The organism is Peribacillus kribbensis DSM 17871 (assembly GCF_000430765.1).
GTDB lineage: Bacteria > Bacillota > Bacilli > Bacillales > DSM-1321 > Paraperibacillus > Paraperibacillus kribbensis.
Genome location: NZ_AUMQ01000022.1, coordinates 229733 through 285883, shown reverse-complemented (window position 1 = coordinate 285883; position 56151 = coordinate 229733). Strand labels below are relative to the sequence as shown.

The window sequence follows — 56151 nt, the reverse complement described above, 5'->3', positions numbered from 1 at the left end:
GACTTGATGTTACAAGAAGTAGCAGGTCGTTTAACGGGAAATTTAAAGGAATCATTTGTTTGCCGGCTTGGAGGAGACGAGTTTTTAGTTGTATTAAATACATCACTCTGTGATCCAATTGAAAAAGGCCAACAAGTTGCCGAAAAGATTGTTAAGTTGTTAAGAGAGCCTTTTAACCTTGACAATACAAGAATTCAAATTGGCTGCAGTGTAGGAGGAGCTGTCTGGCCTTCTGATGAAAAAGATATTTTCAAAGTGATCCGGCTGGCCGACCAGGCACTCTATATTTCAAAAAAACGAGGGAAAAACCAATTTTCTTTTTATGATGTAAAGAAAGGCATTTGATAAGTTTTTATTCCAGATGCAACATAAGATAAATTATGGTGCATTTGGAAGTGAACGAAAAAACAGGCGTGATCCCTTGATAACGAAGGGATCACGCCTGTTTTCGTTTGGATGCCGGTCTTTGAATACGACATATTGGAAGTTTACATTAAATTTAATGTAACAAAACGAATGAAAATGTGGAGTTTTCATGGTTTACATAAAATGTCAAAAAACGTGTATTCGTCTGAAGGTTCCCTACCATTAAAAGTTTGTGAAATAATGTACTTAAAGTAATGGGTGCGTTAGGAAAAGAAGGAGGGGCTGATTTAACGGGTTCTGTTTTGAAGTACAAAAACACAATTCGAACCATATTTCACTAATTAAATACCATTAAAAACCGCAGTAAAATAGGATTTGGAAAAACACAGCATTGGTTCACTATGTTTTTTTATAGGGTAGATTGAATTTTTTGAATATTGTATTGTGTTAAGCTTTACCCTATCATATATGCTAAAAGGGGAGAATCCAAATTGAAATTTTACATAGTTGATGTCTTTGCGGAAAAAAATATGAAGGAAATCAATTAGCTGTTTGTATTGCTGATGAGGATATTAAACAAGAAGAAATGGAACAAATTGCAAGGGAAATTAATTTTTCAGAAACTACATTTATTATATCGGGATTACAAAAAGATGGCGGCTACAATGTAAAGATTTTTACACCGGATTCAGAGATACCATTTGCGGGACATCCTACAATTGGTACTGCATACGTTATCCAACATTTCATAGATTGTAATAATTCAAATGAAATTAAACTTAATCTTGAAGTTGGACAGATTCCTGTCACCTTTAATGGTCAAGAGGGCTGGATGTTACAAAACCAACCAATATTTAAAAATACCATTGACGTAGAAACTATTTCAAAAGTTCTCCAAATTGACATCGGAGATATCAATTTGGAACTTCCTGTCCAAGTAGTTTCGACTGGATTTCCAAGCATTATTGTAAATTTAAAGACTCTAGATGCAGTAAACCGATGTAAAATAAATCATAAGCTTTATGACGAACTTTTAGAGGAAATAGGCGATGCAAATCTTCTTGTCTTTACAAAAGAAACAGTAAATCCTTCTAACGATTTACATACAAGAGTCTTTATGTGTATGTCAGGTCATTTAGAAGACCCAGCTACAGGGAGTGCGAACGGAAACTTAGCTGGCTATTTATTAGAATATAACTATTTTGATAGCAAGGAAATAAGTTATTCTGTAGAACAAGGTTATTCGATTAATAGGAAATCATTATTAAAAGCAGTAGCTACTAAAAATAATTCCAAATACACAATACAAATAGGCGGTAGTGCTTTTGTTGTAGCAGAAGGCAAATGGTTATAATTTGGATATTGAACGCAGTATTCGCAGCGTTACAGAACTTTCTGTAACGTTACTTTTTTATGCACGATTTGATATACCCAAACACTTACCAATTCTATAAACATCCCTCTATATCAATAAGAACAGCGTATCCTAGTCGTCGTTGCGATTCGATAGCCTTTTTCATATACTTTATGTGCTAAAGGGGTCTTTACTTCATATGAAGTGTAACGGGGCACGTTAGTTTGAGAAGAATTTTTCAATAGTAAAGAATAAATATAGCGAAAAGAGGTGTAAAATTATGCTGGAACTAATAAGTAATGTGCTAGAAGATATGGATAAGCAACTCCACCGCATCATTAAGAGTTTGAATCATCTCGATGATGAAATGATTTGGAAAAGATTGAAGATATCCACAAACAGTGTCGGGAATCTATGCTTACATTTAGCAGGAAATGAATATCAAAATTTCGCAAGTGCAATCGGTAATAAACCGTTTATTAGAAAACGATCTCAAGGGGAATTTAATACCGAAGGCGGTATGACTAGAGATGAGTTGATAGATTTACTTTTGAGGACACGGGCTGAATCAACTTTTATATTATCAAACTTGTCAGAAGTTGATTTAATAAGGGAAGTAATAATACGATATGATCTTATTGATTGGAATAGAATGCATCGAGTTAACGTCTCAGAAGATGAAACCTATGATGTAAGAGTAATTAGCCGTCTGCTTATTCAGGTCGGGGCACACTACGGTTATCACGCAGGGCAAATTGTACTACTCTCAAAATTAATGATAGATATTGATGAAAACATAACTAGCCAGTACCATTGATCAACATAATCATTTTTACTTAACTTTATTCAATTTACAAAAAACGGGTGAGAAGATCCACGGAGGATTATCGTTCGATAATTAATTAAGTGAAATGGAGTTTTTTTATGAGTATACACTACAAAAAAAGTACAGAAAAATTAACAGCGGAAAGTTTAGAAGAATTGTTCACATCAGTAGAATGGGAATCAGGAAAATATCCAGATGAACTCTTAAAAGCAATGATTGGTTCTCATTCCGTAGTAACTGCTTGGGAAGGGAATAAACTTATTGGCTTAATAAATGCCTTATCAGATGATGTAATGATGACCTTGAATTATACGATACAGTGATTGAGGAAGTATGTATTAACCATTGTGAAAAAAGTATTATATTCAAAATCTTAAAGCCCATATCTCGCATAGATAGACAAGGCGGGTTTACTTATCGTGTAAAGAAAGGGACTTTGAAGTTTGATAATGTTATAAATGCAAACATTCCGTATAGTTTTGTGTGGAATGAGTGGAGTGAATTTTATCGTTCAGCGGTGTTAATTACCTCTAATGTAATTGACAGGATACCTGCTAAAGTGAAGGAAAATAAAGCTTTAAAGCATATTTATTTAGGTATTGATTATGGTGTTGATTATAAAGAATTAGATATTGTTTGTTCTGATTATTCTTTAACCCTAGAGGATCAAGAGGATATGCTTCACGATGATTTTGATTGGTTAAATGAGGAATAACCATATTAAAGTAACGGGTGCGTTAGTTGAAGAACGTATGGTTGCTTAGGCAGCCTTTTTTGTGTTGTTTAACTAAAGGGCAGGTTAGTTGAATAAACAATTCTTAACATTCACACTGTTGATAGCAACTAAAGAAGGTATAAAATAATTTATAATTTGAGGAGATATTAATGTCTTTTAGTAAGTCAAGAATCTTAATAAATTTCATTTCTCTCTTGCTTATCTGGGGAATTGGCTTATATAATCTACTCGTCAAGAATGATGAAATTATGGCTCTGTTAATGCCTTTATTTACATACCTGGTTTTTAGAAAACCTAAAAGTACTAATTAAACAAATGGAATTAAGATATTGGGCAGTCGTTAGGCAGCTCATTTCTTCTTCAACAAACGGGTGCGTCAGTTAAATATAGATGGTTTTATGCTGGCAGCTTTACGTAGACGCAAACTACGAGGTAGAAAAGGAGAATAATTTATGACAGAAAAATCAAAATTAGCTTTAGCCAAAGATATATTAAGTAGGCACAAAGAGTTGGAGGATATGAAGGTTAGTCTTTATGGTACAGAAATTAAATATAAAGGTTCTTACACAATTGTAGACCGTATAGAGGGTTTAGATGTTAGACTATATGTTCAAGAAGAAGACGGCGGTCTATCAAACTATATAAAGATACCTCTTCAAGACCTACTTCCATATTTAACTCAGTAATATGCGTACCCATCTGATTTTTTTTACTAAAGGGTGCGTTAGGTAAATAAAGAGGCTGCTACGGCAGCCTCTTTTCTTGTTCCACTATCGAAGCAGGATAATGTAAGATGAAGTTGGAGTGGAAATTTTATTAGGATGCTTATCTAATAAGGGGAGGCATAACAGACAGTGAAGATTATAAAGTTTAAGGACACTGATACAGAAGAGATTGTTTCTTTGTTTTATGAAACAGTTCATTCTGTAAATTCAAAAGATTATTCCCAAGTACAGTTGGATGCTTGGGCACCAAGAGATGAAAAAGAATCTAAAATGAAATCTTGGAAGGAATCATTGAGTAGAAATATAACATTTGTAGCTAAAGTTAATGATAAAGTTGTTGGTTTTAGCGATTTTACACATAGTGGGTACTTAGATAGACTATTTGTTCATAAAGATTATCAAGGACAAGGTATAGCCAAAGCTTTAGTTGATATGCTTGAATCTAATGCAAAGAAATTAAATCTTTTAGAAATTGATACCGAAGCAAGTATTACAGCTAAGCCATTTTTTGAACAACTAGGTTACAAAATTGTTTGTTCACAAACTGTGGAAAAAAAGGGGGTTAAATTGGCTAATTTTAAAATGTCAAAAAAAATAAAATAATAATTTTCTTGTTATGCTAACGGGTGCGTTAGTTAAAGTATATCTGTCTAATTCTGGGTTTTTAGAGCATAAATTAGGGTAAAAGACATTGAAAATAGTAACATCATTGGGGAGAACTAAATGGAAGATCAAGAACAATTTCTTCTAAAAAGAGAACTTGGTAGGCTTCTAATGGACCTTAATAGATGCACTAATCCGAGATACAAAAAACAAATTCGAAAAGAAATAGATTTCTTAAGAATGGTTATAGCCACTAATGTCACCCTTTAAAATAATAAAGGGTTTTTTTATTTAACCGGGACTTCCATTTAATTGAGTTATTTATAAAAAAGCTCTGTTAAATGATGATGTTTATTTTCTTGTTAAACTAACGGAGCAGGATAATGGAACAAGAACAAAGAACTTATATGTAATTGAAACTCGTACTTTAGAGCGATAGGAAAAGGAGGTTTTATTGTGAATGAATCCAAAATCATTGATTATGAAGAATCCCTTCAGACAGCAATGCTATCCAGTAATGTGGAGATGTTAGATGAACTGATAGCTGACGACCTTATATTCGTCAATGATTTGGGACAAATTTTATCAAAAGAAGCTGATATTGAAGCCCACCGTTCAGGAAACTTAAAAATTACTGGTATTGATGTTTTGGAACAAAGAATTAGACTCTTAAATACGCTTGCCTTAACCGTTACGCGAGTTGCTCTAACTGGCACTTTCGGGGAGGAGCCAATTAATGGCGAGTTCTGTTACACTCGTGTTTGGGAGTATCGAAACGGGGAATTGAAAATTATCTCAGGACATTGTAGTTCTACAACGTGAAACCTCACAGATAGGTTTAATAGACCGAAGGCTGGTGCGATAGTCTTTTTGCTAACGGGGCAGGTTTGTGTAATAAGAAGTATATTATAAGCAAAAGTCGAATTTTATAAAAAACATCACTTGGGGGGGGTATTATGCGTACAAGACCATTATCTAATGAATATCCAGAGTATTATGATAGATATGTTAGTCTTGTCCCAGATGGAGATATTGAGGAAATACTTCGTAGGCAACGAAATAAAACGAATGCCCTCTTGAACAGCGTATCCGAGGAGTCTGCCGTGAGAGCGTATGCACCAGGTAAATGGACTTTGAAGGAAGTAATCGGACATATGTCGGACACGGAACGTGTAATGTCATATCGAATGCTTGCTATGGCACGTAATGAAAGTACGCCATTACAAGGAATGAATCAGGATTTGTACGTTTCAGCAGCTGACTTCAATCAACTAACTTGGTCCCAGCTACAAGTAGATTTAGGAATGGTACGCTCCGCCACGTTAAGCCTTATTTCAACCATTGATGATGTAGCTTGGATTCGCACTGGAACTGTATGGGAAAGTTCTGTTTCGACACGTGCATTTGTATATATCATTGCTGGGCACGAGCTACATCATTTGAAGGTAATTTGCGATAGATACCTTTAAGTACTTGAAAATGCATAGTGGAATTCTTGTGTCGCTATCGGGTGCTTTACTTGAAGAAGTCAGATAAAAAGTCGGTTCCTTAATGTACAGGGAATTCGACTTTTTAATGTTTGAATTTGCTAAGCGTACAAAATTTCCGAAATGTTGGCGATACCCCATCAATAAGACAAAGGTAGTAAAACTGGAAGAATGCGAATTTGATTTTGACTATGCAAAAAAACATGATTGATCATTTTTAGGAATGGGAGTCCCGAGCACATAGTTTTGGGACTCCTTTTATAATTGGCAAAATCAAGTGGCCACTGCCCATTTTTCTGTCTTCGTTTAGCTAAGTATCATACTTTATTTATGGCGCATAAACTAAAGCATGAATCTGATTGGAGGTTTAGGAAAATGGCAATATATCCATTTAGTTATCCCTATAGGTCCCAGCCTTATCCTCAGTCTTATTATTCTTATCCTTATCCCGCCTCTTATTATGGAACTTATCCTCCAGGATATTGGCATATAGGAGGTCAAATGGCAGGTATGTATGCTGATGGCCATTTGGGAAGCGGACAGGGGACTGGCTACAATGTTGGCGGTCATTTAGGAGGAGAACATGGTCTTGGCGTCCAAGCAGGCGGCCAGCTAGGCGGCGGTCAAGGGATAGGTGTCCATGCAGGCGGTCACTTAGGGGGCCAGCACGGTCTTGGTGTTCAGGCAGGCGGCCAGTTAGGCGGCGGTCAAGGGATAGGTGTCCATGCAGGCGGTCATTTAGGGGGCCAGCACGGTCTTGGTGTTCAGGCAGGCGGCCAGCTAGGCGGCGGTCAAGGGATAGGTGTCCATGCAGGCGGTCATTTAGGGGGCCAGCACGGTCTTGGTGTTCAGGCAGGCGGCCAGCTAGGCGGTGGACAAGGAATAGGCGCTCATCTTGGCGGTAAACTTGGTAAATACACCGGTCATCTCGGCTTCAAATTTGGCGGTAAAGAGAATGCGTAAACCTAAATAAAAATGATAACCAATAAAGGCTGACCTATTGAATTCTTCTGGGTCAGCCTTATTTTAGTCTGGTGTAATAGTAATTGATCTAACTGTAAGGCCCAGTACCAGCGTTGGTGTAACCAGGGGCAAAGTAAATGTTAGAGCTAGTACTAGCAGAGCTGTCGTCAACCTGCTAATCAAGGGTAATACTTTTTCTTATTGAATGATTTTTGGTGTTTGTGAAGGTTTGCACTTAAACTAATGGGTGCGTTAGTTCAAGACCGGTTGGCTGCTTCGGCTGCCTTTTGTTGTTGTGCTAACGGGGCAGGTTTGTTAAAGAAGGAATATAAATGAAATTGGTAGAATGAGTAAATTGGATATAAATCTTAATGTCTAAATATTCATAAGGGAGAATGTCTATGGGAACTAACGAAGTAAACTAAAATAAAGCTCGGAGGGGTTAAAAATATGAAACAACTGGGGACGCTATACTTTTTCTGTGGAAAAATGGGAGCTGGAAAATCAACTAAATCAAAACAATTGGCGATAGAAAAAAATGCCGTACTGTTGTCTGAGGATGAATGGCTTTCATCACTTTACCCCAATCAGTTCGCATCATTTGAGGACTATCTAAAATTCTCAGCACAGCTCAAACCGTTGGTGAAAAAGCATGTCCAAAACATATTAAGTGTTGGTGCAGATGTAGTGATGGATTTCCCAGCTAACACTCAAAAATTGCGTAAGTGGTTTTTGGATATGGCAGCAGAAGTCCATGCAAATCATCAACTGATTTTCTTAAATCTAAATAACGAGCAATGTTTACGTCAAATCGAACAAAGGCGTAACAAACAACCTGAAAGAGCAGCATTTGACACGGAAGCGGTGTTTATTCATGTTACTAGTTTTTTTGAAGCACCAATAGAATCTGAGGGTTTAAATATTTTGGAGTTTAGCGGGAAAGGATAACAAGGAGTTCAATGATTCGTGTTAATAGAGTAAACAGGATGGATAATTATGTGGTGGTTATTAGGTATATTCGTAATTCCCACAGCTCTTTAATTATAGGGGTAGCAGCTTACTTGGATAAACGACATGGGGCAGTATCTCCAGATGATAGTCAACAAGCAGAGCACTTAGCGAAGTTGAACCAGTTAAATAGAATGAACACAATGGGTGGCGGTAACGACCCAAACAACGCTAGCTAAAACAACCATTCCGTGAGTCTAGTAGAAATGGACTTTAATTAATGCTTACTGAGCATATATATATCGTTTAAACTTAGATAGAGATTTAGATTCTGAATAAAGATTTACCCAATCAATGTAAAACAACAAGGATAAATACATTGTGTATGAAGACTCTAAAGGGCTATATTACGGCTGGATAGAGTCTGAATACTTCAGAGAAATTGTTTATCCTATCCCGGTGAATAAGAAGTGGGAGATTTGTCCTTTTATTACCCTCACACCAATTAACATAAGCTTGAAATTCATTAACTGATAGGTTATTCATCTCAGCTAGATAGTTTATTGTTTTATTGAGAACCAATTAAAAGATAAAGATTGCATCTAAAGTTAATCTGAAAATCGCATTAAAAATCAATTAATTTAGGAGTATTCGGCTAAATTAGTGATAAATTAATTAAGTAGGAAGTTTAGATGATAAATTATTGAAAATAAATAATCTTGCTATGTCTAGCTAAAATGGAGTTGAAAGAGATGAAAAAAATTCTGTTCTTACCTCTATTACGAATGCAGTCAGGGCATCATCAAGTTGCAGACGCATTAATGGATATGTTAAAACAACGGACTCAAGGTTTAGTCATTAAAAAAGTTGACTTGTTAAGTTATACGAATCAATCGTTAGAAAAAGTCATAACCGGGAGCTATCTAAAATGGATTCGCTTTGCTCCTGAAACCTATAATTTAGCCTATAAAAGTTTTTTCTATGACCCTGCCGCAAACGATACATTCAAATGGTATCAACATATATTCCTGAAAAAAATGGAGCAATTATTATCTGTGGAAAATCCTGATTTGATCGTTTGTACTCATGGGTTTCCTTCAAGTCTTATAAGTCAGCTGAAGAGGAAAGGGAAATGCCATGTACCTGTGGTTAACGTTTATACAGATTTCTTTATAAATAATATCTGGGGAGTCGAAGGAATTGATTTACATCTACTTCCTAGTCAAGAAGTCAAAGAAAATTTGGTAAGAAAAAAGGGGATTTCTGAAAGCAGGATGATAGTAACCGGTATACCTGTACACGAAGAAATTAGCAAAAACTCTGCATTGCCGAAAAGTCCGGGAAAACCCAAAATTTTAGTATCGGGGGGGAACAGTGGATTAGGAGGGATACAGAAGTTATCTCAGGGGCTAATTAAATCTTCTCATTTTGATTTTCTAGTGCTATGTGGTAAAAACCAAAAACTATATGATCAAATCCTTTCGTGGGATGCTAGTCATATCAAACCACTCCCTTATTTAAGCTCAAGGTCAGAAATGAACTCTCTCTACGATGAGGTAGACGCAATCATAACCAAACCTGGGGGTGTCACCATTAGTGAAGCCTTACACAAAAGACTTCCTATTTTCGTTCATTCCATGCTTCCCGGACAAGAGGAAATAAATCTGAAGTATTTGAGGAACAAAGGTCTTATTTTCGAACTTGATTATAAGGAAACCATTGACCAGCAATTGATCGGTATACTCATGAATCAACAACGTTTGCATAATTGGAATCGTTCATTAAACACCTATGTAAATGAAATGGAAGTACAAAATCCACAAAAACTAACAGAGTTGATAAATTGGATGATAAATCATAATCAAAAGGTAAGCCGGCAAGCTTAAACTCAATTATATTTGTTAGTTGTCCACTGAAAGGAGGAAGGTACGTGGCAAATATAACAGCTTATATAGACCAGTTTGGATATATTGTTCTTTTTGTTGCACTATTACTCGAAATGATAGCTGTTCCATTGCCTGGAGAAGTTCTTATGAGCTACAGCGGATTTCTTGTATACCAACAACATCTTAATTGGATAATCAGCATTTTAGTCGCTGGTGTTGGAACATCCATTGGTATGACTCTTGCCTATTGGATTGGCTATAAATTAGGGCCTCCTTTCTTTAAAAAGCATGGCCATCGTTTCCATATGGGTCCAGAAAGAATAAAAAATACATCCCGATGGTTTAGTAAACACGGCAATAAGCTGCTTATCATAGCATACTTCATTCCCGGAGTTAGGCATATTACTGGATATTTTTCCGGACTTACGAGGCTGCCATTTAGAATCTACGCCCTATATGCATATGGCGGTGCCTTTCTTTGGGTGACCGTATTTATTACCCTTGGTAAGATATTAGGACCTCAATGGGAACAGTTTCATGCTTCAGCAAAAAAATACTTGATCATCGGAAGTGCTATGGCAGTTATTATTTTGGTGGTTTTCTTTATTTATAAAAAGTACAAACAAAAAATAAAGAATTTTGCCATTCAGCTTATTAATACAGCATTAAATGTATTCCATGCATGTGAAAAGGTGTTCCTTTTATTACCGGTTGTTGTAGTAGTGACTTATGTTAGTCCCTATTATGGAATTGATTTTGTTCATTCTCCTTTCCATTAACCATCGTGTGGATAAGGAAAGAAGCAGGGAAACTGGAGGAACAGGTTTAGGGCTTTATATCGCGCCAAAAGCATTATGAGATTACACAAGGGTGATATAAATATTTTAAGTGCAGAGGGGGAAGGAACAAATGTAATATTAGCCTTCCAAAAAAATAGGCATCCTGAATCTAATTAAGAGGTATGCATATTTCATTTAAAAAATCTATTAGATAAAATGTCAACAAGAGGGTGATTTTTTGAGGACTTTTTTAGCAATCTTTATTATTATGATGATGATGTTAGCTGGATGTCAGAAGGTAGTAAAGCAGTATCAAAATGGCAAATTGGTTTATGAAGGCAGTGTGAATAGCCAAGGAGTTAGAGTAGGACCGGGGAAACTGTATGATCCTGATACAGGTAAAGTGATTTTTGAAGGGTTTTTTACAAATGGGCTGAAGTTAAAAGGCACAACGTATGACAAGAATGGTAAAAACCCACATCCATTTGAACAATAAAAATTGGATTTTCCTTACACAACATACATGAAGAATGACACGGCCGGGATGTGGGTGGAAAATTCAGGCACCATGGAACTGTGAGATATAATTTCAGGAGGTTTAAGGAAAAATTCCTTTCGTGAGTCCAGATGGTCAAAAAAATCATTATAGTGTCCTTTATTATCATTATTATTATAGGTTTAGGAATTAAAGAAAAAAACACTCTTATTTTGATGATTACCCATGGTGGTTCCCCCGCACTGGTGATGAGTCTACTATTGCTTTCTTTATGCGTCTTTTTTCCAATCATACCTTTCCCTGTATCGGCTGGTACGATTGGAGCGGTTTTCGGTCCGCTGAAGGGGAGTATTATTACCCTTACAGGCTCTATGATTGGAACGGTCTTGTTCTTCTTTTTTACGAGGTATGGGTATCGAAAATGGGCTCAACAAAAGTTAAAAAAATATCCAAAAGCACAAAAATATGAGAATCAGCTTAAAGACAATGCGTTTATGGCGGTTTTTATTGCTCGATTAATACCCATTATTCCTGCACCAGTCGTGAATCTTGGATGCAGTTTAAGTACTGTTAATTGGAAAGTCTTTGTTCTGGCTTCTCTTATTGGAAAAATACCTAACATATTATTTTTATCTTTTGCTGGAGCAAGTTTCCGATATAATATGTGGTTTTCTGTTTTTATGTACGCTCTTTATTTAGTTATTATAGTAGTCATTAACATTGTTTGGGTTTATCGGAAGGTACATAAAACATAGCAGAGTTAAAATTGGATAAAAATGTCTTGAAGAAATAAAGATAAGCTCTCTAATCCTTCGAGTATAAAAACCAATGGCCAAAGTAAGCCAGAAGGTACTGATAAAATATCCAGCCAGGACATCGCTTGGATAGTGGACACCGAGATAAATGAGGCTAATTCCAATTGCAAGTATCATCAAGATACTAACAATAATTAATATAGTCCTTCCCAATCTGGATGAAATGTGTCTCCATAATAAGAAAGTTAAAATTCCGTATAAAGCAAAGGCCATCGTGGCGTGACCGCTCGGGAAACTATAATTTGTCGCCTCGGCCAAACGATGCAGATCAGGTCGTGCTCTATGTAAACAATAGTTTTAACGTTATGAAAAGAACATTTGCACCTGCCATCACCACGGTAAACAGAATCAGTTCAGAACGATGGTTAAAAACTTTATAAAGGATAATCAGGCTTAAAAAAAATATCACGGCCACTGATGTCGTTCCGCCAATGAACGTAAACCCCTTCATGATTGTGGTTAACATCGGTGCTTCCCAACCCTGTACAAAAGAAATAATGGTGCCGTCGAGTGCGAGAATGGTGTGCATGCTAACGAAAACAGCCATAACACAAAATCCTAATAGAGCTAACAAACTAATAATAAACGCAACCGCTAGTTGATTTTTTAAATTCATAGTGTACCTCATCCCTGAATCTTCTTAGATGTTTAATTTTCCTCCTTAGTCTTTTGTTTCCAAAAGTAAACAATACAAGCAAATACCAATAAAGAAAATAATATTAGATAAAAACTGTATTTGGAAACATAAAATTCAACCAAATTCCACTTCTTTCCCAGTTTCATACCTAATGTTATGAATGTAACCACCCATATCAACGATCCGCTGTACGCATACCCAACAAATTTACGAAAGGGATACCGATTCAAGGCTGAAACGAATGCAGTCAGGTGGCGTACACCAGGAATAAAGTATCCAATTAATAGAAGAGGAGGGCCAATTTTTTGGAACAGTCTCTGAGTTCTATTGACTTTTTCTTCACTAATATGAATTTTCGACCCGTGCTTTTTTATTAAAGGTAAACCCAATTTAAAGCCAATGTAGTAACTGAGAGAAATGCCTACCGCTGCCCCAATAAAAGCACTCAATACTGAAAGGAAAAAAGATAATTTATCCTGAGACACATTGTAACCTACATACGTTAAAAGGACTTCATCGGGTATAGGGAGTCCAATAATTCCTCCGACTAAAACTAAAATGATTCCGAGGTATCCGAAATGTTCAATTGCAAAATTCAAGTGCTCCAAATACTTAATACCTCCTTAGCATTCATCCCTTTTAAATGAAAGATCATATTTATTCTTGCCGTATAAATCCCGCAGATGACTTTATCACTAAAATGAAACTATTAAACACTCCTATTTCTTTTGTTCCCATAAAAGTACATTAAGATTCAATTAATACGTTCATTTGAATGGAATCTACTGCTATTACATTATGTTGTATGGGTATGATAAATAAAGCGGGAAATTCTTGATTACGAGGTGAATAGCTTGTTCAATAAAATCACAAGGGCTGTACCTAATTTATTTACGATGGGGAATTTATTATGCGGCGTCCTTTCAATCACATCTAATATGAGTGGCTTTATGGAAGTTGCCTCTGTTTTAATATTTATTTCAGCATTTTTCGATCTATTAGATGGAAGGGTTGCGAGAAGCTTAAAGGTGAATAGTGAATTTGGTGTGCAATTGGATTCCTTGGCTGATATTGTAAGTTTCGGTGTCGCACCTGCACTAATATTTCATTCATTAGCATCACCCTCCATTTTAACTTCATTGGCATTTATCCTTTTCCCCATTATGGGAGCCTTGAGGCTAGCCAGGTTCAATGTTAAACCAACCATTGGGTACTTTAGCGGATTACCTATTCCAGCTGCTGGATTACCTTTGGCGGGTATGGGATTCTTTTTATATAGCAATGCGTGGATTACCTTAATACTCGCTTTCCTAATGGTAAGCCCAATTAGGGTAAAAAAACTTTGATTTGAAATTTTTTTAAAAACCTAATCACCATCCGGATAAATGGGATATAGATGTTTATTCTACCATTAACCATTTGACTTAATACGATAAAAATTTAATTTAAAGGCGTGCCATATAGTAAGTTGTTCTAAAATTGAGGGATTATATCGTAGAGTTTCTTTTGAAAAATTTGGGGTAGCTATGTTTATTTGAACACTATAGTTATCTAATCTTATTCATTGGGATTTTTCTTGAACTTATGGCCCTGCCTATTCAATGTAACAAAAATTACTCAATTAGGTAAAACGGAGTAATAAAAAGAATCTGGACATTTCAGTGTGAAATAGCTGATGGAGATCAAGGGTTCCAACTTATTATTGGATATATACCTTTGACCTCCCTTCTAGATAAATTCAGACCGATAAAATGTGAGGAGGCTTCTTAAATTGACAACTAAATTTCCACCATGATATAGTTAGCTTGCTAAATACTTTTTAGTAGTGGGGGCATACCTATGAACGATATGGTCGATTGCGAAATTCGTCAGTCGTTAGACAGAATTTCATTTCAAATGCGTCGAGATTATGATGAAAGTCTAAGAGAACTTAATATTTATGTAGGTCAAGATAATTTGCTCTCTCGTTTGTGGGTAGGCGACGGGGTAACACAAATGCAACTCTGTGAACATTTAAAATGCGAACCGCCTACGATAACAAATATGGTTAAATCATTAGAGCAAAACGGATTTATTTATCGTAAACGTGATGAACATGATGCAAGGGTTATGCGAATTTATCTAACAGATAAAGGCAAAGAATTACAGAAACCGGTTGAGTTTAAATGGAAACAGCAGCAAGAAAAATTACTCCATTCAATCTTACCGGAAGAACGCTTAATCTTAGGGGAACTTATGAAGCGAATGGAGAGAAACTTGTTTTAAGTTTTCTCTATGTTGATATTTAGCATGCTAAATAAATTCAATTGGCAACATATGACCAACAGAAGCTGAGTATTACCAAAATTGTCCTGTTAGAGTACCTTTCACAGTGAAAAAAGTCAAAGGATGGACAGATCATATTGAAGATCATCTGGAAAGAAGCATACTGCCCTTCACAATTGAGTATTTAAATAAACAAGGATTTGCCAAAAAATAAACTATTATTAATTAAATAGATTTACAAGGAGATATACAATGAAGAAACAATACAATACGCGTGCCATATTGGCATCGTTACTTATCTGCGGTTTTGTTGGAATGTTTAGCGAGACCGCTCTAAACATAGCAATGACTAATTTAATGGAAGTATTCCACATTTCAGCTGCAACCGCACAGTGGTTAACAACCGGTTTCTTGCTGACTCTTGGCATTTTAATGCCAATGAGCGGGTTGCTGCTGCAGATGTTTACGACGAGGCAGATGTTCATAGGTTCACTAATTAGCTTAATCATAGGTACATTGATTGCGGCACTCGGTTTCACTTTTGAAATGTTGATGTTCGCTAGAGTTTTACAGGCAATAGGCATGGGATTGTTGCTTCCTCTCATGTTCAATACCATTCTTGTCATATATCCGCCGGAAAAGCGGGGGGCGGCGATGGGCTTCGTTGGACTTGTTATCATGTTTGCGCCAGCAACCGGCCCGACCATTGGCGGTCTATTAATCGAGTATTTAACATGGCATTATATCTTCTGGTTCTCTCTGCCGTTCCTGATTATTGGGTTGTTGGTAGGGCTTAAGTACCTGGAAAATGTTTCTGATGTCACTAAGCCCCGGATTGACCTGCTGTCTGTAGCATTTTCAACGTTTGGCTTTGGAGGAATTGTCTTCGGCTTCAGTAAGGCAGGCGAAGGATCTGAAGGCTGGGGCAGCGCAGTTGTGGTCACTTCAATCATTGTAGGACTCGTCGCGCTGGTGCTGTTCATATTGCGGCAGAACGTTATGAGAGATCCGATGATGAATCTGAACGTTTTCAAGTACCCAATGTTCGTCGTCGGGCTGCTCCTGATACTGTCGTGTATGTTGATCATGATGTCTAGCATGATTATCCTGCCGATGTTTCTGCAGACGGGTGCAGGTCTGTCTGTTTTCGCTGCGGGACTCATGCTTTTGCCGGGCAGCGCGTTAAACGGCATCCTCTCCCCGCGCATGGGTCGCTTGTTCGATAAATATGGGCCGAAATGGCTAGTTATTCCCGGACTCGTGACCGTTGCAGTTATGTTATGGTTCTTTACTACACTATCTCCTGCTTCTTCAGTGGCTTTTATCGTGGCTTTGCATATTGGACTCATGATTGGGGTAGGCATGATATGGATGCCTGCTCAAACGAACGGGCTAAATCAATTGCCGCCGGAGTTATACCCACACGGTACGGCAGTCATGAACACTCTGCAGCAGGTGGTAGGCGCAATTGGAACAGCGGTCGCAATCAGCATTCTTACGGGCGGTATGGACAAATACTTGCACGGCTCCTCCGCTCCGGCTAAACAGGCTGAAATTGCAAACGCGATGACGGCTGGATCACAAAACGTGTTCCTGTTTGCGATGATTATAGCACTGATTGGCGTTGTCATAGCATTCTTCATCCGCCGGGTCGTAGTCAGCCACGAAGCGGTGCATTCACCACATTGATGTGTTGTCAGCGAATTGTCGATATCTATTAAGAACGTTACACTAAATGGAAGGGAAAATGTGGTGTCGGTTGGAATTTTATGTGCTGGTATCAATCGAAGATGCTCATGTGAAGAACTTCCTTAAACAAACTGGGGCATTGATCCAAGAAGGATCAATGCCCTTTCTTTATTTAGTTAATGGGCGGCATTCCTGTAATAAAAGAAATAGCAAAAGACAAGTTTGTGAAGGAATGTACTTAAACTAATGGGTGCGTTAGTTGAAGATTCCTCGGCTGATTAGGCGGGCATTTTGTTGTTTCACTAACGGGCAGGGTAGTTAAGAGGGATTCTTTAGCGTTTTTCTTATTGTTCTCACTGTGAAGGTTAATTTAATAAGAGTATACAAAAGAAAAAAGTCCACAGCACTTGCAAACTTTAAAATTGCTTTCTATTTTCCTTGTTTTTATTTATAATATAGTTCGGAATTGTGACTGATTGAATAAATAACGAAAATCCAGGGTTGAAATGTAAATGAGGGTTTACTGTATTTCCAAATAATGTTGAAGAACCTTTGGCGGGAAGAAATTGAGCGGTAATGGTCTTAAGGATACAATAATGCTAGGGGGCATTATAAAGTCGTGTTGTGCTTGTTTTAAACTGTTGTACATAGCTTTACCGCCAACGGAATTGGCAGAATGAATAGTTATGCGTTTTGCGAATAGTTTTTCCTTAATCATTTTTTGAACAAGCATAAAACCATTTCTGGTTTTATTTAATAAATCGTGATCCAAAGAGAGATGTTTAATATCAAAGTTTTTCAATAGTACTACACACTCATCAATGGTCTCGGCTAACACATAGCCATCAGGTGCTTTGCGATAGTCATCCAGGAATACACTAATTGTCTCCATTTCTTAAACTCCTTCCCTCATACAAGGGTTGACTAAGAAAAGTCGGATATTCCTTGAATAAAATAGATTATATATTAAGTATAACACAACATTGAAACACCGAGGGCATATTAGACTTTAAAGCTAACAAAAACTTGTGTGCTTATTAAACTAAAGGGTGCTTTAGTGGAAGAAGAAATTTAAACAACAAAGTGGTTGTACGTACGTTAGTTGATGATTCACTATATTGGAGCTTTACAACGGTTACAATACACATATTCCATTCATTTCCTGTTAAACTAGAAGGAGAGGTGGATTATGTTAAAGTATGTATCTATAAACGGTAAGGTAATAGAAGTTTTACATAAAGGTGATAAAGGTTCAACACTACTTATCCTTACAGGAATGGGATGTTCCTTCGATGAATGGGATAAAGTAACAGAAATCCTTGGCAAAAATTATAAAGTAATTATGTTTCATAGACCTGGACTAGGTAATAGTGAAATTGGAAGCGAGACACGAAATACGGAAGTAAGCTCTAGAGAGATAATCGAATTATTAAACTGTTTGGGAGTTAAGGAGCCTATATTGTTAGTAGGACACTCATACGGCGGTCTATGTGCACAGCACTTCGTTAAACTATATCCAGAACTAGTTGCTGGAATGTTATTAGTGGACTCTACTTCTGTGGTTTTAAGAAAATTAGACGAATTAGATTTACCGATATTAAATGATGAATCTACTGATGAGGTATGGAAAGAAAAGTGCAAACATTACTCTAAAATGAGATCCGAGGATCTAAAACAACTATTAAATCCAACCGTAACAGAAAAACAGCAGCAACTTTCTCCTAGAATTCAAGAAAGGCTAATTGAATTTCAAATCAATCCTAACTTATATAAAGCTATGAAATCCGAAATTGAAAACTGGAAAAGGGATGCTGAAATAATTAAGGATTTAGGTTCGTTTCCTAATATCCCCTTAATAGTTATTGGTCGTGACAAAAATTATAATATCTCCTTGGGTATTAATGAAGGCATACCAGAACCCGAGATTAAAATATTTGAAGAAGAGTGGCATAAGTTAATCAAAGAACAAGCACTATTATCTAGAAATAGTACATTAATATTTGCTGATCAATCCACACACTCCATACATCTTGATAATCCAGAGGTTATTATAGAGTCAATAAATAGAATTTCTGTACAAATACGAACGTTTGTTTAAATGAATACCTTATTTAACTAACGGGTGCGTTAGTTGAAAAAGGGCAGCTGCCGGCTGTCCCTTTTTGTTGTATCAGGAGTAATCATTGTCTTTATTGAAATATATATGAAGGGGGGAGCATTATAAGCTGAAGCGCTTGATTGCGTTAACGGGTGCGAGAGCTAGGATTCTGCTATCACTGTTGACATTCTTTTCTTAATGTCACTAAGAGGCAGGTTAAACTAGAAGATGCCTATTTATAATTCAAAATTCAACTATTTAAATACATATAGGGGGTATATTTTGTTACTGATCCGATTTTCAATGTAAATAAAATCATTAAAACTATCAATAGATTTTATTTACATTGAAAATGAATATCCAATTAACCCCTCTCAAATACTACCTCATAAGAAAAAAATTATAACTGAGGTAGGTAGTTCATATATGGGAAATGTTTTCTTCATAAAACTAAAAGGAATTGGAATATACATTTTAGCATTATTTTTAACCCGAAAAATCGGTACAAAACTTATATCACAAATCAATTTTTTGATTTTGTTATGGGTGTTTCAATGGGGTCAATAGTCGCAAATGATATTATTGATAAGCAATTTCCCACACTATAAGCCTACTGCCTTAATATTATTTGCCATTTTGACAGTATTCACTGGTTACTTAAGCTTGAAAAGCTTCAAATTAAGGAAGCTAATCAATTCCGAACCGGTTACATTAGTTGAAAATGGAATCATTGTGGTGAAAACATGAAGAAAATTAGATTGACTATAAATGAATTAAAGATGAAATTAAGAGGAAAAAATGCCTTTATTGTTGCAGACGTAGAATTCACCATAATGGAAACAAATGGTGATTTATCTGTATTATTCAAATCAGATAAAAAGCCACTTACTCCTTATGATATGTATGAACATTCAAACAACAAGTTCAGGTATTGAAAAGGATATTATCATTGATGGGGATATAATGGAGGAGAACTTAACAAGTGCTGGTTTAGATATAAAGTGGCTAACATCTAACTTAGTAAACAAAAAATCAAAGATTGTTCAGAAGTTTTTTATGCTGGAGTAGACAACACTAAAAATCTGTATATATCTAAAAAAAACATTACTAATAAAGAAACCCACGGGAAATATGGCATTGAATGATTCTTTGTATTGATGTGCAAAATCAAAAATCATTAGGTGATCCTTTTTATTATTGACTAGAGCATCATTCAACAGTGGAGAGTGAAAGTGATGGAGAGGTTGATTGGAAAATGCAATCAACGTAAAAGAGCAGCGGATTCTCCGCTGTTCTTTTATTTTCTTATTGATTACAGATGTGTATGGAGGTGGGGCTGCCTACTTGAAAAAAGATTTACATATTAGTAACGCTGATTGTCATCGCCATGATTTCCATGTCACGCCGTTAATGGAGGCTTACTTTCCCTTTTTCTTTACGAACTCATAACCAATTTGGCCGATGGCATATTCTACACCCTTCTGCAGTGTAGAAAAGGTATTCATTCCTGTCATATCCACAAGATTAGAATTTGTAAACTGAATGCTTAGGGCAGCAGAAATGCCAACAAGATAACATTCTCCACCCAGGAGCCGTACTGCACGAATTAACCGTTGTATCCCGTAAATCACATAGTTATCGAAATGTGAAAGACCTGTCACATCAATCAAAAGGAATTGAGCCTGCTGGCTGGATAGCTCATACAAAGACCTTTCAATCATAATGGACATTCGTTCTTCATTAAACTTCCCGACCATCGGAATAACAAGGACATCTTCCAGAACGGGTATTACAGGAGATGAGAGTTCCATCACAAGAGATGAGAGTTCTTCAGTCCTTTCTTTTACCTTCTGTTCCAGGCTCTGGATGCTCTCTTGCTCCTTCTGCCTCGATAATTGATGGATGTTTCTTGCTGCTGTCATATTGGATGGGAAAATCTCAATCTCATCATATTCATGGCCCTTGAGCTGGGACTTATTCACTTTATACCAGACGTTTTGTTTAAATAACCCTGTAAACACGCCCGCCCAGTGACTTGGCAGTATAACACCTGCATTCTCTTTATCAGTGTTATTAAAGATCCGATGTTCCCAGCTATTCCTTAATCGAATCAATGCACGTTTTTCTTCAAAGGAATAATAGGCAATCTCTACATTACCCCAGCCAGCATTCCTGTATATGTCACTGTATTCAACAAGAAGATCTTCAATATTGCTTCTTCCTTCATAATAGGAACTGACTAAATGCCCCATTCGATATCCAGTTGCTTCAAAAACGGTTTTGGATACATCACAGCCAGAAACCTCTTCTATTGTTTTCAAGAACAATTCAATGGCTGAGTCCCAAAAAAGAAGGGCAGGCGCACCATCAAATGTAAATAGCCCCTCTTCTGCATTCCATTCAAATTCATTACTTTCGACCTGTACCTTGACACTTTTTTTAACCAATCGCCTCAGCCTCATTTTTTAAGTAATTTTATATGTATTTTACAAAATAAATGTGCTGGATACTAATTTTTAACCTGCAGGCTGTTTGCTTTTTCTCAAAGCTCCAACCACAAAAGAGGCTATTCAAATCTACCTGACTTTACTGCATCGATAATAAGAGAAGGGAAAATAAGATGATCGCCTTGATTGCCCTGATCATATTTTTTAGAACGAAAAACAACCCCCTCCGCTCAAATCCAGGAACGTTGGTGGTTATTTCCAGCCTATCACATTATTCAGATCTTCCTTGTTGTACTAACGGGTGCGTTAGTTGAAGATTCAGCTACATTTCTAGCTGGCTTTATTGATTTGTTGAACTAACGGAGGAGTAGTTCAAAAAGATACTGTATAATATCGAATAAAGAAGTTAATGGGAGATTCTAATGATAATCAGAAAAGTAAAACTTGATGATGCAGAAAGATTAGTAAATTTGATTAAGCGAGTTGAAAGTGAGTCCCAATATATGCTTTTTGAATCAGGTGAACGGAACATTGGACCTGAACAACAAGGACATAGAATAGAAGCTATGAAAAAAGAGGGTAATTCAACTATAGTTGTGGCAGAGGTAAATGATGAATTAGTTGGATACCTAATTGCCATCGGTGGCAACGCCAAAAGAAATAAGCATTCCGCATATCTTGTTGTTGGTATCTTAAGTGTATATAGAGGGATTGGGCTAGGGACAAAACTATTTAAACATTTACAGATTTGGGCAAAGGAACATAGTATTCATCGTTTAGAATTATCAGTAGTAACTCGTAATGAGGCTGGATTGCGGTTATATAAAAAAATGGGATTTGATATTGAAGGGACAAAAAGAGATTCGCTTTACATTGACGGTGAATTTGTTGATGAATACTATATGTCTAAACTTTTATAGTGCTATCTTGTTAAGCTAACGGGTGCGTTAGTTGAAGATCATTTGCTGCTTCGGCAGATTTTTTTTGTTTTACTAACGGGCAGGTTAACTCAACAAGAATTAGTAAAATAGAGTTGATAAAAAACTGAAACTCCACAATCAACACTGTTTAATTAATCGTATAATTGGAAAACGTGCGAGTGCGAGAGGGTTATTATGGAGTTTAAGTTTACTTTAATCATTGTGGCGTTAGGGGAATGTTCAAGTTCCTCTAAAGTTTCGAGTTCTCCTGTAGACGAGACTCACTATCCAGAAAAGAAAGGATTGTAATTATGTATCAAGGAAATTTGCGGAAAATAACGATTGTGTTGTTAACATTATATACGGCTTTGACCTTCTATTTCTTGTTTCTTGGTTTCAATAGAGGTTCTTTGGGGCAAGACTCTGGGATACGATTTAATTTAATACCTGAAATAATTCCATTGCATTATCCAATGGGTAAAGACTTTCAAATTTGGTTTTTTGAGGTTGGAAATTTTGTAGCCTTTATCCCTTTTGGGATTATCTTTCCACTCCTGTTTCGATGTAGCTTTAGACGCTTTATAAGCCTTTTTATTTTGTCTATAACAATACTAGAAACCCTACAAATGTTTTCTGGTTTAGGAGCTTTTGATGTAGACGATATCATAATTAATTCATTAGGTGCTGTGGTAGGATTTGCGGCACAGCGAATAGTCACCGGTGACCGAGATAAACCAAAAGGGATTTGCAAAATAATCTTAATTGCTATTGTACTTGCCCTTGGCACGATTATAATTATTGGCGGTATCAATAATTATCTAGAAAAAGGGGGAGGGGAAACCCTAGCTCTGAATGAACTGATTTTAAAAGATGGGTCTGTACAGTGGGATGAAAGCTTGTCCAGCTTTAAAGTAGACCGGAAAGAGGTCAAGCCTCAAATAAATCTGTATAGTAGAAATAATACGAAAAACAATGAATTCACGTATCACTTAGATGGTAAATATAAAAACATAACAGGCTATGTCGCCATACCGGACGATGTAATTAACGCTGCAAGCACAGAAGGTAGTGACATAGAATTCATTAGTGGCGGAACAGTTATTTATTCGTTAGGGTTATCATTCACAGGCAAGGAGGATTTTCAAATCCCTTTAGATGGCGTAAATGACCTTACCATAAAAATAATTAACAAGGACTCCAATCCAATTACAAATGCTGTGATGTGGGATATTACTCTTACAGAGGTAAACACAGGACAAAAAGTTATAAACAATATAAGAGAAAAAATAAAAACATTATTCTAACAAGACCTCAACAAAGAAACGAAAATATGCTATCCGCGAGAGGGGTACCTTACTTTCGTTTTTGTTATTATGATTTATTTCACTTAAATTAACGGGTGCGTTAGTAGAAGAACACTAGGCTGCTTAGGCGGCTTTTTTTATTGTTTTACTTAAGGAGGGGTTAGTCAAAAAAAGGATACTCTGTTTGAAGGGCGAATACACTAAAATAGGATCGATTGTACTATTTTTAAATACCGAAGAGCATTTGAAGCCACATTCCTTGTATACCAAATATTTATTCAATACGGGCAGGTTTAAGAGTAACTCCATCTTGTGAAAGCCCCAAAATTCGATGTACTCACGGTTTTAATGTAGGAGTAATAGATTATGAACATAAATGAACAAAAAAAGTCATATCAATGATATGACTTTCAAATGTTCGTACTCCACTAGATTTCGCCGTTAGTTTCATTATTCGCAAATTCACGGATCATCTAGTTCCTGTAGACATTGTGGAAGAGCTAAGGAAATCTACTATAAATGTAGTGATTGCAGAAAAGAAATAGGAGGGAAAGATCAATGGCTGTAAATTATATAGAAACAAAAAGTTATGATGAATTATCAGATAGAGCAGTGGAGAAAATTATCGAACAGGTACAAAAGAAACCTGACTCTCTTCTTTGTCTCGCCGGCGGCGATACACCAATCGGAACATATGAAAGATTAGTAGAGACAGCAAAGAGTCGAAAGCTAGATTTGTCTCAATGCCGTTTTGTTGGGCTTGACGAGTGGGTTGGATTGGGTGAAGAAAGTCAAGGAAGCTGTATTTCCTATTTAAATAGACTTTTATTCCATCCGCTTGATATTCAAAAAGAGAAAATTGTTTTCTTTGATGCAAAGGCTAAGGATTTAACATCCGAACTTACACGGGTAAATGAGTTTATTAGGTCGTCCGGCCCAATCGATTTAAGTCTACTTGGTGTCGGTGTAAATGGCCATGTAGGATTCAATGAACCAAATGCAAGCCTTGAAAACGAGGCGCACATTGTTGAGTTGGATGATACAACTCAGGAAGTAGGGAAGAAATACTTCAAAGGAGGGAGTACGACGACACAAGGGATTACATTAGGATTGAAACAATTGCTGGACTCCAAGACGGTCATTTTGATCGCGAATGGTCCTTCAAAGTCAGACGCAATCGAGGCATTCAATAAAGGAGAATATAATCCGGCTAAGCCTGTAACCGTTCTCAATAATCACCCTAACACTTTTGCCATTTTGAACATCTAATTTAAAAGCGAAAGAAGGATAACAATGAATACACCCAATATCTTATTAACTCGAATTGATAACCGTTTAATCCACGGACAAGTAGGCGTTTCCTGGACGACTGGCATTGGCGCCAACCTGCTTCTGGTAGTTGATGATTTAGTAGCACAGGATGCCCTGCAGCAGCAGCTGATGACAGCAACCGCTACATCTTCAGGAGCAGGAGTCCGTTTCTGGACCATCCAAAAAACAATCGATACGATTCATAAAGCGGCTCCGCACCAAAAAATCTTTCTCATCTGCCGCACACCAGACACAGTAAGAAAACTTGTTGATGGCGGAGTGCCAATTAGTAAAGTGAATATCGGAAACATGCACTTCTCACCAGGCAAAAACGCAATCAGCTCCAAAGTTAAGCTCATCATAGATGTAGAATCTAAAGCTGTTGGTAAAAAAACAAGTGAAATCCCTCGTAATAAACGCTAACATACCTGCTGCGGTAACTTCCGACGGGCCATGCTCCATAAAGCCGGGATTAAATGGGTTCCAATTAAACCATTGGTTGATAACCCACAAACAAAAAAACTTCCTGCCAGAAGCCAGAATTCCCTTGATGTTTTATTCACTAATCTTTATTAGTGTGCGAAGTAACTTTAATAGGTTTATTAAATGGGCAAGTCACACATATAAGCCTGGATACCGTCTGTTTTCTTTCAAGAAATATCCTATCTATGTATGAAGAAATAAGAGGAATGGTCGATAAAAATCATGTAAGAAATATTAGAAAGGATGAATAAGTATTATGAAAAAAGCAGTAATGAGTTCATTAGTGGCAGTAAGCCTAATCATACCAACAACAGCCGCATTCGCAGAAGAGGCTGCAACACCAGCAGAGGAAACAACTCCTGCTGCCCCAGTGGTAACACCACCTCCAACGCCAACTGCGCCAGCAGTAGATGCACCAGTAGCAAAGCTGCCAAAAGCTCAAAAGGAAAAAACAATGGCAGAACTTGTTAAGAAGAAAGCAGCCAGCAAAGAATCCATTCAAAAAGCGGTAGATGCGGGTCTTTCTTACAAACAAATTTTGTCGGTTCAGTCTATTACAAAGGCTACAAAAAAATCCTTTGATGAAGTATTGCCTGTATTCGTACAGAGCAAGGGGAATGTGGGAAAAACGGTTCAAGCTCTGAAATTAATCGACCAGAGGAAAGCAGAAGCTAAGAAAAAGGCTGAAGAAGCGAAAAAGAAAACGGAATTAGCAAAGCAACAAGCCAAAGCTAAGTCAACTTCAAAAAGCAAGAAATAATAAAGGCAGAGCCGGGATTGTCGTTAAAATCATTATTCGTTCCATAATTAGTACCGGTCTAGTTCCCATTTCCATATTCCTGGAATTTAGGCATGATAATAATTGCCCCAGTCGGGCAGGGGGTTCATTTCCCTCTCGGACCATACCGAAACCCTTGATTTAATCAAGGGTTTTTTTCTATAGCTCTATAAAAATTTTTACTGGTTCTACCTTATATAAAATAAATCTATTTACCCCATTTAAGATACATCGTTAAAGTACAGCACTGTGTGCCCTGTGCTTCGGCATGGATGGTCAGCAGTATTCCTGAGGGAGTGTATTTTGCTGTGACGGGTGTGCTGACGCCAATGGATTTAATTAAGCGGTCCACTTCTGTTTGATTTCCGGCCTGGGCTGCTGCCATTAGGCTGGAGGCGAAGTGTGGGTCTGCAAATCTTTTTAGAATATTGCTGGCTTCATTCACTGTTTTTTGAAAGGCTGTCACAGAATAACCAAAGGTTGAGACATCGACTGCCGGGTATTGACGATGTACCGGGAACTGTGGGTATGGGTTGTAGTAATACATTGTGACGCTCCTTTTTTACATCTATGGTATGTCAAACAGGAAAATGGAGTGCCTTTAGGTAGGTTATGAGATCTTATGGCCGCGGCTTTAATTTATTTAAGTGAACCAAAAAGATTGGGTGACATAAGCTAAATAAAACATGTGTTTTTCTATTGTTGGGAGTTAGTCAAATGCGATTATTTACAAAAATTCGTATGAAACAAATAGCTGTAAATAATATTGATACAGCTTCGGGTATTTTTGTAGGTACAAATATTGCAAATAATTGGTCCTCACACCGCAAAAATAATTATGGCTTTGGATCTGTCAGTAACTCTGCTGTGTGGCAGAATTATAGCAATGTTCAAGATAATGATATCCTGGATACTCCTATCCAGAATCAATCTGTATCAAGAATGGACCGTGCAGATGGTTCGTTGGGAACCCAAGTGGATGTTAAAGAAATCAATATTAATGTAATAGATACTGCTTCTGCGGTTTCGATCGGAGACAATTTATTAACTGACTGGAGTTCACATCGAAAAGCAAATTCCGGATTAGGGAAAACGGTTGGAACGAGTATACTGTCCCAAAATGCTGCTTTGGTATCAGATCAGGATGTAATGGATGCGCCTATTGAAGATGTTCATGGAGGGAAAGAGGCCTGAGCCGCTGTAGGGGGGAATCAGCTTGACGGTGGGTGTAAATGTCGGGGCTATCAATATCAATTTACAATATACGAATTCAGCCATTGCAATAGGAGAGAACCAGATGCCCGCATGGTCGGCACATAGAAAGACTAATTCTGGCTTTGGTTTTCAGGCGGGATTTATCCTGGTATGTGAAAATACTGCTGTCATATTGGATCCGGATATTGTGGATGGCCAAATAAATAATATTACAGCAGGTCCGAATGTTCAAAGTCAGGCATACTAAAAATATGACACTGACATTCAGCCTAAAGCATAATTTATTATAAACATATGCAGCCAAAAAATAAGTCGAAGTAAGAGGTGGAATAGATGGCAATTCCTGCAGGAGTCGGGATCATCAACATTAATTCGCAGAATACAAATGCTTCATTAGGAGTGGGACAAAACCAAATGCCTGGCTGGTCATCTCACAGGAAGACAAACAACGGTTTTGGGATCCAGGCGGGGATGTTTGCAAATACGGCAAACTGGACATTAATTGCAGATCCGGATGTTAATGATGGAAATATCATTGATCCAGACTTTATTCCTTCTGCCCAAGGTCAGACGATTTAGTTTTATAGACAAGGATTACCGAGAAAAATCCGTTATTATCTAGGACCTATCACAGGGGCTGCCCATTTTTCATTGGCTGCCCTTTTTATTTTTTTTGAACCTGTGCTATACAGCAAACACAAGAGAAATAGTCATATAGAGGTTAGGAGAGATCTTCATCTTCTTCTTCAATTTCCAGTTCAGTGTTTAACATTTCATCTGCCAGTTTATTAAGTATCTGCTCATCGCTTTCATTTTGGAGAGCATCATAATGGAAAGTATCTTGAATATCTTTTTCCTTAATCGTAGCTAAGATTTCATGGATATCATTGTGATCCCCGTGGATGGAACCAAATCCCTGGCTGTGTTTTTTGTAATTAACAAAACCACTGGGAAGATTATTTCCAAGATTCACACAGGATGCTCCTTCCACTGTTCCGATGGAGATAGTGCCAATAAAAAAAGAGGGGGAGAAACGTTTCAAAGTTAACATCCTTTCCCTAATCTATTGTAAAAGGCATAGATTTTCCATTGATCTTTATGTCAATATCATGGATTTTCTCTTTTTCCATATCTTCATATTCCTGCGGGTCTGATTGGGAAGATGGACTTTCAGAATTTGCATCTGGTTTTCGATGGACAACAGGAGAAAACGTATTTCCAAGGTTTAGCATGCCGCTGAGATCTTGAATATCGAGTTTTTCAAGGTGGAATGCAAGCTCTTCAAGCTTTAATTCCTGCAGATGAAGATCCTTGACATCCAATTTAATAATTATAGTAGGAGTGTTCTTGTCCGGGATGGATTGCTCAAGCTGGTTTATTTTTTGATACAGCTCATCCAGTTTATTTAGTACTGTTTCTTCATCCATCGAGGTAATTCCTTTTTAAGATTTTTTTTTCACGGTGCCGGTACTGATGTTTACTTTATTATGCTGACCTTTAATGGTTCCAAACCCTTCATTGATGAATGATTGACTCTGCCTGCCTTTTTGTATATTGGCTCCTGCAAAAAAACCCGATGAACTATTCATAGTATCAATTCGTAAAGTATGATATTTAATGGTTGACATCAGTATTCTCCTTTTTCATTGAGGATTATGAATCACCGGAAGTATTGTTTCCTTTTAAAAACGGAAAAGTTATCCATAATATTCCGGATTCAAATGATGCGGACAGGTAATCCAATAAGCAGCTCTCGGGAATGAGCATTTCTTTTCTAAAAGAGCCATAAAAACGTTCACCATATATCATTTTCACGCTTTTTTGAGCAAAGAGATTTTGTATGGTACCTTCAACAATTAAAGTGTTTCTTCGTAATTTAACAGAGAAGTCTTCCTTTCCAGCCCCAGCCAGATCAACAGAAATAATATAGTGAGCATCGGATGCGAATATATCCACCCTGGGTTCAATAAAAGGGGCCACTTCATTCAATAAACCTGAAAAATCATCTCCCAGCACCTGCTTAACCTTGGGACGTAAATGAGGTTTTAGCATACAAAACCCCCTTGTTTTGTATGAGGCATTTATATTTAACTATATGTGCATTGTTGATCGCTATGCTATAAGAATTACCTGAGCATCATTGACCAGGGAAAATTACTGCATTCTAGATTTTCAGAAGTACTATGGAATTTCAATTCTTCAAAGGCTGCCTGTCACTGGCAAAGGGCGGTTCCTCCAGCCATTTCTTCTTTATGAATATTTCAAAAGGCCCCCAATGCCATGAAATTTGCCATTACCGATTTTCACAGCTTAAGGCGAGATCTCCCCTCATGGAGGCAGCAGCGGCTGTCCCATAATAAGAAATAGCCGCAGCCATTAAGAAACCGGAATGAAAGGTCAGGAGTTTTTCAGAGAAAGGTGAAATTGTAAAATCAGTTATTTCATTTTCAAAGACCTGGGGAAATGAAGATCTTCTTTGATCAGATATCTCAAAGAAGGGAAGATGTGGTTATATTTGAGTTTAATTAGATCATTGATGCACGTGGCCAGACGGATAGATGCTGTTTTTTTACAGCAGATTCATCTTTGTTTACTTTTCAAACTAAGTGCAGGGGTGCTATAATTTTTTAAATGGCACAAATTTTCAGTCAGAAAAACTTAGAATGTAAAAGGAGGACAAAAGATGGAGCACGTTCAATGGGGTGTATTAAGCACCGCTGATATTGCTCAGACTCAACTGATTCCAGCAGTCAACAGGGCTTCAAATGCAAAAATGACAGCGATTGCAAGCGCAAGCGGAAAAGCTGAAGAAGCAGCAAAGCGACTGGGAATCCCTAAGTTTTATAACAGCTATGAGGAACTTCTCAGGGATCCTGATATTGATGCGGTCTATATCCCGCTCCCTAACCATTTGCATATGGAATGGGCCATTAAAGCCATGGAGCATGGAAAACATGTTCTTTGTGAGAAACCGATGACATTAAATGCAGAGGAAGCAAAGGCCATCGAGGCTGCTGTAAAGAAAAACGGCGTGAAGTTCATGGAAGCTTTTATGTATCAATTTCATCCCCAGCACCAGCGTGTCAGGGATATTATCGCTTCAGGGGAAATCGGCGAAGTTAAAATGATGAAAGCTTCCTTCTCTTTTTTCCTGGAGCAGCGGGAAACGAATATCCGGATGAATAAGGATATGGGCGGTGGAAGTATTTATGATGTAGGATGCTATTGCCTGCATGCTATTCGAAATGTGTTGAGCACGGAACCTTTACATATTGAAGCGAAAAAACAGCTGGACCCTGTTTCGGGTGTGGACCTTTCCGCTGAAGGGTTTGTCACTCTTGAAAATGGTGTGCAGGCAGTGTTTGACTGCAGCATGGATATGTTTTCAAGACAGGAATATGAGATTATAGGGACGAAGGGAAGGATTCTCGTTCCAAGGCCTTTTAGACCGGACCTTTTCGGGGGAGAAGGACTTGTGATTGTCCAGAAGGATAAACAGGAGCGTGTTGAAAGGATACATGGCGATATTTATCTTTTGGAAGTTGAGCATTTTTCGCAGGCGGTCCTGGATGACACAGAGCCTGCATATGCTCTTGAAAGCTCCATCAATAATATGAGAGCGATTGATATGTGCTATGAATCCAATTTTCAGAATGTCTAGTTGTAAAAGATGAGTCCAGCCGCAGGCTGGGCTTTTTTTGCTCTTTGTGAAAGGTTTTATTTGACTAATGAATAAACCAGGTCCAAAATGTCTTTTGGACGCTTAGTATTTTATAAATTATCCACAATAATAGAATCGAGTGAATGAATAGGAGGCTGTATTTATGGCAGTTAGATCAGTGAAGTATTTGGAATATAAGGGTATTGAACTGGAAAATGATCGTTTTAGAGCAGTAGTTTTGCCGAGCGAAGGAAGCAATATAATTTCTTTGTATGATAAAACGAAAGAGGCCGAGCTTTTAAGAACTACAAGTGATGCAGAGGAATATAAAACAAGGAGAATGGTCTACGGAACTCCGGTTTTAATCCCGCCGAACAGAATCGAGGATGCGACTTTCACGTTTAATCAGCAGGTTTATCATCTGGAGATGAACCGTAAGAAAGAAGAAAATCATATCCATGGATTTGTCCACGATAAGGAGTGGACAGTAAAAGAAATGGACAGTGATCAAAATCGGGTGGTGACGGCCCTGGTTTCGGACGATTTTCCGCATATTATGGATCAATTTCCACATTCGTTCACATTAGAAATGGAGATTGAGCTGACGAATGAAGGACTAAAACAGACCTTAAAAGTCACAAACAAAGGAGATTCACTCATGCCTTTCGGATTAGGCTATCATACTACGTTCTATTTTGATAATGAAGCCTCCACTCTTCAAATGGATGTAGAGAAGGAGTGGGTACTCAACGATAGGAATCTGCCGACAGGAGAGCTGAAAGCAACCGATTATAAGGAGCCTCTTGCAAAGGGGATGCATCTGCAAGATGTCCGTTTCGATACGCCGTTTCCTATGACCCAGAACACGAAGGCCCTGATCCGGCATGAAAGCCTGGGAATTGAGCTTGCCTATGACGCGGCAGAAGGGTTTAAGCATTGGGTATTATTCACGGCGGACGGCAGGAGTAATTTTGTAGCGATCGAGCCATACAGCTGGATCACGAATGCCCCTAATCTGAAGCTTCCAGATGAAGTAACCGGCATGATGTCTATCGAGCCCAATGAGAATAAAGAATTTGTCGCCACTATAAGTGTCAAGCATTTTTAATAGACTGATGAGAGAAGTGTACGGTTTTTCTGTACTCTTTTCTTTCTTGCTTTTCAAAGAAAAAAAGCTCCGAATAAGACCGGAGCTTTTACGGGGTTTATGATTGATTATTCATTTCCCTTGCTTCCTCTGGACTTTGAAGCCTTGTGGCCCCATCATAATGAAGGGCCTGGTCTCTGTCAGATTCCACACGTCTTGACTCTTTCAGCTTTTTCTCCTGGCGGTCTTTTCCCATTGTTCTCTCCTCCTTTTCCATAATAGATTGGCCTTATCATTTTTCCTTTATTCTTTGTTTATTTTTAAAAAGAAGAGGGAATTTCAAGATAGATGCTTATTTAACAAGAAGGAGAGGATACTATGTCACAATCTAAAAATCCTTTAACTCAATATTTTAATGACGATTTTCCTAAACAATATCAGGAGCCTCCAGCGGTACAGGGGGAGATGATCCCGCTTCCGGACTGCGGGGAAAAGAGCTATAAGGGCTCAGGGAAGCTTGAAGGAAGAAAGGCGCTGGTAACTGGCGGGGACTCTGGTATCGGCCGTGCAGCGGCCATTGCCTATGCACGTGAGGGAGCGGATGTTGCGATTAACTATCTGCCGGTCGAACAGCCGGATGCTGAAGAAGTCAAAAAACTGGTTGAAGCGGAAGGGCGCAGGGCCGTGCTCATCCCTGGAGATATAAGCGATGAGGCTTTCTGTAAGGAAATGGTGGAGAAGGCCAATTCGGAGCTCGGCGGACTGGATATCCTGGCATTGATTGCAGGCAAACAGCAGGCCGTAGAGGATATTATGGACATTACGACCGAACAGCTCCGCAGCACATTTGAAATCAATGTGTTCTCCCTGTTCTGGACCATTAAAGCAGCGCTTCCGTATCTTAAGGAAGGAGCCTCCATTATTACGACTACATCTGTACAGGGATATAATCCAAGCGCGAACCTTTTGGACTACGCTTCTACGAAGTTTGCCATCAATGGGTTTTCTAGAGGACTGGCCAAGCAGCTGGCATCCAAAGGCATCAGGGTAAATTCAGTGGCGCCAGGTCCAATTTGGACTCCGCTGCAGATTTCCGGAGGCCAGCCTGGAGAAAAGATCCCGGCATTCGGTCAGGAAACGCCGCTGAAACGCGCAGGGCAGCCGGTGGAGCTCGCTCCGGTGTATGTGTTCCTGGCATCAACGGAATCCAGTTATGTGACCGCCCAAACCTATGGGGTTACCGGCGGAATTGAGCTGGCATAAAAATCGTGATGAAGGAAGACACTTCTTTTAATAAGGAGTGTCTTTTTTTAAATCGATGTTTTTCCTTCAAAAATTAAATTTCCCTATCAGCGGGAATGGGCTATACTGTATGTACTGTAAGATTCTTTTATTAAAAAGAGTGCCAGATGAATCAATCAGGAGGTAAGAAGATATGGCAGAAAACAATACTGAGCAGGTTCAGGACGCACAAAAGAAGAAAGTAAGCCTTCAGGATGCGATCAAACAGCAGCTTGCCAACAAAAAAAACCAGTCCGCAGGCGGCAGGCCCGTCACTGGCAATGTCCAGCAGGGAAAGAAAATGAAAAGCCAGCAGACTAAGAAAATCAGTAATCAGCGGAGAAAAATGGGCACATGATGAATCCGCAGAATAGAAGTGATATCAAGCCTGGCATTTCTGTAGACATTGTCTTAAAGGCTGACCAAAGAACAGGGAAAACCACCAGCGGGACAGTAAAGGATATTTTAACAAATTCCAGCTTTCATCCGCATGGAATCAAGGTTAGGCTTACAGATGGCCGGGTTGGACGAGTTAAAACCATCCACCAGGAATCTTAACCAAATTAAACGAAAAGCCCCCTGGAGACAGTTTTTTTATCTGCCTCCAGGGGGCTGTTTACTTATGGAGCGCTGCTATCTTTTTTTCTTTTTAGCTGGATCGAGGAGAGCCTTGTTTTTATTTACGGCTGCTAGCTCGACCTGTACAATGTATTTTTTATTGTCATCGATGCATTCCACACTCGAAATCTTGCCTTTTCGCCCTTTGATGGTTAAAGGTGCACCCACCTCGGGAAGACGTGCCAGCAGCTGATTCAGCAGCAAATTTTTATTTTCATAAAAATACACAACGAACATGCGGTCTCACCTATTTTCGATGGGATGGATATAAAGCGCTTTTTTATCCTCATCTAAATATATGAAACGGGATTAAAATAGACCCCGGTTAAGCCATAAATTTTTTTTTAGGATTGGCTGACTTCCGCTATAATTCCTTCTTCGTCATCAAGGACCAGGGTGATGCCTGCATAGGGATCCCTGTGCAGGTATTCGTCTAGGAATAGCCGCAATGCTTCTATGAGGTTGGCGGTGATCAGTACCTGCTTTCGTCCTCCGGTATAGACTTCAGCTGAAAATCCATAATCATCCTCATACAGCAATTCCACTTCAACTTCTTCAGGCCTTATTTGTTTTTTTCTTGCGATATATAAACAGACTGCGTTGATGATATCCTGTTCAGAAATGATTAATTTCTCCATGAGGCAGAATCCCTTCCATTCCGTTTATTTTTATTTCTGAAAGAGAAAATCGTACGGATCAAAGAAAATACGATATAAATGGCCAGGATATTGACCAGTAAACCAAGGAGCGAGCCCATCATTCCCATGTGTGCAAATAGGCTGCCAAATAGAAATCCAGCCAGGCCGCCGATCATGAGGGTTTTCATCAGACCGCCTTTAAAGAAGCTGCGTTTCCCGGCAGGCTTAGCGGATGTAACAGGACTTTGTTTTTTATTTTGAAAGTAGGAGCTGCGGTTTGTTGTATTTCCGTTCATTTGAAAGCTTCGTTTTCCTGATTTATATCCTTTTGCTTCAACCGTCTGATGATCCTGGAATACGGAACTTCCCACAGGTGTGAACAGTATGGCCGAAGCAATAATGGCTGCTAACAATTTTTTCATTTTTATTCCTCCATTAGTGGTTTTTTTGAAACGTTGATGGTCATTGGAGCAGTACAGATCCTGATTCATCCCTCCTGAAAAAATATAAAAGACCTTTACCAAAGCTGGCAAAGGTCTTGAAATAATCAGTTTTATCCCTTTACCAATATGGCAAAGGTCTCGCAAACAACGTTACGTTGCCAGCCATGCCGGTGATGGTACGCCACCACGTATTGACGACAGGGCTGTAAGCTACTCCCCTTTGGAGTATTATGCTTTTTTAAATGCTGAACAACAATTCAGCTTACTATTATCATACTATGAAATGAAAACTGCGTCAAATTTCCGGCCTGCGATTATCCAGGAGAAGAAGGGGTATTAAAATATTTGAAAATATATTATATTAAAATATGTTACAATAGTAGAAAAAATACTAATGAATTAGGGGTAATTTGCTATGATGAAAGATTTGTTTATGGGACTCTCTCAAAATGAACTTCTAAATACTGCCGCTAAAAAATATGGACTTAAATTAGGGGCGCAAAGTGTGGTTGCGGGGACAAATTTGGAACAAGCCATTCAAAGCATTAAAGAACTGAATGCCCAAGGAATTTCTTGTACCGTTGATAATCTAGGGGAGTTTGTCTTTAAGAAGGAAGAAGCGCTTGAAGCCAAAAAGCAAATCCTTGAAGTAGTGGAGGCCATCCAGGAGAATGGGGTTGATGCCCATATTTCCCTTAAGCCATCTCAGTTAGGACTTGATATCGACTATGATTTCTGTCTGGAAAATGTAAGAGAAATCGTAGACAGAGCAAGCCGTTATGGAATCTTCGTAAATATGGACATGGAAGATTCAAAACGATTGCAGCCTTCATTCGATATTTTGGAAGTGCTTTCGGAGGAATATGAAAACGTTGGCACCGTTATTCAGGCGTATTTCCTAGAGGCGATGGAAGATCTAAAAAAGTATAAGAACTTCCGTTTGCGAATTGTAAAAGGAGCCTATAAAGAACCGGCAGAAATCGCTTATCAGGAAAAGAGCGATATTGATAAGAACTTTATTGAACTGATTGAATGGCATCTTTTAAATGGTAAATTCACATCCATTGCCACACATGACCATAAAGTGATCAATCATGTAAAACAATTTGTAAGGGCTAACAATATCCCAAATGAAAAATTTGAATTCCAAATGCTGTATGGCTTCCGCAAAGATCTGCAGGTAAAGCTTGCATCAGAAGGCTATAACTTCTGTACCTATGTACCATTTGGCCAGGACTGGTACGGATACTTCATGCGCCGGCTGGCTGAAAGGCCGCAAAACATCAATTTAGTGGCCAAACAGGTTTTCAACAAAAAGACCAACACCATAATAGGTGTAGCAGCCGGTGCGTACCTGCTGGGAAGACTGACTAAGAAAAAATAAGACAGCAGAAAGCTCCCTTCGTCTGAGGGAGTTTTTTTGTTTTATCGGCAGATAGACAACAGGGGTGTGGCTGAAAGCAGGGCTGGCTTTGCGGGAGATCCGAAGAGGGGCAGGGTTCGGACAGATTGAAGCGGAGTGAAGGGAATTTAGTCTGAAGTGGTTCAGGTTTGGACAGGTTGAGGCGTCTGAGGAGAAAAGTAGTCCGAAGGTGGTTCAGGTTCGGACAGGTAGGAGCGTCTGAGGAGAATAGCAGTCCGAAGGTGGTTTAGGTTCGGACAGGTAGGGGCGTCTGAGGAGAAAAGCAGTCCGAAGGTGGTTCAGGTTCGGACAGGTAGGGGCGTCTGAGGAGGAAAGTAGTCCGAAGAGGACCAGGGATAGGGAAGCCGGCAGCAAAATCAGCAGAAAAACTCAGCAGGTCTCATACCCTCATACATAAATTAGTGAGCCCTAGCTCTTCAATCCCTACACAGCCATTATTCGCGCATAACATTCGCGCACAAGGAATGCAAGATTGCCCGGGATTTCATTTAAGGGGATGATACCCTGGAAAAATGTAAGAAATATACTAATATATCATTTTTTCTTGACTTAGTATGGAAGTTGTCCATATAATGTTCTTTATAATTTAAATAGCATTCGGATGAACCATTCAGGAGAAGATCTTTGGATCTACCGATGGGGCAAGAAGCTAGCTTTCTAGCTTTGAAACTCTCAGGTCTTGGCTTACAAGTAGAACTGCATGGGGACGAAACTCTGGAGAGACTCCCTTAAGCTTTCAGGCTTAAGGAAACAGAGCACCGAAGGAGCAAATCCGCTTTTAGATAAGCGGATAATCTTTCAGGTAAAAGGACAGAGACAAGCCATAGGACCAGCCGGTACGTGTGTATCCGGTTATCTTTCCTATTCCTTGTATCTCCAGAGACCATTTCGATTGTAGAAATGGTTTTTATTTTTGGGCAGGCATCTTGTGCCGGAGATATACAGGCATGCGATGTCTCCAGTAAAAAAGGAGATTAGAAATCATGGACCAAGTATTAGAGACTGTCAATAAGTATGTGTGGGGACTGCCCACGCTTATTCTTCTTGTCGGTACAGGGATTTTGCTTACGATAAGATTGGGAGGGTTTCAATTCAAGAGCCTTTGGCTGGCTCTTAAGCTGGCTTTTGGCAAAAATGACGAATCCTCCTCCTCTTCTGGGGATATAAGCCATTTCCAGGCGCTCATGACGGCAATGGCCGCTACTATCGGGATGGGGAATATTGCAGGTGTTGCCACCGCAGTGGCCATTGGCGGGCCGGGCGCGGTTTTTTGGATGTGGGTGACTGCCTTATTTGGAATGGCGACTAAATACGCGGAAGCAATTTTAGCCGTAAAGTTTCGGGTGAAGGGACGGAATGGGGAATATTCCGGCGGCCCTATGTATTATATAGAAAAAGGCCTTAACCAAAAATGGCTGGCCGTTCTGTTTGCCATTTTTGGTACCTGTGCGTCTTTTGGGATTGGAAATATGGTCCAATCTAATTCAGTGGCTGAAGCCATGAAGCTCAATTTTTCCATCTCTCCGGTCTTTACAGGTATTGCTGCAGCCATACTTGTGGGAGCTGTAATATTAGGGGGTGTCAAGAAGATAGGGAAGGTGGCCGGGTATTTTGTTCCGGTTAAAGCGGTCTTTTATATCGCTGCCGGGTTAATCATTGTACTCTTTCATTTCGATCAAATTCCGTCTTCCTTCCAGCTGATTTTCTCTGGTGCTTTCCATGGTACAGCTGCCACCGGTGGATTTATCGGATCTGCGGTTACCACTGTCATCCAGATTGGTGTGGCACGGGGAGTATTTGCGAATGAAGCAGGACTCGGAAGTGCTCCGATTGCAGCGGCAACCGCCAAGACAGATTCTCCTGCCAAGCAGGCGCTGGTTTCAATGACTGGAACATTTTTGGACACCTTTGTGGTATGTACGATCACAGGACTGGTACTGATCACAACAGGTGCCTGGAAATCCGGTAAAACGGGTGTAGAGGCTACGACGCTTGCTTTTCAGTCTGTTTTTGGAAGTGCGGGCAGCATCATACTTGGCATCGCAATTGTTCTTTTTGCCTTCTCGACCATGCTGGGCTGGTCATATTATGGTGAAAAGTGTGTGGAATATCTTTTTGGCAGCAAAGCAGTCCGGTTTTACAGATATATCTTTGTCGGGATGGCTGTAGTGGGGGCGAACCTGAAGCTTGGAGTGGTATGGACCTTCTCCGACATAGCCAACGGACTCATGGCGATTCCGAACCTTGTAGGGCTCATTGGCCTTAGCGGAGTTGCTGCCAGGGAAACAAGACTTTTTCTAAAGAACAGAGAAAGCAGCCGTCATAAAAGCAAGGCGGCATAGCGAAATACAGCAGTATGGCCGCATTCATACAGCGGCCTTTTTTACTGAGTTTCATACATGACCTTACCAGTCAGGGCGGTGTCGTAATCCCCAAGAGATGCCACTTCTGTCTGGAATTCTTCAGAATCCAGGATCTCTTTGGCTGTTTGGATCAGCGGCTGGGTTGCGGATGTTTTAAGAATGGCGAGATCATACCTCTCTGAGATAAGCGGGACAAAATCAATGCCCGCAAGCTTGGCTGCTTTTTCACTTCCAATTCCGGCATCTGCTTTCCCGGAGGCAATGCTTGAGGCAACGCTTAGATGGCTGGTTTCCTCTTGGTCATATCCCACTATCCCGTTAGCGGGAATGCTGTTCAGCCTTAACTGTTCATCCAGTAGGATGCGTGCTCCGGATCCTTTTTCCCTGTTTACAATTCTGACATGCTTTTGCTGCAGATCTCTACAGGATTGTATTTGCAGTGGATTGCCTTTTTGAACATAAATTCCTGCTTTTCTCGACATGAGATTGATTAAGATGTAGGAATAGCCCACAAGGATTCTTTTAATATACGGAATATTGTATTCACCGGTATCTCCATCAAACATATGGAGGCTGGCAATATCGCATTCTCCGTTGTACATCGAAATGAGGCTGTTAAGACTACCGGTGTGGGAACGCAGTGTTTTATAGCTGGATTTCTTTTCAATATACTTCCCGAAAATATCAAGAACCAGATCTTGTCCGCTGATAACGATTTGGCTTGTGCTCCTCTTGAAACTGGATGGAGCTGGATCCTTAGAAGGTGCCGATATTCCGGAGCTGGATTTATGATTATGAATAAAATGCTCAAGATCAACAGCATCAATCCGCATCTGCCTTCCGACCCGGAAGACAGGCAGTTCCCCTTTTTTGACCAGATCATAAAGAGTCAGTTTGGAAACTTTTAAAAGCTGTGACACCTCTTCAATCGTATAGGAAAGCTCCTTTTGCATATGCATCCCTCCTTGTCTTATTTTAACGTACCTTCCGTACAAAAGCATATTCCTGCGAAACGTTTTGCATAGCAGACCTCCAATGAAGGAATTTTGCAGATTTATTGGCATGGCTCATATATGTGAACTGGGCCATGGTACAAGAATTTACCGAGTTATGTAATATACATAGGATAGAAGCACTTCATGGACAACCTTCAAAAGCAGCCTTTTTATTCGATGGAGGAAAGCGATGATATTTAATAAGAGGTACCGTGTAATCCGCACTCTAGGTGAGGGAAAGACCAGTACTGTGTTTTTTTGTGAAGATATTTATACAGGAAAAAAGAGGAAAAAAGACTGCCGTAAAAAAGATGGAGGATATGGCTGCAGCCTTTAAAGAGTCTCAGCTCCTGAGCGGAATACCCCTCCATCCCCATCTCGTAAGTCTGCGTGATTTCTTCCTTCGGGGCCAATATGGATATCTCGTCATGGAGTATCACAAAGGGAGCCGTCTTGGATATTTCCGATGTTCATTGAATGCAACGGCAGGGATCTAAGGGTGACCTTCCGGAATGCAGGGCTCGAAAGGGAGTGGAGAGAAACCCATGCTGCTCCCATGAAGTATACTGCATATCTTGCCCGCAAAGAGAAGAGAAGGAGAGCATAACGTTGTATTCGGACAATAAAAAAACCGGGCTTCTGACGAGGCCCGGTACTTCATTATATGATTAAATACGTTTTGCTCCAATGAACTTTGGCTTCCAATAACTGTTATTGGTAGCGGAATAAGAAACACCTGCAGAAGTAGCAGCATGAATCATTTGTCCGCTGCCGATGTAAATAGAAACATGAGTGGGTCTTGCTGCCTTATTAGGAGCAAAGAACATCAGATCTCCAGGAGACATCGAGCTGACTCTGGTTCCTTTTGTATACATTTCAGCAGCTGTGCGCGGCAGGGTTTTGCCTGCTTTGCCAAAGGAATATTTTACCAGGCCGGAACAATCGAAACCATTCGTGGACATGCCGCCCCATACATAGGGAGTGCCCAGTTCGCTTTTAGCAACTGCTATAGCCTTGCTTCGGTAAGAAGCGGAAGCAGGTGCGGCGACCTTTTTAGAAACAAGATATTTCGCACTGACATAACCTGTTTTGGAAGAAGCATTTATCTTAGCCCAGCCATTCGACTCGGAATAGACTGTGACTTGTGTATTATTTGCTAATTTAGATACAATAGCCGCATTTGCTGATGCGGTTTTTCTAACATTCAGAGTTCCCGAACCGACTTTGACAAATTTCGTGGAAGTGGTACTTGCGGCAGCCTCACTCATTAATGGTGAAACACCTAAAAACATTATTGCAAGAGACAGGAATGCGATAATTTTTTTCAATTTAGTATTTTACCCCCTGGTGTGAAGTGCTAAACCTATTATAAACAATTGAATATAACAGTGGCATCACAGAAATATTACGGTTATATTACAAAATATAGGGAAGTTTGGCACTTCATAGCAAAACTACCTGCAATTTGTTGAAAAATAGGGAAGTTTTATATAAATACGCTTCTGAAACATCGCTTTTCCTGTCTTTTGTTTTTACAGATTTATGTCATATGAAAATAGAATGTAATAAAACTTGCGGGACAGCTCTTAAAGGAAATTATATGGTGGGATCGTTGTGGGAGTATGGGGGTGGGTACTCGTCACCCGCGAGATGGCTGTATGGGGGAGGATACTCATCTCCAGCGAGATGGCCGGGGGCGCCGCCTGCGCCTGCTCCCGAGATTGAGATGAACAGCAAGAGGCATAAAGCTAAAGTCTTTTTCATATATTTCCTCCTAAATATTAATGATTTGATTTTTTAATGTAGTTTGTGCGTACTCATAGTAGTAGGAAGATTGTTTGTACTTCCGATTTTTTTTGTAGTAGGAGGCAAGGATTTCCGCATACTGTGCTTCAAGCAGAAATAAACCGTTCTTCTTGAAATAAGGGATGGCCACCTTTCCGCAGTAAAAAACGAAACTATCAAAATCCTCTTTCACAAGATAATGGAATACCTTGTATTCGTGAATGATCTGGATGTTGTTGGCTGGAAGCTTGTCTGTGTATTTTTCTGCTTCATATAAATATTCCTCTAATAAATCACCCCTCTCAAATTCATAGCACATATTCATTATGGCTATAAGAGTCATCAGCTTTCCTGATACATTCGTTTCCTCCTTCAGCTGGAGGCTGTTCCTGAAATGCTTAAGAGCTTGGCTGAATTGTTTTTTTACATAGGAAAGCTGGCCGAGATTGTGCTGTATGATCCCGTTAATGACCTTGGACTGTTCCTCTTCAGCAAGCTTGCCTGCCCACTTATAATGAGTTTCCGCTTCGTCATATTCTTTTACTTTTTTAAAGGAAATACCTAAAAGGAGGTGGCATTCTGCACTTCTTTCACGGAGATAAAGCTTTTGAAAAATTTCGAGGGCCTGATTGGTATACAGGATGGCCAGGTAGGGCTTATAAAGATGGCCTGCAGAAAGTCCGAGAGAATAAAATATATCTGCCCGCTCATAGGAAGAAAACGAAGAATCCAATAGAGATTCTGCACTTTTATAAATTTCATAGGCTTCACTGTACATGTGTTTTGTATAAAAGAGGTTGCCGTGAAATTTATAATAGTAGAAAAGCAGCTCTTTATTAAAGTCCTTTTGGACACTGGATAATTCTTTTACCTTATTTTCAGCTTCGGTTACCAGCCCCTTTGTCAGATAATATCTTATGCTGATTAAGTCAAATAGAGTGATGTTATCAAAGGAAGAGGGCTGCTGCAGCTTATATTCTAATTCTGTAAATAATTCATCCGCCTTCTCTGTCTTTTTATCGAGGATGGTTTGGTACCATTCCTGTAATTCCTGGGAAAGAGCGGAGTCGTTTGTAATCCCTTCTTCAATACCGAGTCTTTTATACAAGCTTTCTATGATTTCCGGGCTGGCAGTGATCTGCTCATTTTCGATTTTGGATAGGTAGGAGATTGAGATGATTCCAGTTGCTAGTTCTTCCTGTGTGAGGGATTTTCTTATTCGGTGATATTTAATATTTCTGCCGGCTGGCATTTCTTTCTCTCCTTTGCGGGCTGATATGCCTATTATAAAACATTTCATTAAAAATTTGTAGATATTTTTTCCAAAATATTTACAAATTTAGTTAAAAATGCTACGATAGGAAAATGTATAATAAAATTATCTATTTAAATATATTTTTCTTGATTTATTTAAGAAATATTTCCTAAATTAGTAGAGGAGAATAAAAAATGTTTAACGAACGTGATGCATTAAAATTAAGGCTGGAGCAGCTGGCTGTTACCGAAGAAAAGGCCATGAAGGAATTCAGGGAAGAAAGAAGAGAAATCATGAACCGGCTCCGCGAGCTGGATGCTTTGGGACGCAGCGAAGCGGATAGCAGGAAAATTGCTGGGACTGCTCTTGCTTCAGACCGGAATGAGAGGGAAGCCTTACACTTCAATGGAGAGGGAGCAAAGGGAGCTGGCCTTGAAAAGCAGGAAAAAGCAAATAAAGGCTACCACAAAAAAACCATTCTTCTTAGAGACGCAGCAATTAATATCCTTAAGCGCCACAACACAGCGATCCCCCTTATTCAATTAAAAAAGGAACTAGAGAATGCAACCGGGATTGAAATTAAAAACATTTCATTATTTATGACCAATCTGGCAAAAAAGGAAAAAGTGCTGAAAAAGGCAACACATGGACAGTATATGTATGTCAGAGACTGAACTTGAAAAACATAAGTGTTTTGTAGTAGGAAAATTGCTTTGATATCCCTTTATCTAGGAAAATTTTCCTTGAGAAATGATATTTCGCTGTATATTCTATAAATCTAAAAAAGAAGGCAAATTCATATAATCATGATGTATGCTATCCTGAATCCAACTTAAAAGATACAGGTGGGATATGGATGGAATTCACAGAGAGAGAAGCCTTAAAGCTGCGCCTTGAACAGCTTGCACAGCATGAACGAAATGTTTTGGAACAAATTCAGCTTGAAAGAAGAGAGCTTCTGGACAGAATGAAGGAATTGGATGAAAAAGAACGGCAGGACGCTCTCCATATAGATCCTCCCTTTCATTATTTTTCAGCGCTTATATATAAGAAGATATCGAATTAAATAGAGAAAAAGAACTTGCATCATTTAACCAGGAAGGAATTTCACTGACTGGGTTAAATGGGCTTTTTTTTTGGTGTTTTTCATTAAAAAGGGCTGAGATTCACGCATGCCTGCTGCGATAACTATATCTTAAAAGCTTATGATAAAAGCGGAAAGACAACTTAACCCCCTTAAAAACAGTGGATTAATATGAAATAAAAAATCAGGTTTTCTGCATTATCATATGAATAATTGTTATTGTCAGAAAAGAGTTTATATTCTATAATTTTAAGAAAATTGTGTTTTACCAAGGGGGAGACAGCATGAAATTATATCTTTCAGTGGATATGGAAGGAATAACGGGTCTTGTGGACCATACACATGTGGATTCAGGAAGACATAATTATGAACGCGGCCGGCGGATCATGACAGATGAAGCTAATTATGTCATTACAGCTGCTTTTGATGCGGGATGCAGTGAAGTGATCGTGAATGACAGCCATTCTAAGATGAACAACCTGCTGATAGAAAATCTGCATCCCGAAACACAGCTTATCACAGGAGATGTAAAGCCTTTTTCCATGGTTCAGGGGCTTGATTCCAGCTTTGGCGGGGCCGTTTTTGTCGGTTATCACGCGCGTGCCTCATTAATGGGGGTGATGTCCCATTCGATGATTTTCGGTGCGAGGAATTTCTACATAAATGATACAGCTGTAGGCGAGCTTGGGTTTAATGCTTATGTAGCAGGCTATTATGATGTGCCGCTGTTAATGGTAGCAGGGGACGACAGGGCGGCTCTTGAAGCAGAGCAGCTTATCCCAAATATCACGACTGCAGCGGTAAAGCAGACCATCTCAAGGTCTGCAGCCAAATCCCTTACACCGGCAAAAGCCGGACAGCTCCTTCGTGAAAAAACGGCGGCTGCCATAAAAAATAAAGACAAAGTCAGGCCATTGACACCCCCGGATAAACCGGTTCTTGCCATCGAATTCGCGAATTACGGACAAGCAGAGTGGGCTGCGTTAATGCCGGGGACAGAAATCATCCCGGATACAACAACGGTAAGATATCAGGCCAAAAATATACTGGAAGCGTATCAGGCGATGCTGGTCATGACAGAACTTGCTATGAGAACATCATTTTGTTAGGAAGTGACGGGCCTTGAATTCGTATTTCGTTAAAAGGGTCATCGCCATGTTTGTTACTCTGTGGCTGATCATAACACTGACCTTCTTTTTAATGCATTCCATACCGGGAAATCCGTTTGCCACCGATAGAAATACTAATGAGGCGGTACAGAAAAACCTCAATTCCTTCTATCATCTGGATGACCCGCTATATGTCCAATATGGCTCCTATCTTAAATCACTGGTTACCTTCAACCTTGGCCCTTCTATCAAACAATCCGCATTTACTGTGAATGAACTGATCGGCAGGGGATTTCCTGTATCCATGGAGCTTGGGCTGTGGACGCTTGTGGTAGCTGTAGTATGCGGTATCCTCCTTGGTGTTGTGGCCGCCTTAAGACATAACGGCATCATTGACTATTTAGCCATGACCCTCGCAGTCATCGGGATTTCTGTACCCAATTTTGTCATGGCAACTCTATTAATTCAGCAGTTTGCGGTAAACTGGCCCATTTTCCCTGTTGCAACATGGTCAAGCCCGATGCATATGGTCCTTCCTATTTTAGCTCTTGCATCCGGGCCCATGGCAATCATCGCAAGGCTGACAAGATCGAGCATGATCGAGGTACTTGCACAGGATTATATCCGCACCGCCAGGGCAAAAGGGCTCTCGCCTGCAAAAATTGTATTTAAACATGCACTGCGCAATGCGCTGATGCCTGTTGTCACCCTGCTTGGAGCGCTCGCTGCAGGGATTTTGACCGGGACATTCGTCATTGAAAAGATTTTTGCCATCCCGGGGATGGGCAAATATTTTGTAGAGAGTATCAATCAGAGGGACTATCCCGTCATTATGGGGACCACAGTATTTTACAGTGCAATATTAATTATTATGCTTTATCTGGTTGACCTGGCCTATGGCATCATTGATCCCCGCATCAAACTCGGAAAAAAGGAGGGATAATAGTGGCTCTAAGAAAACAGCACGAAGGTTTCGAAGAATCTGTTATTCCTGATGAGTGGTTTGTACCGAAAGTAAAGGAAAAAGATGAGGGAGAACGAGTTTCGAGACCGTCCCTTTCCTATTGGAAGGATGCATGGCTGCGCCTCCGGAAAAATAAATTGGCAATGGCGGGACTGATCTTCTTGATCCTTCTTGCCATCATGGCGGTGATCGGCCCGATGATTTCTCCCCATTCTGTCAGCGAGCAGAACCTGAGGAATCAGAATCTCCCTCCTTCCGGCGAGTACTGGTTCGGCACCGATAAGCTAGGAAGGGACATGTTTACCAGAACCTGGTACGGAGCTAGAATATCACTGTTTGTCGGGGTTGTCGCTGCACTTGTCGATTTTGTCATCGGTGTCCTTTATGGAGGGGTATCCGGCTATAAAGGCGGCAGAACGGACAATATCATGATGCGTATTATTGAGATTCTGTATGGACTGCCCTATCTTCTGGTCGTCATTCTATTAATGGTTGTAATGGGGCCGGGCCTGACTACCATCATTGTCGCACTCTCCGCAACAGGATGGATTGGCATGGCGAGGATTGTCAGGGGGCAGGTGCTCCAGATCAAGAATTTTGAATATGTTTTGGCATCCAAGAGCTTCGGGACGAAAACCACCAGAATTATTAGGAAGAACCTGCTGCCTAATACCATGGGACCCATTATCGTGCAGATTACGCTGACTGTTCCGTCTGCCATTTTCTCTGAAGCATTCCTGAGCTTCCTGGGATTGGGTATTCAATCTCCTTATACCTCTTGGGGGATGATGGCGAGCGACGGGCTTTCAGCCATCATCACCGGACAGTGGTGGCGCCTTGTATTCCCGGCGTTCTTTATATCTGCAACGATGTTCGCATTCAATGTTCTTGGCGATGGCCTTCAGGATGCCCTTGATCCAAGGCTGAGGAGGTAGCATCATGGAAAAAGTTCTTGAAATTAAAGATCTTCATGTTTCATTTAGTACATATGGCGGTGATGTGAAAGCTGTCAGGGGTGTAACATTTGATCTTCATAAAGGAGAAACTCTTGCCATTGTCGGGGAATCCGGCTGCGGGAAGAGCGTCACCTCTCAAAGCATTATGCGGCTGATTCCCAGCCCTCCCGGTAAAATTACACAAGGAGAAATCCTATTTAAAGGAAGAAATCTTACAAACGTTTCTGAGACGGAAATGAGAAAAATCCGCGGGGCGGATATTTCAATGATCTTCCAGGATCCGATGACCGCTTTGAATCCGACCCTTTCGGTCGGGGAACAAATCATCGAAGGAATCAGGCAGCATAAAAACATCGGCCAGGCAGAAGGCAGAAAAGCAGCCCTTGAAATGATGGAGCTTGTGGGAATTCCAAGCGCGGCAGTCCGAATGAAGCAGTATCCCCACCAGTTCTCGGGTGGAATGAGGCAGAGAATCGTGATTGCCATGGCGCTGGTCTGTCAGCCTGAGGTGCTGATTGCCGATGAACCGACAACGGCACTTGACGTAACCATTCAAGCACAGATTCTGGAACTGTTCCGGGATATACAGGAAAAGACGGGTGTTTCCATTATCCTGATCACTCACGATTTAGGGGTTGTCGCCCAGGTTGCAGACCGGATTGCCGTAATGTATGCGGGGAAAATTGTTGAAACCGGAAGCCGAAGGGAGATCTTCTATAATCCGCAGCACCCCTATACAAGAGGGCTGCTGCGATCGGTTCCGCGGCTGGATGCCGATGATGCAGAGCTTCTTCCGATTGACGGCTCTCCTCCGGACTTGTTTTCTCCTCCTGCCGGCTGTCCTTTTGCCGCCAGGTGTGAACATGCGATGGAGGTATGCTCCAGGGTCTACCCTAACAAAACCCGGCTCACAAGCATACACCAGGTAGACTGCTGGCTGCAGGATGAAAGGGCGCCCAAAAAGATGGCAGCAAGGATATAAAACATACATATTAAAAATTGAGGGGGAAAAGGTTTGAAAAAGATCCTAACATTATTTATGGCAGCACTATTAGTGTTCAGTCTGGCTGCCTGTACCGCCAAGGAAAATGCGGGCACTGATTCGTCCGGCGAAAAAGACAAGGGCAAAAAAGGCAGCGAGAAGGTTTTGTATCTGAACAATGGTACAGAGCCTACCTCTTTCGATCCTCCAGTAGGATTTGACTCCGTTTCCTGGAGTGCCCTTAATAACCTGATGGAAGGCCTCACCCGCCTGGATAAAACAAATGAGCCCAAGCCGGCAACTGCTGAAAGCTGGGATGTTTCTGATGATGGAAAGGTGTATACTTTCCATATCCGCAAAGATGCAAAATGGTCAAATGGCGATAACGTTACCGCACAGGACTTTGTATATTCCTGGCTTCACCTTTTAGATCCTAAAACGGCTTCACCGGCATCCTTCCTCGCGTACTTTGTAGAAGGCGCCGAAGCTTATAACACAGGAAAGGGAAGTGCGGACGGTGTCAATATTAAAGCGGTTGACGAAAAAACATTCCAGGTTACGCTCACAAGCCCGCAGGCCTACTTTTTAAGCGTCATTACAAATCCTTGCTTCTTCCCGATCAATGAAAAAGTCGCAAAAGCGAACCCTAAGTGGTTTGCCGAAGCAGATTCCTTTGTGGGAAATGGTCCTTTCAAGCTGACTTCCTGGGAGCATGACAGCAATTTTGTGATGGAAAAGAATAAAAATTACTGGGATGCAAAAACAGTCAAGCTGGACAAAGTACACTGGGATATCGTAAACGATACAACGACCGAATATCAGATGTACAAGACTGGAAAGCTTGATGTAGCAAGCGTACCAGCTGAAAGCTCAGATGAATTGATGAAAGAAGGAAAGGTTAAAACCTCCGGACAGGCCGGTACCTACTTCTTCCGTTTCAACGTGACGAAGGAGCCTTTCCAAAATAAAAATATCAGGAAAGCCTTTGCTTTGGCTGCCAATCAGCAGGATATCGTGGACTTTGTGACCAAACATAAAGAAAAGCCGGCTTACGGTTTTGTGTCATATGGCTTTAAGGATCCGGACGGCAACGACTTCCGCAAGACCAACGGAGATCTGATTAAAACCAATGTTGAAGAAGCGAAGAAGCTCCTTAAAAAAGGAATGGAGGAAGAAGGCTACACCAAGCTTCCAGAAGTAACGCTGACTTACAGCACCAGCGATGTGCATAAGGCGATTGCAGAAGCGCTTCAGGAAATGTATAAAAAGAACCTTGGCATCGATGTGAAGCTTGCAAACATGGAGGCTGCAGTCTTTACAGAAGAACAGACCGCATTGAAATTCCAGCTTTCCAGGAGCTCCTTCCTTGCCGATTATAGTGATCCGATCAACTTCCTTGAAAACTTCACAACTGGATTAAAGATGAACCGCACAGGCTGGAGCAGCAAAGAATATGATCAATTGATCAAAGATGCCAAAAACGAATCAGATGAAAAGAAACGCTTCGAAATCATGTACAAAGCTGAAAAGCTTCTTATGGATGAAGCGCCGATCTTCCCTCTTTACTTCTATAACAATCCTTATTTACAAAGCGATAAGGTTTCCGGCATTGTACGCCACCCGGTGGGATATTTGGAATTAAAATGGGCAGATAAGGAGTAGTCTTTAAAGGGGATGTTCGTTTTTTGAACATCCCTTTTTTAGATCGTTTGTTCCGCTCGTTTTACGCTGAACTGAAACCGCCTATAAAGCTAAAAAAGGAAGTGTTTTTTATGTCTACAAAGCCTGTCCGTCTAAAAAAAGGTGATACCGTCGGCATTATTGCCCCTGCCAGCCCTCCTGATTCTGCGAATCTAAAGAGAGCTCTTTCGATTCTTGAGCATATGGGATTAAAAGTAAAGCTTGGAAGCAATCTGAAGAGGGAGTACGGATATTTAGCCGGCTCAGATGAAGAACGTCTTGAAGACCTGCATAACAGCTTCTTGGATCCTGAAATAAAAGGGATTATCTGCGCATGCGGGGGATATGGCACAGGACGCCTGGCTTCTTCGATCGATTTCGGATTAATCAAGGACCATCCTAAAATATTTTGGGGATATAGTGACATTACTTTCCTGCATACAGCCATCTATCAAAATACCGGCCTAGTAACCTTCCATGGTCCCATGCCTGCCTCTGATATTGGGAAGGAAGATGCTGATGACATCTCTAAATCTGCTTTCAGGCAGCTGTTTGAACCAGCGGAATTTATCTATTCGGAGAAAATGGCCCCGCTTGAAACGATTGTCGAAGGTGAAGCCAAAGGGATTTTGACAGGGGGAAATCTATCCCTTTTGGCAAGCGGGATTGGTACAGCTTTTGAAATTGATACAAAAGGGAAGCTTCTATTGATTGAAGATGTCAATGAAGAGCCAAGAGCCGTGGACAGAATGCTGAATCAGCTGTATATGGCCGGCAAATTGGATGCTGCTGCTGGAATAGTAGTAGGGGACTTTCATAATTGTGTACCTCAAAGAGAGAAATCTCTGTCCTTGGATGAGGTGCTGGATTTTTATATCAAACGTGCAAACAAGCCCGCGCTGAAAGGGTTTTTAATCGGTCATTGCTCCCCTCATTATGGTGTTCCGCTTGGTGTACCTGCCTTCCTGGATACAAGAAGCAAAACCCTTGCAATGGACAGCGGAGTACAATGATTGTTTTAGAAAGGGAGTATAGGGATGAAAATAGCATCGTTAGAGACGTTCCGGGCTGCGGTACCGCTTATAAAGCCGTTTAAAACGGCCCTTAGAACCGTGGAGACTGCTGAAACCATTATTGTAAAAATGACTTGTGACAATGGGATTACGGGGTGGGGAGAAGCACCTCCCACCCACGTCATAACCGGAGACAGTAAAGACAGCATTGAAGGGGCAGTAAATGGGATTATAAAACCCTTTCTTGCGGATCAGAATCTGCTGAATTATGAATCTGTTTTTCAAGGATTGAATTCAATTCTTGTCGGAAATTCAAGTGCCAAAGCAGCGGTGGATATGGCGGTATACGACTGCCTATCCCAGCACGCAGGTCTTCCTCTCTATCAATATCTGGGGGGCTTTAAATCAGAAATTGAAACTGATTTTACGGTCAGTGTAAATTCTCCCGTGGAGATGGGGGAGGATGCAGAAAAATATATAAATGATGGATTTAATGTCCTGAAGGTCAAGGTAGGTAAGGATGTGGATACCGATCTGGCGAGAATAAAGGAGATCCGGAGGCGGGTCGGGGACGGCATTAAAATCAGGCTGGATGCGAATCAGGGCTGGACGCCTAAGGAGGCAGTCAGGATTATCCGGAAAATGGAGGATGAAGGGCTGGGGATTGAACTTGTGGAGCAGCCTGTCCATGCCTCTGATATTCAGGGATTAAAGCAGGTGACAGACAGTGTGGACACCTTGATCATGGCCGATGAAAGCATTTTCACTCCAAAGCAGGCCTTCGAAGTGCTTCAAACAAGAAGCGCTGATTTAATCAATATTAAGCTGATGAAGGCTGGAGGCATTTATCAGGCCGAAAAAATAAATGCCCTTGCTGAAGTATGCGGGGTGGAGTGCATGGTTGGAAGTATGATTGAAACCCGGCTGGGCATCACGGCTGCAGCCCACTTTGCCGCAGCCAAAAAGAATATTACGAGATTTGATTTTGATGCCCCTCTTATGCTTGCCAAAGAGATCATTCAGGGTGGAATACACTATAGCGGACGGAAAATCACCTTTGCAGAGCGCACAGGGCTTGGGATTACAGTCGTCAATCAGGATGAAAAGGGGAGTAAATCGTGAAAAGGCTTATAAATACATCGGTTGCGACCGTATGGACTCATTTTGATTCTGCCAGAGACATAGATAAAGAGGCGATTGGAGGGAATCCGGATATAACCAAATGGATAAACGGACTTTCCTACGAAAAGAGCCTGGACCTATGCAATTCGAATCTAGTTCAAACTCAGGTGCTGTTTGGCGAGGAAGTTCTTGTTATCGAGGAAAAGGAGGGGTGGGCACATGTCATCTGCCACAGTCAGCCTTCCTCGAAGGATACACGCGGATATCCCGGATGGATCCCTTCCGCTCAGCTTGCAGATAGCAATGGATTTAACCTTGAAGGTGAGATTGCTGTCGTTACAAGCAAAAAAGCAGAGCTTGTTTTAGATGGAGAAGCTGCTTTGGTATTGTGCTTCCAGACCATCCTGCCTGTTTTATCACAGGAAGAGGATCGAATAAAGGTTCAGACGCCAGAAGGATATGGCTGGCTGTCCAGGAGAGATGCGGAGATTTATCCGAATCCAGCTTCCATTCCTAAAGGAAATGGAGCAGGTATCGCGGCTGCAGGAGAGCAGTTTGTAGGGCTTCCTTATCTTTGGGGAGGAGTCTCAAGCTTTGGCTATGACTGTTCAGGATTCAGTTATACGATGGCGAAGGCAAATGGCTACAGGATTTCCCGGGATGCCCATGATCAGCTGGAAGATGGAAGGGCAGTTGAACTGGATCAGCTTCAGCCTGGAGACTTGCTCTATTTTGCTTATGAGGAAGGAAAGGGGGCTGTCCATCATGTAGGAATCTATTATGGAGATGGAAAGCTGCTGCATTCACCTAAGACAGGCAAAAGCATTGAGATTATACCTCTGGAAGGTACTTTATATAAAATTGAATTATGTGCTGCAAGAAGATACGGAGCATAAGAAGAGAGGGGTAAGTCATGAAACAGCAGGTGCTCTTAGAAGTTAATAATCTGAAAAAATACTTTAATCTTGGCAAAAATGAAGTGTTGAAGGCTGTTGATGATGTTTCTTTCAAAATTCATAAGGGAGAGACATTTGGAATTGTAGGAGAGTCCGGCTGCGGAAAGTCTACAGCGGGAAGAACGATCATGGGCCTGTATGACCGGACAGCGGGTGAGGTTGTGTTTAATAACCAGGATATTCATGCCTTAAAGGATAAAGAAAAGTTTTCGTTTCACCGCAAAATGCAGATGATATTCCAGGATCCTTATGCCTCCCTTAACCCCCGCTCTACAGTCATGGAGATTATTTCTGAACCGATGGAAGTGCATAAATTGTACCGCAGCAAAAAGGACCGGCAGAAGAGGGTTTATCAGCTTTTAGAGGACGTGGGATTGAACCGTGATCATGCGAACAGATATCCCCATGAGTTCAGCGGCGGACAGAGGCAGCGGATTGGAATAGCAAGGGCCCTTGCCCTGGACCCGGAATTCATCATAGCGGACGAACCGATTTCGGCCCTTGATGTATCGGTGCAGGCCCAGGTGGTGAATCTGCTGATGAGGCTGCAAAAGGAAAAAGGCCTCACTTATTTATTTATTGCCCACGACCTTTCCATGGTAAAACAGATCAGCGACCGGATTGCAGTTATGTATTTAGGCAATATGGTGGAACTGACCACAAGCAGCCAGCTGTATAAGTCTCCGCTACACCCATATACACAGGCTCTGTTGTCAGCCATCCCCATCCCTGATCCGGACATTGAGGATGCAAGGGAGAGGGTCATACTAAAGGGGGATCTTCCAAGTCCGATAAACCCGCCAAGCGGCTGTGTTTTCCGTACAAGATGCCCGCATGCCATGGACGTCTGTTCCCAGAAGAAGCCGGTTTGGCAGGAGGCGGAAGACAGTCATTTTGTTGCCTGCCATTTATACAATAAAGAAGTCATGGACGGGAAAGAGTATGATCAAACAGCCGCTGCAAAGTAAGGGGGAAGCATGATGCGTGCTGCATGGTTTGAAGACTTACATAAGGTGCTGCAGACCGAAAATGGACGGATCAGTGCAGCCGTTGAAATTGATGGGCAGCTATTTGAACATAATGTTTCTCTCAGGATGCCTTCAGCGAGCTTGATTAAGATTCCGATCCTGCTCACAGCGTATCGGGAAAGTGAAAGGGGATCGTTACATCTTGATCGTCCTATACAAGTTCCTGCTTCCAGCAGGGCGGGGGGAGCAGGGGTCATTCAGGCGCTTTCCGATGGGATCACGCTGACCGTCAAGGATTTATTAACACTAATGATTATTGTTTCTGACAATACCGCGGCGAATATCTGCATTGATCTCCTTGGCATGCGGGCCATAAATAGGACTATAGATGAGCTGGGGTTGTCACAGACGCTGCTCGGCAGAAAGATGATGGATTGGGCTGCTATCACAGAAGGAAGAAACAATTATACCTCAGCGGGAGATATGCTCCTGTGCCTGAAGGCCATTACAGCAGGACATTATTTGTCGGAGGAAAGCAGAAATGAGATCCTCTCTATTTTGGAAAAGCAGCAATTCCAGGATAAGCTGCCTGCCCTTATGGACCTCAATCGGGTAAGGGCTGCAAATAAGACAGGCGAGCTGCCGGGTGTGGAGCATGATTGCGCGATTATCCGATTTAAAGACCGGACAGCTTATGCCGCTATTTTAATAGAAGGTCTCCGTAATAAAATAAAAGGAAAAAAGATCATCAGCAATATAGGTAAAATAATATATGATGATCTGACAAAAAGATAAAGCTTAACAAACCCCTCATCGACAAAATGAGGGGTTTGTTGTGTTTGATTAACAAGAAAAATAACCACTATTTTTTGGCTTGAAATAAAATTCTTATTCCTTCCATTTTGATAGCCCTCTTATCAAGATTTTATGTCAAATAAATATATAAAGAAAATGGTTAATATGGTAAAATTATCTATTAAACTAAGAATTAAGTATAATCCAGAGGAGAAGATGCAGTCATCATGAAAGTGTTTAGAAACTTTTTTACAAGATTAACAGGTTTATTATTAGTAGGATCACTGTTTGTTTCTTCGGCAGGCAGTGCACAGGCATTGGATTTATCTGCCTTTACTGTCCAGCAAATAAACCATTATATGGTCGGCCCAAGTGTGGCCCATACCTCATACAGCCTCAAGGGCAAGAACAATATAGAGTCCATTAATACTCTTGAAGTAGATCCTGACAATCCCTTCATCAAAATGGAGGTCACATCTGGAGGTGGAAAAGTCCTTTCGGTTGATACGGTCAGGAATCAGGCCAAATCAATCGACAAAAACGGCTACAGGGTCATTGCTGGATTTAACGGAGGTTTCTATAAAACGGCTGCACCCTATACGGGGCAGCCGACCGGCCTTCAAATTTCCGCGGGTGAAGTCATCTCTTCAGGCGTGACTTCAAAAGGCGTTCTTGGGATTATGGAGGACAGACGTGCTGAAATCAAGGAACAAGTAAAAATGACAGGGAAAATCCAGCTGCCCGGCGAGGCGGGATTTAAAACCCTGACCGGCATTAACAGGGGGAGGAATAAAGATACACAGAAAAACAGCCTCTTCTTGTTTACATCGAGGTACGGTCCGTCCACGAAAACTTCAGGCGATGAAGTAGAGTTCGTGCTGCAGCCAAAAGAAGACCGCCTTGCCATCGATCAGACACTCAGCGCCACCGTGGAGAGCTGGAGCTTTGAGCGTAACTCAAGCATTCCGGCAGGAAAGTGGGTGCTTGCTGGTTCAGGGACACAGGCTTCCTGGCTCATAGATCACCTTGAAACAGGTAAAGAGATTCAGTTCCAGCTGAATTTTGACGGTGGAATGGATCGTGCCGTCCATGCCGTTTCAGGAAGTGAGTTAATTATCAAGGATGGAAGAGTTACAGAGTCAGCGGGCAGTGAAAACTCCGAACGTGCTCCAAGGACCATGATCGCCGCCAAAGATGGAAAGTTATACATAACAACGTTTGACGGGCGGCAGCCAGGCTTCAGCGATGGGGTGACCATTGCTGAAGGTGCAGGATATCTCTCCAAAAAAGGCATGGATACAGCCATCAATATGGATGGGGGAGGCTCGACTACATATGCCGCAAGAGAGCCAGGAAATCAGTCTCTTTCCATACTGAACCATCCTTCAGACGGATTTGAACGCTCTGTATCCAATGCGCTGATGATTGTATCCACCGCCCCTGTTTCACAGCTGTCATCTTTTGTTTCGCCACTCGGGGATTCAATAAAAATTCTGGCTAAAGCCAGCAAGGGAATTCCACTAAAAGGGCAGGATCAATATTATAATGGAGTTACAGTCAATACGAAGAGCCTGAAATGGTCTGCTGATTCTTCCATCGGGAAGATCGGTACAAGCGGCGTCTTTACAGCAGGGTCCAAGCCAGCAAAGGGAAGGATCATAGTGAAATCAGGCACTGTATCCAAAACGATTAATGTGGAAGTGGTAACGGATATGGGTTCCTTATCTCTATCCCCTAAGTCAACCTCTGTTCTCCCTGGAAGCAGACAAGCCTTTACTGTCAGGGGCTTTGATAAGGGAGGAAGGGAAGTCTATCTTTCTCCTGGACTAATAAAATGGGGAA

69 protein-coding genes, 2 pseudogenes and 1 riboswitch (2 of these 72 only partly in view) are annotated in these 56151 nt (G+C 40.5%); of the genes and pseudogenes, 51 read left to right on the top strand and 20 right to left on the bottom strand.

All coding sequences use genetic code 11. The annotated features are described in order from the left end of the window. The 16 genes and pseudogenes from H539_RS0103350 to H539_RS0103265 form a co-directional block, all read left to right on the top strand. Positions 1-345, top strand: the 3' end of a protein-coding gene (locus tag H539_RS0103350) for a sensor domain-containing diguanylate cyclase (protein WP_026692338.1). It extends 1296 nt beyond the left edge of the window; 345 of the gene's 1641 nt are visible here — the last part of the coding sequence; the start codon falls outside the window, past its left edge; its stop codon occupies positions 343-345. 577 nt (positions 346-922) lie between these two features. Further along, positions 923-1720, top strand: a complete 798-nt coding sequence (locus H539_RS27690) for a PhzF family phenazine biosynthesis protein (protein WP_342663996.1) — start codon at positions 923-925, stop codon at positions 1718-1720. Positions 1721-2000: 280 nt separating this feature from the next. Further along, entirely contained in the window at positions 2001-2537 is a 537-nt protein-coding gene (locus H539_RS0103340; RefSeq protein ID WP_026692337.1) for a DUF1572 family protein, read from the top strand. 107 nt (positions 2538-2644) lie between these two features. Then, on the top strand, positions 2645-2869 hold the full coding sequence (locus H539_RS27685; RefSeq protein WP_051348420.1) for a hypothetical protein: 225 nt from the start codon (positions 2645-2647) through the stop codon (positions 2867-2869). A 113-nt stretch (positions 2870-2982) separates the two neighbouring features. Beyond that, positions 2983-3261: a hypothetical protein gene (locus tag H539_RS0103330; protein WP_155889931.1), complete on the top strand. Its 279-nt coding sequence runs from the start codon at positions 2983-2985 to the stop codon at positions 3259-3261. A 473-nt stretch (positions 3262-3734) separates the two neighbouring features. After that, a complete protein-coding gene (locus H539_RS0103320; protein ID WP_026692335.1) occupies positions 3735-3968 on the top strand; it encodes a hypothetical protein in 234 nt (77 codons plus the stop codon). 168 nt (positions 3969-4136) lie between these two features. Then, positions 4137-4610, top strand: a complete 474-nt coding sequence (locus H539_RS0103315; RefSeq protein WP_026692334.1) for a GNAT family N-acetyltransferase — start codon at positions 4137-4139, stop codon at positions 4608-4610. Positions 4611-5066: 456 nt separating this feature from the next. Further along, positions 5067-5432: a nuclear transport factor 2 family protein gene (locus H539_RS0103305; RefSeq protein WP_026692333.1), complete on the top strand. Its 366-nt coding sequence runs from the start codon at positions 5067-5069 to the stop codon at positions 5430-5432. Positions 5433-5566: 134 nt separating this feature from the next. Further along, positions 5567-6079 (top strand): DinB family protein, encoded by a 513-nt coding sequence (locus tag H539_RS0103300; RefSeq protein WP_026692332.1) that lies wholly within the window; start codon positions 5567-5569, stop codon positions 6077-6079. Positions 6080-6598: 519 nt separating this feature from the next. Then, positions 6599-7060 (top strand): hypothetical protein, encoded by a 462-nt coding sequence (locus H539_RS27680; protein WP_155889930.1) that lies wholly within the window; start codon positions 6599-6601, stop codon positions 7058-7060. Positions 7061-7510: 450 nt separating this feature from the next. Then, a complete protein-coding gene (locus H539_RS0103290; protein ID WP_026692330.1) occupies positions 7511-8008 on the top strand; it encodes a P-loop nucleotide/nucleoside kinase family protein in 498 nt (165 codons plus the stop codon). 752 nt (positions 8009-8760) lie between these two features. Next, positions 8761-9894, top strand: a complete 1134-nt coding sequence (locus H539_RS0103280; RefSeq protein WP_026692328.1) for an MGDG synthase family glycosyltransferase — start codon at positions 8761-8763, stop codon at positions 9892-9894. Between the two features lie 44 nt (positions 9895-9938). After that, positions 9939-10673: a DedA family protein gene (locus H539_RS27675; RefSeq protein WP_245602114.1), complete on the top strand. Its 735-nt coding sequence runs from the start codon at positions 9939-9941 to the stop codon at positions 10671-10673. A 4-nt stretch (positions 10674-10677) separates the two neighbouring features. Beyond that, a pseudogene (locus H539_RS32720) lies at positions 10678-10850 on the top strand (ATP-binding protein); the annotation flags it as partial. A gap of 61 nt (positions 10851-10911) precedes the next feature. Further along, a complete protein-coding gene (locus tag H539_RS0103270; protein ID WP_026692327.1) occupies positions 10912-11169 on the top strand; it encodes a toxin-antitoxin system YwqK family antitoxin in 258 nt (85 codons plus the stop codon). A gap of 131 nt (positions 11170-11300) precedes the next feature. Further along, positions 11301-11924 (top strand): TVP38/TMEM64 family protein, encoded by a 624-nt coding sequence (locus tag H539_RS0103265; protein WP_026692326.1) that lies wholly within the window; start codon positions 11301-11303, stop codon positions 11922-11924. On the opposite strand, the gene H539_RS32715 is transcribed toward H539_RS0103265, so the two are convergent. The 3 genes from H539_RS32715 to H539_RS0103255 all read right to left on the bottom strand — a co-directional run bounded on the left by H539_RS32715 (position 11865) and on the right by H539_RS0103255 (position 13229). Next, the gene (locus H539_RS32715) at positions 11865-12197 is read right to left on the bottom strand and encodes a phosphatase PAP2 family protein (protein WP_245602113.1); all 333 of its coding nucleotides are present in this window, start codon (positions 12195-12197) and stop codon (positions 11865-11867) included. The two genes, H539_RS0103265 and H539_RS32715, sit on opposite strands and share 60 nt — an antisense overlap. A 67-nt stretch (positions 12198-12264) precedes the next feature. Beyond that, positions 12265-12531: a hypothetical protein gene (locus H539_RS32710; protein ID WP_245602112.1), complete on the bottom strand. Its 267-nt coding sequence runs from the start codon at positions 12529-12531 to the stop codon at positions 12265-12267. Positions 12532-12632: 101 nt separating this feature from the next. After that, positions 12633-13229, bottom strand: coding sequence for a DedA family protein (locus tag H539_RS0103255; RefSeq protein WP_026692325.1), 597 nt, complete (start codon positions 13227-13229; stop codon positions 12633-12635). A gap of 246 nt (positions 13230-13475) precedes the next feature. On the opposite strand from H539_RS0103255, the gene pssA reads away from it, so the two are divergent. From pssA to H539_RS0103235, 3 genes are all read left to right on the top strand, one after another. Then, positions 13476-13967, top strand: coding sequence for a CDP-diacylglycerol--serine O-phosphatidyltransferase (gene pssA, locus H539_RS0103250; RefSeq protein ID WP_026692324.1), 492 nt, complete (start codon positions 13476-13478; stop codon positions 13965-13967). A gap of 493 nt (positions 13968-14460) precedes the next feature. After that, positions 14461-14886 (top strand): MarR family winged helix-turn-helix transcriptional regulator, encoded by a 426-nt coding sequence (locus H539_RS0103245; protein ID WP_026692323.1) that lies wholly within the window; start codon positions 14461-14463, stop codon positions 14884-14886. Between the two features lie 252 nt (positions 14887-15138). Continuing rightward, complete coding sequence (locus H539_RS0103235) at positions 15139-16575, top strand: DHA2 family efflux MFS transporter permease subunit (protein WP_026692322.1); 1437 nt, start codon at positions 15139-15141, stop codon at positions 16573-16575. Positions 16576-17095: 520 nt separating this feature from the next. On the opposite strand, the gene H539_RS0103230 is transcribed toward H539_RS0103235, so the two are convergent. Beyond that, on the bottom strand, positions 17096-17467 hold the full coding sequence (locus H539_RS0103230) for a cyclic-phosphate processing receiver domain-containing protein (RefSeq protein ID WP_026692321.1): 372 nt from the start codon (positions 17465-17467) through the stop codon (positions 17096-17098). 297 nt (positions 17468-17764) lie between these two features. On the opposite strand from H539_RS0103230, the gene H539_RS0103225 reads away from it, so the two are divergent. The 3 genes from H539_RS0103225 to H539_RS33375 all read left to right on the top strand — a co-directional run bounded on the left by H539_RS0103225 (position 17765) and on the right by H539_RS33375 (position 19741). After that, positions 17765-18673: an alpha/beta fold hydrolase gene (locus H539_RS0103225; protein ID WP_026692320.1), complete on the top strand. Its 909-nt coding sequence runs from the start codon at positions 17765-17767 to the stop codon at positions 18671-18673. Between the two features lie 743 nt (positions 18674-19416). After that, complete coding sequence (locus tag H539_RS32565) at positions 19417-19608, top strand: YetF domain-containing protein (RefSeq protein ID WP_026692319.1); 192 nt, start codon at positions 19417-19419, stop codon at positions 19606-19608. Beyond that, positions 19517-19741 carry a YetF domain-containing protein gene (locus H539_RS33375; RefSeq protein ID WP_425414691.1) on the top strand — a complete coding sequence of 75 codons (225 nt, stop codon included), beginning with the start codon at positions 19517-19519 and terminating at the stop codon, positions 19739-19741. The genes H539_RS32565 and H539_RS33375 overlap by 92 nt, the downstream gene beginning before the upstream one ends. Before the next feature lie 350 nt (positions 19742-20091). Here the strand turns inward: H539_RS33375 and H539_RS0103200 are convergent, their stop codons facing one another. Next, on the bottom strand, positions 20092-21120 hold the full coding sequence (locus tag H539_RS0103200) for an STAS domain-containing protein (protein WP_051348419.1): 1029 nt from the start codon (positions 21118-21120) through the stop codon (positions 20092-20094). Between the two features lie 422 nt (positions 21121-21542). Here H539_RS0103200 and H539_RS0103195 point away from each other — a divergent pair, with 422 nt between their 5' ends. From H539_RS0103195 to agaB, 4 genes are all read left to right on the top strand, one after another. Beyond that, complete coding sequence (locus tag H539_RS0103195; protein ID WP_026692317.1) at positions 21543-22040, top strand: GNAT family N-acetyltransferase; 498 nt, start codon at positions 21543-21545, stop codon at positions 22038-22040. Between the two features lie 311 nt (positions 22041-22351). Further along, positions 22352-23344 carry a VanZ family protein gene (locus H539_RS30585; RefSeq protein ID WP_081415773.1) on the top strand — a complete coding sequence of 331 codons (993 nt, stop codon included), beginning with the start codon at positions 22352-22354 and terminating at the stop codon, positions 23342-23344. A gap of 558 nt (positions 23345-23902) precedes the next feature. Beyond that, on the top strand, positions 23903-24613 hold the full coding sequence (locus H539_RS0103185; RefSeq protein ID WP_026692316.1) for a glucosamine-6-phosphate deaminase: 711 nt from the start codon (positions 23903-23905) through the stop codon (positions 24611-24613). A gap of 24 nt (positions 24614-24637) precedes the next feature. Continuing rightward, positions 24638-25078, top strand: coding sequence for a PTS galactosamine transporter subunit IIB (agaB, locus tag H539_RS27655; RefSeq protein WP_035321828.1), 441 nt, complete (start codon positions 24638-24640; stop codon positions 25076-25078). Here agaB and H539_RS33370 read toward each other — a convergent pair. Then, positions 25073-25206, bottom strand: a pseudogene (locus H539_RS33370) (MFS transporter); the annotation flags it as partial. The gene agaB and the pseudogene H539_RS33370 sit on opposite strands and share 6 nt — an antisense overlap. Before the next feature lie 188 nt (positions 25207-25394). Here H539_RS33370 and H539_RS0103175 point away from each other — a divergent pair. After that, positions 25395-25898 (top strand): hypothetical protein, encoded by a 504-nt coding sequence (locus H539_RS0103175; RefSeq protein ID WP_026692315.1) that lies wholly within the window; start codon positions 25395-25397, stop codon positions 25896-25898. 226 nt (positions 25899-26124) lie between these two features. On the opposite strand, the gene H539_RS0103170 is transcribed toward H539_RS0103175, so the two are convergent. Beyond that, positions 26125-26463 carry a YuzC family spore coat inner layer protein gene (locus H539_RS0103170; RefSeq protein WP_026692314.1) on the bottom strand — a complete coding sequence of 113 codons (339 nt, stop codon included), beginning with the start codon at positions 26461-26463 and terminating at the stop codon, positions 26125-26127. A 170-nt stretch (positions 26464-26633) separates the two neighbouring features. Between H539_RS0103170 and H539_RS27650 the strand changes: the two genes are divergently transcribed. The 3 genes from H539_RS27650 to H539_RS0103155 all read left to right on the top strand — a co-directional run bounded on the left by H539_RS27650 (position 26634) and on the right by H539_RS0103155 (position 27710). Next, a complete protein-coding gene (locus H539_RS27650) occupies positions 26634-27110 on the top strand; it encodes a hypothetical protein (RefSeq protein WP_035321826.1) in 477 nt (158 codons plus the stop codon). 22 nt (positions 27111-27132) lie between these two features. Further along, positions 27133-27378 (top strand): hypothetical protein, encoded by a 246-nt coding sequence (locus tag H539_RS27645; RefSeq protein WP_035321824.1) that lies wholly within the window; start codon positions 27133-27135, stop codon positions 27376-27378. A gap of 86 nt (positions 27379-27464) precedes the next feature. After that, positions 27465-27710, top strand: coding sequence for a hypothetical protein (locus tag H539_RS0103155; RefSeq protein WP_026692312.1), 246 nt, complete (start codon positions 27465-27467; stop codon positions 27708-27710). Between the two features lie 142 nt (positions 27711-27852). Here H539_RS0103155 and H539_RS0103150 read toward each other — a convergent pair whose 3' ends face one another. The 5 genes from H539_RS0103150 to H539_RS33365 all read right to left on the bottom strand — a co-directional run bounded on the left by H539_RS0103150 (position 27853) and on the right by H539_RS33365 (position 29619). Further along, positions 27853-28104: a hypothetical protein gene (locus H539_RS0103150; RefSeq protein ID WP_026692311.1), complete on the bottom strand. Its 252-nt coding sequence runs from the start codon at positions 28102-28104 to the stop codon at positions 27853-27855. An 85-nt stretch (positions 28105-28189) separates the two neighbouring features. After that, positions 28190-28558 (bottom strand): hypothetical protein, encoded by a 369-nt coding sequence (locus H539_RS0103145; protein ID WP_026692310.1) that lies wholly within the window; start codon positions 28556-28558, stop codon positions 28190-28192. Positions 28559-28573: 15 nt separating this feature from the next. Beyond that, complete coding sequence (locus tag H539_RS0103140; RefSeq protein WP_026692309.1) at positions 28574-28759, bottom strand: hypothetical protein; 186 nt, start codon at positions 28757-28759, stop codon at positions 28574-28576. A 25-nt stretch (positions 28760-28784) separates the two neighbouring features. After that, positions 28785-29147, bottom strand: coding sequence for an Hsp20/alpha crystallin family protein (locus tag H539_RS0103135; protein WP_162144680.1), 363 nt, complete (start codon positions 29145-29147; stop codon positions 28785-28787). A 277-nt stretch (positions 29148-29424) separates the two neighbouring features. Further along, positions 29425-29619 (bottom strand): DUF3231 family protein, encoded by a 195-nt coding sequence (locus tag H539_RS33365; RefSeq protein WP_155889934.1) that lies wholly within the window; start codon positions 29617-29619, stop codon positions 29425-29427. 195 nt (positions 29620-29814) lie between these two features. Here H539_RS33365 and H539_RS0103130 point away from each other — a divergent pair, with 195 nt between their 5' ends. Then, the gene (locus H539_RS0103130; RefSeq protein ID WP_026692307.1) at positions 29815-30792 is read left to right on the top strand and encodes a Gfo/Idh/MocA family protein; all 978 of its coding nucleotides are present in this window, start codon (positions 29815-29817) and stop codon (positions 30790-30792) included. Positions 30793-30955: 163 nt separating this feature from the next. Next, positions 30956-31900, top strand: a complete 945-nt coding sequence (locus H539_RS27640; protein ID WP_051348418.1) for an aldose 1-epimerase — start codon at positions 30956-30958, stop codon at positions 31898-31900. Positions 31901-31997: 97 nt separating this feature from the next. Here H539_RS27640 and H539_RS30580 read toward each other — a convergent pair whose 3' ends face one another. After that, complete coding sequence (locus tag H539_RS30580; RefSeq protein WP_081415772.1) at positions 31998-32135, bottom strand: YpzI family protein; 138 nt, start codon at positions 32133-32135, stop codon at positions 31998-32000. A 122-nt stretch (positions 32136-32257) separates the two neighbouring features. Between H539_RS30580 and H539_RS0103115 the strand changes: the two genes are divergently transcribed. The 3 genes from H539_RS0103115 to H539_RS0103105 all read left to right on the top strand — a co-directional run bounded on the left by H539_RS0103115 (position 32258) and on the right by H539_RS0103105 (position 33718). Continuing rightward, positions 32258-33142, top strand: a complete 885-nt coding sequence (locus H539_RS0103115; protein ID WP_026692306.1) for an SDR family oxidoreductase — start codon at positions 32258-32260, stop codon at positions 33140-33142. 172 nt (positions 33143-33314) lie between these two features. Further along, the gene (locus H539_RS0103110; RefSeq protein ID WP_026692305.1) at positions 33315-33518 is read left to right on the top strand and encodes a hypothetical protein; all 204 of its coding nucleotides are present in this window, start codon (positions 33315-33317) and stop codon (positions 33516-33518) included. Beyond that, positions 33518-33718, top strand: a complete 201-nt coding sequence (locus tag H539_RS0103105; RefSeq protein WP_026692304.1) for a YwbE family protein — start codon at positions 33518-33520, stop codon at positions 33716-33718. Before H539_RS0103110 ends, H539_RS0103105 begins: the two co-directional genes overlap by 1 nt. A gap of 75 nt (positions 33719-33793) precedes the next feature. Here the strand turns inward: H539_RS0103105 and H539_RS0103100 are convergent, their stop codons facing one another. The 3 genes from H539_RS0103100 to H539_RS0103090 form a co-directional block, all read right to left on the bottom strand. Beyond that, positions 33794-34015: a hypothetical protein gene (locus tag H539_RS0103100; RefSeq protein WP_026692303.1), complete on the bottom strand. Its 222-nt coding sequence runs from the start codon at positions 34013-34015 to the stop codon at positions 33794-33796. A 107-nt stretch (positions 34016-34122) separates the two neighbouring features. Beyond that, positions 34123-34416: a YxcD family protein gene (locus H539_RS0103095; RefSeq protein WP_026692302.1), complete on the bottom strand. Its 294-nt coding sequence runs from the start codon at positions 34414-34416 to the stop codon at positions 34123-34125. Then, positions 34404-34838: a hypothetical protein gene (locus tag H539_RS0103090; protein WP_026692301.1), complete on the bottom strand. Its 435-nt coding sequence runs from the start codon at positions 34836-34838 to the stop codon at positions 34404-34406. Before H539_RS0103090 ends, H539_RS0103095 begins: the two co-directional genes overlap by 13 nt. A gap of 436 nt (positions 34839-35274) precedes the next feature. On the opposite strand from H539_RS0103090, the gene H539_RS0103085 reads away from it, so the two are divergent. Next, positions 35275-36243 (top strand): proline dehydrogenase family protein, encoded by a 969-nt coding sequence (locus H539_RS0103085; protein ID WP_026692300.1) that lies wholly within the window; start codon positions 35275-35277, stop codon positions 36241-36243. A 743-nt stretch (positions 36244-36986) separates the two neighbouring features. Continuing rightward, positions 36987-37106: riboswitch (glycine riboswitch) on the top strand. Between the two features lie 159 nt (positions 37107-37265). Continuing rightward, positions 37266-38624, top strand: coding sequence for an alanine/glycine:cation symporter family protein (locus H539_RS0103075; RefSeq protein ID WP_035321821.1), 1359 nt, complete (start codon positions 37266-37268; stop codon positions 38622-38624). Between the two features lie 41 nt (positions 38625-38665). Here H539_RS0103075 and H539_RS0103070 read toward each other — a convergent pair whose 3' ends face one another. Next, entirely contained in the window at positions 38666-39598 is a 933-nt protein-coding gene (locus tag H539_RS0103070; RefSeq protein ID WP_026692298.1) for a substrate-binding domain-containing protein, read from the bottom strand. A 302-nt stretch (positions 39599-39900) separates the two neighbouring features. Here H539_RS0103070 and H539_RS31305 point away from each other — a divergent pair, with 302 nt between their 5' ends. Then, positions 39901-40137 carry a hypothetical protein gene (locus H539_RS31305; RefSeq protein WP_155889929.1) on the top strand — a complete coding sequence of 79 codons (237 nt, stop codon included), beginning with the start codon at positions 39901-39903 and terminating at the stop codon, positions 40135-40137. Positions 40138-40308: 171 nt separating this feature from the next. On the opposite strand, the gene H539_RS0103055 is transcribed toward H539_RS31305, so the two are convergent. From H539_RS0103055 to H539_RS29990, 3 genes are all read right to left on the bottom strand, one after another. Then, positions 40309-40968: a C40 family peptidase gene (locus H539_RS0103055; RefSeq protein WP_081415771.1), complete on the bottom strand. Its 660-nt coding sequence runs from the start codon at positions 40966-40968 to the stop codon at positions 40309-40311. A gap of 268 nt (positions 40969-41236) precedes the next feature. Further along, entirely contained in the window at positions 41237-41404 is a 168-nt protein-coding gene (locus tag H539_RS31300; RefSeq protein WP_155889928.1) for a hypothetical protein, read from the bottom strand. Between the two features lie 10 nt (positions 41405-41414). Next, positions 41415-42677, bottom strand: coding sequence for a helix-turn-helix domain-containing protein (locus tag H539_RS29990; protein WP_026692296.1), 1263 nt, complete (start codon positions 42675-42677; stop codon positions 41415-41417). Positions 42678-42874: 197 nt separating this feature from the next. On the opposite strand from H539_RS29990, the gene H539_RS0103040 reads away from it, so the two are divergent. From H539_RS0103040 to H539_RS0102980, 13 genes are all read left to right on the top strand, one after another. After that, positions 42875-43354: a Rok-like winged helix domain-containing protein gene (locus tag H539_RS0103040; RefSeq protein ID WP_026692295.1), complete on the top strand. Its 480-nt coding sequence runs from the start codon at positions 42875-42877 to the stop codon at positions 43352-43354. A gap of 182 nt (positions 43355-43536) precedes the next feature. Beyond that, positions 43537-43746, top strand: coding sequence for a hypothetical protein (locus H539_RS27630; protein WP_035321819.1), 210 nt, complete (start codon positions 43537-43539; stop codon positions 43744-43746). Between the two features lie 302 nt (positions 43747-44048). After that, complete coding sequence (locus tag H539_RS0103030; protein WP_026692294.1) at positions 44049-44873, top strand: M55 family metallopeptidase; 825 nt, start codon at positions 44049-44051, stop codon at positions 44871-44873. A gap of 13 nt (positions 44874-44886) precedes the next feature. Continuing rightward, on the top strand, positions 44887-45816 hold the full coding sequence (locus H539_RS0103025) for an ABC transporter permease (RefSeq protein ID WP_026692293.1): 930 nt from the start codon (positions 44887-44889) through the stop codon (positions 45814-45816). 2 nt (positions 45817-45818) lie between these two features. Further along, complete coding sequence (locus tag H539_RS0103020; RefSeq protein ID WP_026692292.1) at positions 45819-46772, top strand: ABC transporter permease; 954 nt, start codon at positions 45819-45821, stop codon at positions 46770-46772. Positions 46773-46776: 4 nt separating this feature from the next. Continuing rightward, positions 46777-47775: an ABC transporter ATP-binding protein gene (locus H539_RS0103015; protein ID WP_026692291.1), complete on the top strand. Its 999-nt coding sequence runs from the start codon at positions 46777-46779 to the stop codon at positions 47773-47775. Positions 47776-47832: 57 nt separating this feature from the next. Continuing rightward, the gene (locus H539_RS0103010) at positions 47833-49437 is read left to right on the top strand and encodes a peptide ABC transporter substrate-binding protein (RefSeq protein ID WP_051348424.1); all 1605 of its coding nucleotides are present in this window, start codon (positions 47833-47835) and stop codon (positions 49435-49437) included. 110 nt (positions 49438-49547) lie between these two features. Continuing rightward, the gene (locus H539_RS0103005; RefSeq protein WP_026692289.1) at positions 49548-50468 is read left to right on the top strand and encodes a S66 peptidase family protein; all 921 of its coding nucleotides are present in this window, start codon (positions 49548-49550) and stop codon (positions 50466-50468) included. A 24-nt stretch (positions 50469-50492) separates the two neighbouring features. After that, complete coding sequence (locus tag H539_RS0103000; protein WP_026692288.1) at positions 50493-51590, top strand: dipeptide epimerase; 1098 nt, start codon at positions 50493-50495, stop codon at positions 51588-51590. Next, positions 51584-52486: a C40 family peptidase gene (locus H539_RS0102995; protein WP_026692287.1), complete on the top strand. Its 903-nt coding sequence runs from the start codon at positions 51584-51586 to the stop codon at positions 52484-52486. Before H539_RS0103000 ends, H539_RS0102995 begins: the two co-directional genes overlap by 7 nt. Before the next feature lie 17 nt (positions 52487-52503). Next, positions 52504-53514 (top strand): ABC transporter ATP-binding protein, encoded by a 1011-nt coding sequence (locus H539_RS0102990; protein ID WP_026692286.1) that lies wholly within the window; start codon positions 52504-52506, stop codon positions 53512-53514. A gap of 9 nt (positions 53515-53523) precedes the next feature. Beyond that, the gene (locus H539_RS27625; protein ID WP_081415769.1) at positions 53524-54309 is read left to right on the top strand and encodes a serine hydrolase; all 786 of its coding nucleotides are present in this window, start codon (positions 53524-53526) and stop codon (positions 54307-54309) included. A 227-nt stretch (positions 54310-54536) separates the two neighbouring features. Further along, positions 54537-56151, top strand: the 5' portion of a protein-coding gene (locus H539_RS0102980; RefSeq protein ID WP_026692285.1) for a phosphodiester glycosidase family protein. 629 nt of this gene lie beyond the right edge of the window; only the first 1615 of its 2244 coding nucleotides appear in the window; it begins with the start codon at positions 54537-54539; the stop codon falls past the right edge of the window.

Coding starts and splice junctions, on each gene's coding strand:
- H539_RS27650 (WP_035321826.1), top strand. CDS start 26,634: ATGCGATTATTTACAAAAATTCGTATGAAACAAATAGCTGTAAATAAT.
- H539_RS27625 (WP_081415769.1), top strand. CDS start 53,524: ATGATGCGTGCTGCATGGTTTGAAGACTTACATAAGGTGCTGCAGACC.
- H539_RS0102990 (WP_026692286.1), top strand. CDS start 52,504: ATGAAACAGCAGGTGCTCTTAGAAGTTAATAATCTGAAAAAATACTTT.
- H539_RS0103015 (WP_026692291.1), top strand. CDS start 46,777: ATGGAAAAAGTTCTTGAAATTAAAGATCTTCATGTTTCATTTAGTACA.
- H539_RS0103030 (WP_026692294.1), top strand. CDS start 44,049: ATGAAATTATATCTTTCAGTGGATATGGAAGGAATAACGGGTCTTGTG.
- H539_RS32565 (WP_026692319.1), top strand. CDS start 19,417: ATGAAGAAAATTAGATTGACTATAAATGAATTAAAGATGAAATTAAGA.
- H539_RS32715 (WP_245602113.1), bottom strand. CDS start 12,197: ATGGCCTTTGCTTTATACGGAATTTTAACTTTCTTATTATGGAGACAC.
- H539_RS0103290 (WP_026692330.1), top strand. CDS start 7,511: ATGAAACAACTGGGGACGCTATACTTTTTCTGTGGAAAAATGGGAGCT.
- H539_RS32710 (WP_245602112.1), bottom strand. CDS start 12,531: ATGGCTGTTTTCGTTAGCATGCACACCATTCTCGCACTCGACGGCACC.
- H539_RS0103085 (WP_026692300.1), top strand. CDS start 35,275: ATGATGAAAGATTTGTTTATGGGACTCTCTCAAAATGAACTTCTAAAT.
- H539_RS27680 (WP_155889930.1), top strand. CDS start 6,599: ATGGCAGGTATGTATGCTGATGGCCATTTGGGAAGCGGACAGGGGACT.
- H539_RS0103235 (WP_026692322.1), top strand. CDS start 15,139: ATGAAGAAACAATACAATACGCGTGCCATATTGGCATCGTTACTTATC.
- agaB (WP_035321828.1), top strand. CDS start 24,638: ATGAATACACCCAATATCTTATTAACTCGAATTGATAACCGTTTAATC.
- H539_RS0103245 (WP_026692323.1), top strand. CDS start 14,461: ATGAACGATATGGTCGATTGCGAAATTCGTCAGTCGTTAGACAGAATT.
- H539_RS0103105 (WP_026692304.1), top strand. CDS start 33,518: ATGAATCCGCAGAATAGAAGTGATATCAAGCCTGGCATTTCTGTAGAC.
- H539_RS0103170 (WP_026692314.1), bottom strand. CDS start 26,463: ATGTATTACTACAACCCATACCCACAGTTCCCGGTACATCGTCAATAC.
- H539_RS27685 (WP_051348420.1), top strand. CDS start 2,645: ATGAGTATACACTACAAAAAAAGTACAGAAAAATTAACAGCGGAAAGT.
- H539_RS0103005 (WP_026692289.1), top strand. CDS start 49,548: ATGTCTACAAAGCCTGTCCGTCTAAAAAAAGGTGATACCGTCGGCATT.
- H539_RS0103185 (WP_026692316.1), top strand. CDS start 23,903: ATGGCTGTAAATTATATAGAAACAAAAAGTTATGATGAATTATCAGAT.
- H539_RS0103040 (WP_026692295.1), top strand. CDS start 42,875: ATGTTTAACGAACGTGATGCATTAAAATTAAGGCTGGAGCAGCTGGCT.
- H539_RS30580 (WP_081415772.1), bottom strand. CDS start 32,135: ATGGGAAAAGACCGCCAGGAGAAAAAGCTGAAAGAGTCAAGACGTGTG.
- H539_RS31300 (WP_155889928.1), bottom strand. CDS start 41,404: ATGAAAAAGACTTTAGCTTTATGCCTCTTGCTGTTCATCTCAATCTCG.
- H539_RS0103155 (WP_026692312.1), top strand. CDS start 27,465: ATGGCAATTCCTGCAGGAGTCGGGATCATCAACATTAATTCGCAGAAT.
- H539_RS0103110 (WP_026692305.1), top strand. CDS start 33,315: ATGGCAGAAAACAATACTGAGCAGGTTCAGGACGCACAAAAGAAGAAA.
- H539_RS0103300 (WP_026692332.1), top strand. CDS start 5,567: ATGCGTACAAGACCATTATCTAATGAATATCCAGAGTATTATGATAGA.
- H539_RS0103280 (WP_026692328.1), top strand. CDS start 8,761: ATGAAAAAAATTCTGTTCTTACCTCTATTACGAATGCAGTCAGGGCAT.
- H539_RS0103100 (WP_026692303.1), bottom strand. CDS start 34,015: ATGTTCGTTGTGTATTTTTATGAAAATAAAAATTTGCTGCTGAATCAG.
- H539_RS0103115 (WP_026692306.1), top strand. CDS start 32,258: ATGTCACAATCTAAAAATCCTTTAACTCAATATTTTAATGACGATTTT.
- H539_RS0103175 (WP_026692315.1), top strand. CDS start 25,395: ATGAAAAAAGCAGTAATGAGTTCATTAGTGGCAGTAAGCCTAATCATA.
- H539_RS0103225 (WP_026692320.1), top strand. CDS start 17,765: ATGTTAAAGTATGTATCTATAAACGGTAAGGTAATAGAAGTTTTACAT.
- H539_RS0103090 (WP_026692301.1), bottom strand. CDS start 34,838: ATGAAAAAATTGTTAGCAGCCATTATTGCTTCGGCCATACTGTTCACA.
- H539_RS0103010 (WP_051348424.1), top strand. CDS start 47,833: ATGGCAGCACTATTAGTGTTCAGTCTGGCTGCCTGTACCGCCAAGGAA.
- H539_RS0103130 (WP_026692307.1), top strand. CDS start 29,815: ATGGAGCACGTTCAATGGGGTGTATTAAGCACCGCTGATATTGCTCAG.
- H539_RS0103195 (WP_026692317.1), top strand. CDS start 21,543: ATGATAATCAGAAAAGTAAAACTTGATGATGCAGAAAGATTAGTAAAT.
- H539_RS0103340 (WP_026692337.1), top strand. CDS start 2,001: ATGCTGGAACTAATAAGTAATGTGCTAGAAGATATGGATAAGCAACTC.
- H539_RS0103320 (WP_026692335.1), top strand. CDS start 3,735: ATGACAGAAAAATCAAAATTAGCTTTAGCCAAAGATATATTAAGTAGG.
- H539_RS0103265 (WP_026692326.1), top strand. CDS start 11,301: ATGGTCAAAAAAATCATTATAGTGTCCTTTATTATCATTATTATTATA.
- H539_RS0103075 (WP_035321821.1), top strand. CDS start 37,266: ATGGACCAAGTATTAGAGACTGTCAATAAGTATGTGTGGGGACTGCCC.
- H539_RS0103145 (WP_026692310.1), bottom strand. CDS start 28,558: ATGGATGAAGAAACAGTACTAAATAAACTGGATGAGCTGTATCAAAAA.
- H539_RS0103230 (WP_026692321.1), bottom strand. CDS start 17,467: ATGGAGACAATTAGTGTATTCCTGGATGACTATCGCAAAGCACCTGAT.
- H539_RS0103095 (WP_026692302.1), bottom strand. CDS start 34,416: ATGGAGAAATTAATCATTTCTGAACAGGATATCATCAACGCAGTCTGT.
- H539_RS0103140 (WP_026692309.1), bottom strand. CDS start 28,759: ATGTCAACCATTAAATATCATACTTTACGAATTGATACTATGAATAGT.
- H539_RS0103000 (WP_026692288.1), top strand. CDS start 50,493: ATGAAAATAGCATCGTTAGAGACGTTCCGGGCTGCGGTACCGCTTATA.
- H539_RS33375 (WP_425414691.1), top strand. CDS start 19,517: ATGGTGATTTATCTGTATTATTCAAATCAGATAAAAAGCCACTTACTC.
- H539_RS27640 (WP_051348418.1), top strand. CDS start 30,956: ATGGCAGTTAGATCAGTGAAGTATTTGGAATATAAGGGTATTGAACTG.
- H539_RS30585 (WP_081415773.1), top strand. CDS start 22,352: ATGTATCAAGGAAATTTGCGGAAAATAACGATTGTGTTGTTAACATTA.
- H539_RS27630 (WP_035321819.1), top strand. CDS start 43,537: ATGGAATTCACAGAGAGAGAAGCCTTAAAGCTGCGCCTTGAACAGCTT.
- H539_RS29990 (WP_026692296.1), bottom strand. CDS start 42,677: ATGCCAGCCGGCAGAAATATTAAATATCACCGAATAAGAAAATCCCTC.
- H539_RS0103070 (WP_026692298.1), bottom strand. CDS start 39,598: ATGCAAAAGGAGCTTTCCTATACGATTGAAGAGGTGTCACAGCTTTTA.